The sequence below is a fragment of the Rhodococcus sp. NPDC058532 genome, from assembly GCF_042719255.1.
Lineage (GTDB): Bacteria > Actinomycetota > Actinomycetes > Mycobacteriales > Mycobacteriaceae > Rhodococcus_G.
In genome coordinates, this window is sequence record NZ_JBHXNU010000007.1 from 118,957 (window position 1) to 174,699 (window position 55,743).

Sequence of the window (55,743 nt, forward strand, 5' to 3'; positions counted from 1 at the left end):
GGGGGGTGGGTGTTGTTGGTGGGGTTGTTTGTGGTGTCTGTGTTGTTGTTTGGGTGGACGGCGACCCCCCCCCCCCCCCCCCCCCCCCCGGGCCCGGTCGGGGTGCTCGCCGTCGCGGTGCCGTGGCTGCTGGTGCCGATCGTGCTGTTCCTCGGCTACTCCGCCGCGGTCGACAACATCTACCTCGGGCGCTATCTCATCTTCACCACGCCCGCGCTGGCGCTGATCGTCGCGGTCGCCGCCGCCCGGGTCGCCCCGTCCCGGGTGGCGGCCGCGGCGCTGGTGCTGGTGCTGGCGGCGGCGGCGCTGCCCGCCTACCTTGCGCAGCGGCAACCGTGGGGAAAGCCGGGGGGCATGGACTACAGCGCCCTCGCCGACGACCTCGCCGCGCGCGCGGAGCCCGGCGACTGCGTCGCGTTCCAGCCCAGCGTGTCGTGGCAGCCGACGTCGCTGCGCGCGATCGAACAGGTCCGGCCCGACGCGTTCGCCGGGCTCGTCGACGTCGGGTTCGGTGAATCGGGAACCGACCGGGTCAGCCTGTGGGACGCGGACGCCCCCGCCGAGGTCGTCGCCGCCCGAGCGAGGGACTGTGCGGTGGTGTGGGTGGTCACCGACGGCGACCGCACAACCCGCAGCCGGTACCTGCACCCCGCCAACGTGTGGTGGGAGTTCGCGCCGTTCCGGTTCACCGACTCCGAGCTGTACCGGGCGCTGGCCGGTGCCGGGTTCGTCATCGCCGAGCGGGTGCCGGTGCACCACACCCAGCTGGTGCGGATGGTTCGGTGACCGTCACACCCAGTAGGCGACGCGGGACCGGTAGTTCCGCATCGCGAACAGTGCGACGGTCCAGCCGACGACGGTCACCGCGAGGACGATCACCCAGTGGTAGAGCTGCTGGTCGCCGCCGAGCAGCGGGGTGCGGACGATGTCGAGGAAGTGGTACAGCGGGTTGAGCTCGGCGATCTTCGCGCGCTCCGCGTTCCCGGTGCCCTCGAGGGTCTTCTCGGTCCAGATGATCGGGGTCATGAAGAACAGCAGCTGCACGATGCTGCCGAGCAGCGGCGCGATGTCCCGGTAGCGGGTGGACAGGATGCCGAACAGCAGCGACACCCACACCGCATTGATTGCGATCAGGAACAGCGCGGGGATCGCCGCGATCGCGGTCCAGCTGATCGGCTGCGGGAAGATCGCGAAGATGACCACGTAGATGACGATGTTGTGGGCGAACAGGATCATCTGCCGCCACACCAGTCGGTACACGTGCACGCTCAGCGGTGTCGGGAGCTGTTTGATCAGCCCCTCGTTGGACATGAACACGTCCGCACCCTCGAGGATGGACCCGCTGATCAGGTTCCAGATGATGAAGCCGAGGGTGACGTAGGGCAGGAACTCGGCGATGTCCATGTTGAACAACGTGCCGTACAGCAGGCCCATCGCGACCGCGGAGACACCGGTCGCGATCGTGATCCAGAACGGGCCGAGCACCGAGCGGCGGTACCGCTGCTTGATGTCCTGCCAGCCAAGGTGCAGCCACAGTTCGCGGTGCCGGAATCCTTCCCGGAGGTCCTGGAAGGCCCGCCGGAAACTCCGGGAATCGGCGTGCACGGTGTCGATCGGGGCTGCGGTGGGCGTGTCGGGCACAGGGGACGAGACTACTCGCCCGTCCGCACCCGTCGTCCGCTCCTGTTCCAGGTCCACGTCACTGCCGCTCAAAGCGTTCCTCCCGGCCGAGTTTGCGAAGACGCACCCATTCCCGCAGGCCGGCGGGGTCGCGTCGGGTGATCAGGAAATACCAGCCGAAGCGCAGCCACTCCTGGGGGAGCAGCCGCCGCATGCCCGGCTGCGCGAGCAGATAGCCGCGGTTGCGGTAGGTGAAGAAGCGCTTGGTGTCGTTGTCCGGGTACTGGGTGTGCATCCGCCCACCGAGGATCGGTTTGAATTCGTCGGTGCCGCACGGGTGCAGGTACGCCGTGGTCAGGCAGGTGCCGAACGGCAGACCCGACCGGACCAGCCTGCGGTGCACCTCCACCTCGTCGCCGCGGACGAACAACCGCAGGTCCGGGACACCGACGGCGTCGATCGCGGCCGCCGAGAACAGGGCACCGTTGAACAGTGACGCGATCCCGGGCAGCAGGTCGCCGTCGCCGAGCTCGGAGCGGGTCCGCCGCCATTCCAGGCCGCGGCGCAGCGGAAACGCCAGCCGGTCCGGCTCGTCGATGTTGCACACCACCGGCGACACCTCCGCCAGCGCGTTCCGCTCGGCGCAGGCGAGCAGGGCGGCGAGCACGTCCGGGCCCTCGGGGCGGCCGTCGTCGTCGGCGAGCCACACCCAGTCCGCGCCGAGCGCGAGGGCGTGCAGCATGCCGAGCGCGAACCCGCCCGCCCCGCCGAGGTTGTGCTTGGAGCCGATGTAGGTGGTCGGCACGCTCGCCGACTCGACCAGCTTCCGCACGTCGGCCTCGTCGGCGTTGTCGACCACGACGAGGTGGTCCAGCGGTCGCGTCTGCGCGGCGAGCACCCGGAGGGACGCGGCGAGCAGCTCGCGTCGCCGGTGGGTGACGACGACGCCGATGATCGTGCTCACACGGTGCCGTTCGGCGAGGCGGTTTCGGTCTTCTCGCGCTCGATCTCGCGGATCACGTGCGCGACGTGGTCGCCCGCATCGTCGCCCTCGTAGGCGCGCACGACCTCCTCGATGCCGCCGCTCATCCGGATCTGCCCGTGGTCGATCCACATCGCCCGGTCGCACAGCTGCGCGAGGAACTCGTTGGAGTGGCTCGCGAAGACGAGGATGCCGGAGCGTTCGACCAGCGCCTGCAGCCGGGTCCGTGCCTTCTTCATGAAGTCCGCGTCCACCGCGCCGATGCCCTCGTCGAGCAGCAGAATCTCGGGGTCGATGCTGGTGACGACGCCGAGCGCGACCCGAACCCGCATGCCGGTGGAGTAGGTGCGCAGCGGCATGTTCAGGTACTCGCCGAGCTCGGTGAACTCGGCGATCTCGTCGACCTTCGCCAGCATCTGCTTGCGGGTCATGCCCATGAACATGCCGCGGATCAGGATGTTCTCGTAGCCGGAGATCTCCGGGTCCATCCCGACCCCGAGGTCGAAGACCGGTGCGACGCGGCCGCGGACGCGGGCGGTGCCGCGGGTCGGCTCGTAGATGCCGGACAGCAGCCGCAGCAGGGTGGACTTGCCCGCGCCGTTGTGGCCGACCAGGCCGACGCGGTCACCCTCCTTCAGGGACATGGTGATGTCCCGCAGCGCCTCGACGACCACGACATCGGAGCTGTTGCGGCCGATCGCGCCGCCCGCCTTCCCGAGGAACGCCTTCTTCAACGACCGGGTCTTCGCGTCGAAGATCGGGAAGTCGACATACGCGTTGCTGGTCTCGATGCTCACGTGTTCAGTCAAGGTGCGCCTTTCAAAGCGGGTTCAGCCCGCCGGCTGGGCCCGCGGCGGCTGACACGGTCGCCCAGCCTACCGCCCCACCGGATGCGCCCCGGCCGCTCGTGGGGGGGGGGGGGGGGGGGTGGGAGAGGGGGGGGGGGGCGGGGGGTGGGGAAAAGGGTGCCCCACCCAACCACCGAGAGGGGGGTTCCGGGTCTGTGGGGGGGGGAAGGCGGGCTGCTGCCAACGAGCGGGGGTGGCTCACAGGTACTGGCCGGTGCCCGCCTGCGGCTGCTGCTGCCCCGACTGCGGGTGCGCGCCGCCGCCCAGCCCGGGCGGCAGCGCACCCTGCCGCATCTGCTCGAGCTGCGCCCGCGCGGCCATCTGCTGCGCGAACAGCGCGGTCTGGATGCCGTGGAACAAGCCCTCCAGCCAGCCGACCAGCTGGGCCTGCGCGATCCGCAGCTCGGCGTCCGACGGAACGCTGCCGTCGGTGAACGGCAACGCGAGCCGTTCCAGTTCCTCCCGCAGCTCCGGCGCGAGGCCCTGCTCGAGCTCACGAATCGACGACTTGTGGATTTCCTTGAGCCGGGTGCGGCTGGCGTCGTCGAGCGGCGCCGCCCGCACCTCCTCGAGGAGCTGCTTGATCATGGTCCCGATCCGCATCACCTTCGCCGGCTGCTCGACCATGTCGGCGAGGGTCTCCGAGGGCTGCTCCTCGCCGCCCTCCGCTGGCTCGTCGGTGCCGGTGCCCGCGGCGTCCGCTGCGGCGTCGGCCGCCGAGCTGCCCGGCGTCAGCGCCACGGGCCTGCCATCGGGTCCGATCACGACAACGTGCTCATTCTCCGGTTGCGTCATGGCTCCATCTTCGCGGTTTCAGCGCGGAACCGCGAAGAGGCAGCTCGACCGCCGCGCGGCCGCGGTCAGATCGGCTGGCCGGGTGTGCAATCCGTCATCCCGATCACATCGCCGGGAAATCAGGTCTTAGGCTGTCGGTCATGGCTTACGACGTCGCCCGGGTGCGGGGACTGATCCCGTCGCTCGGGGACGGATGGATCCATCTCGATCCGCAGGCCGGAATGCTGCACCCCGATTCCGTGTCGACGGCCGTGTCGACGGCGTTCCGCGGCTCCGCGTCCTCGCACGCCGGACGGCATGCCGGCGCCCGCCGCGCCGCCGAGATCCTGCAGTCCGCCCGCGAGGCGGTCGCCGACCTGGTCGGCGGCGATCCGGCGGGCGTCGTCCTCGGGCCGGATCGGGCGTCGCTGCTGGCGTGGCTGGCTGAGTCGCTCAGCTCCCGGCTCGGGCTCGGCACCGGGGTGGTGCTGTCCCGGTTGGACGAGGAGGCCAACGTCGCGCCGTGGCTGCGGGTGGCGAACCGGTACGGCGCCCAGGTCCGGTGGGCGGAGGTCGAGATCGACACCTGCGACCTGCCAAGCTGGCAGTTCGCCGAACTCATCGGCCCGACGACCCGGCTGGTCGCGTTGACCGCGGCGTCGCCGATCGTCGGGTCCGCGCCCGATGTGCGGGTCGCCGCGGACCGGATCCACGAGATGGGCGGCCTGCTGGTGTGCGACGCCGTCGCCGCAGCGCCGTACGCGCACGTCGACATCCACGAGCTCGGCGCCGACGTCCTCGCCGTGAACGGGCCCACCTGGGGCGGACCGCAGGTCGGGGCGCTGGTGTTCCGGGACCCCGGTCTGATCGACCGGATCCCGCCGATCTCGCTGAACCCGCACGCGCAGGGCCCGGAACGCCTCGAACTGGGCGTGCACCAGTACGCACTGCTGGCGGGGCTGACGGCGTCCATCGACTACCTGGCCAACCTCGACGAGTCCGCGAGCGGCACCCGGCGGGAGCGCCTCGAGACGTCGATCAGCTCGCTGCAGGACTATCACGACCGGCTGTTCGAGCGGCTGCTCGCGTCGCTGCGCAGGCTGCCGCAGGTGACGCTGATAGGGACCTCGCACAGCCGGGTGCCGACGCTCAGCTTCACGATCGCCGGTGTCCCGGCGGACAAGGTCGCCGACCACTTCGCCGAACGCCGGATCGGCACCGTCGTCGGGGGCAGGGGCAGCAGGCTGCTCGACTCGCTCGGCGTCAACGAGGAGGGCGGCGCCGTGACGATCGGCCTCGCCCCGTACACCACGCGCTACGAAATCGACCAGCTCGTCCGTGCCGTCGCCTCGCTCGGCTGACCGTCCCCTCCGCCGGGGTTCCCTAATGTCACATCGGGTCACTCCACGATCGCTAATGTGACATTAGGGAACCCCGGCGCGGCTGTCAGGGGAGGGTGAGGACGATCTTGCCGACGGTGTCGGCGGAGTCCAGCAGCTCGTGCGCGGCGGCGGCCTCGGTGATCGGCAGCTCCGCGTGCACCACCGGGCGAACGGTGCCGTCCGCGATCAGCGGCCACAGCGACCGCGTCACCTCGGCGACGATCTCCGCCTTGCTCGACCGACCGGTCTCCGGGCGGCCGCGCAGGCCGGTCGCGAACACCCGGCCCCGCTTGGCGATCAACTTCCCGAGGTTCAGGTCCCCGATCGCGCCGCCCTGCATGCCGATCACGCAGAGCTGCCCGTCCTTGGCGAGCGCGTCGACGTTGCGGTCCAGGTACTTGGCGCCCATGTTGTCGAGGATCAGGTCGGCGCCGCGCTGCGGGGTGTCGCGGACCGCGGCGACGAAGTCGTCCTCGCGGTAGTTGACGGTCAGCGTCGCGCCGAGGTCGCGGCAGGCGGCGAGCTTGTGCTCGGAGCCTGCGGTGACGGCGACGGTGGCGCCGAGCGCGCCGGCGACCTGGATGGCGTGGGTGCCGATGCCCCCGCCGCCGCCGTGGATGAGCACCAGCTGCCCGGAGTGCATCCCCCCGATCATCACCAGGTTCGACCACACCGTGCAGGCGACCTCCGGCAGCGACGCCGCAGCGACCAGGTCAAGGCCGTCGGGCACCGGAAGTACCTGCGTGGCCGGGACAACCACCTGCTGCGCGTAGCCGCCGCCGGCCAGCAGCGCGCACACCCGGTCGCCGACCCGCCAGTCCGTCACGCCCTCCCCGACCGCGGCGACCGTGCCGGAGCACTCGAGCCCCAGGATCTCGCTCTCGCCTGGCGGCGGCGGATACAGCCCGCGGCGCTGCAGCACGTCCGCGCGGTTGACGGCGGTGGCGGCGACGTCGACGAGCACCCGGCCGGGGCCGGGGGACAGGTCGGGAACTTCGGACCAGGCGAGAACCTCGGGCCCGCCGGGAGCGGTGACGGTGATCGCATGCATGGCTCGACGCTAGCGAACACGCCGGGGCGGTGGCGACAGTACCGGCGGACACACCGGTTACCGTCTCGCCGTGACCTACTTCGGCAACATGCAGAACGAGATCTACTTCGCTGGCCTCGGCGGGACGGTCCCCACGCTGCCGATGACGGCGGCCGGGCTCGAGGACCTGGCCCGGGAGCGGTTGTCTCCGGAGGCATTCGGCTACATCGCGGGCAGCGCGTCCACCGAACGCACGGCGGCGGCGAACCTGGCCGCGTTCGACCGGCATTCGATCGTGCCGCGGATGTTGCGGGGCACCGCATCCGCCGACGCCCGGGACCTCGGTGTCGAGGTGCTCGGGACGCGGCTCGCGGCACCCGTGCTCACCGCGCCGGTCGGGGTGCTTGAGCTGGTGCACCCGGACGCCGAGGCGGCGGTCGGGGCGGTCGCGGCGGAACTCGGTGTCGGGTCGGTGCTCTCGACGGCGGCGTCCACTCCGATCGAGACGGTCGCGCAGGTGTCCGGCGACGCCTGGTGGTACCAGCTGTACTGGCCGTCGGACGACGAGGTGGCCGAGTCGCTGGTGCGGCGCGCGACCGCGGCGGGCGCGAAGGCGCTCGTGGTCACCGCCGACACGCCCGGGATGGGTTGGCGGCCGCGCGATCTCGAGCTGGGTCACCTGCCGTTCCTGCGGGCCAAGGGGATCGCGAACTACCTGTCCGACCCGGTGTTCCGGTCCCGGCTGGCGACCCCGCCGGAGGAGAGCGTCGAGGCCATGCAGATGGCCGTGCTGACCTGGGTGTCGATGTTCGGCAACCACTCGATCCGGGCGAACGACATTGCGCGCCTGCGGGAGTGGACAGATCTCCCGATCGCGGTGAAGGGGGTCGTGCATCCCGACGACGCGCGCGCGGTCGTCGACGCCGGCGCGTCCGGTGTGGTGGTCAGCAACCACGGCGGACGCCAGGTCGACGGTGCGATCGCGGCACTCGACGCGCTCCCCGACGTCGCGGCGGCGGTGGGGGAGCGGGCCACCGTGCTGCTCGACTCCGGGATCCGCAGCGGCGCCGACGTCGTCAAGGCCCTTGCGCTGGGGGCGGACGCGGTCCTGTACGGGCGACCGTGGGTGTACGGGCTGGGACTCGCAGGCGCGGACGGTGTGCGGCACGCGCTCCGGATGCTGCTCGCCGACCTGGACGTGACCCTCGGCCTCGCCGGGTTCGCGTCGGTCGCCGAACTGGATGCGTCGATCCTGCGCAGCATCTGATCGGAGGTTGGTCACTAGACTGGCGAGGTGGCAACAGAGATCGCAGACGCAACCGACGCGGCGCCCCGGTGGCTGAACGCGGCGGAGATGCGGGCGTGGCGAGGGTTCATCGAGGGCAGCCAGCGCCTAATGGAGGTGCTGGGCCGAGAACTGCAGTCCGGGCACGGGATTTCCCTGGCCGACTACCGGATCCTCGTGATGCTGTCGGAGTCCCCGGACGGGTCGGTGCGGATGAGCGAACTCGCCGACGGGGTGCTCTCGTCTCGCAGCAGACTGACCCATCAGGTGCGGCGGCTGGAGACGGAAAACCTGGTCACCCGCAGCACCTGCGTCGAGGACGGTCGCGGCGTCCTTGCCCTGATCACCGACGCCGGGCGCGCGAAGCTCGCCGAGGCGGCGCCGACCCACGTGCGCGGGGTCCGCGGGTATCTGATCGACCTGCTCGACGCCGATGAACTGGCCGGGATGGCGACGGTGTTCGACAAGGTCGACGGGGCGCTCGACACCCGGCCCGGCGCCTGACCGGCGCCGAGTTGGTCCCGCGGTGCTCCCGGCGGTTAGGATTCGCCACGGAAGCGTGGCAGAGCGGCCGAATGCACTCGCCTTGAAAGCGAGCGTGGCGTTAAACCCACCGGGGGTTCAAATCCCTCCGCTTCCGCCGAACGCCCCCACCCGGATCGGGTGGGGGCGTTGTCGTGCGGAGGTGGCGCCCCGCGGTGTCGGTGCCCGCTGCCACACTGGGGCCCGGCAGCGTGGCCGCGTCGAACATCGGAGGAGCGAGATGCGCAAGGTTCCTGGCGGCTGGGTGGGTGCCGCGGTGGTGTTGGTGCTGCTGTTGACCTTCTGGGCGCTGATCGTCGGCACCGTGCTGGTCGGGATCGCGGCGTGGGGCATCTACAAGCTGGTCGGGATCGGGCTCGCGCGGCGGCGTGATCGGCTGACCGGGCAGCGTGCGACCGCGTCCGGGCTGGCGGCGCGTGCCCAGATTCAGCACGAGCAGTACCTGGCCGGCGACGCGCGCGGCGTGTACGGGGAGTACCAGCCGGTGCCGCTCCGATGATCGGGGTGACGGCCGGAACGCGGTGGGCGGTGATCGCGGCGATCGCGATTGCCGGTGTCGTCGCCGTCCGCTGGCTGCGGGCCGGTGCCGCGATGAACGCGGCCGACTGGGCGACCGCCGATCCGATCGGTCCGGACGACCTCGCCGGCTAGCTATCCGGGTGTGTTCAGGTACGTCTCGATGGCCTGCTGGGCCTTCGGGTTGCCGTTGCCGATGCCCACCGCGGCACCGATCGCGGCACCGGTGGGGGCGCCGATCATGCAGCCGGCGAGGCTGCCCGGGAACATCGACACGCAGCCGATGCCGAGTCCGACGGCGGCGCCGATCGCGGTGCCCGCCGCGCCGCCCTGCGCCCACCCCATGCCCAGTTCGGCGAGCATGTTGTCGAGGGCCTGCTGTTTGGTCAGCGGCGGGGGCGGGGCGGGGTCGGCGTGCGCGGTCCCCGTGCCGACGAACATCGCCCCGGCAACGAGAGCCGTGGCCGACATCTTCGTGATCAGCTTCATCGCGATCCCACCTTGCGGACGAAGAGACGAGTCGGGACCGACTGTAGCCCCGCGGACCGACTTTCGTCGGGTGAACGCCCGCGCGCGTCCTCGATCAGGACGCCGCCCGCAGCACCATGCCGCCGAACTCGACGACATACTCGTTTGAGGACTCGTCGAAGCGCGCGGAGTAGGTGGTGGGGTAGTACCCACTCTTCGCGTAGGCCTCGGGCTGCCTGATCTGCTGCTCGACGCTCTGCCTCGTCAACATCCAGTCGCGCGTCATCATCGGTTCCATGAATGTGTATGCACCGTCCCATGATCCGGCGATCAGCACCTGCTGGAAGTCGAAGCCGGGCCCGATCCTGTCGGCGCTGTCGAACCAGTGCATTCCCATGTCGGGCACCGTGTTCAGCACGGCGGGGCCGGGTGCCGGTGCGTACCCGGCAGGCATGTAACGCGCAGGCGGAACATTCGACGCGCGCGGAATGAAGTCGAGTCGCATCGGGGTGATCTCGCCGACCGCGGCGGAATCGATCATGTAGAAGTGCATGTCGAAATGGGGTTTGGTGAAGACGCCCGCCGGTTCGTGCCCGTGCGGGTTCCAGTCGACCGTCAGATGGTCGAACACCGTCTCCGGCGCGTCCTGCGGCAGCGCGAGCCGGAACATCTGCATCGGGACGTCCGCCGCGGAGGTCAGCCCGTCGAGCGCGGCCGCGGTCATCCGGATGCCGGTGGCGGTCGGCGTGCCGTCCCCGCCGACCGTGACGTACGAGTGGGCCGACCCGTCGCCGATGGTCACCGTTGGTCCGTCCCGGGTGTCGCCTGCGGCCGCGGCGTCGGGAGCGAGCGCGCACACCCCGCCCACGACCAGGGACGCGGAGGCGGCGAGGGCGAGACCGGTGGAGCGGAGGCGACGCTGAATCCGCATGAGGCACCTCGTTCACGCAGGTGATGGGCGACACAATGATAGCCCGCTTTGCGCTGGTGGATTCCCGCGAGCGGATCGACCGGGTCCCGCCGCCGGGCGCCCGACGGGCGCTCGTGTCGCGCTGCGCGGGGCGCCGGTCTTCGGATACCGTGGCCGCGGCGGCTCGTCCGCAACCCGGCGGGGGCGCCGCACGAGGTGGGCCCATGAAGCTTCTCGTGACGCTGGCACTGTCCGCGGCCCTCTGCGGCCTGATCACCCCCGTGTCCGGTGCCGCGCCGCAGGCGTCGCCCGGGCAGCAGTCCGCGACCGTCGATCGAGTCACGATGCTCACCGACCGGCGTGCCGCGGTATTCGTGCGGTCGCCGTCGATGCGGGAGATCATCCAGGTCCAGGTGCTGCTGCCGCCGCAGCGCACCGGTCCGCGGCCCACCCTCTACCTGCTCGACGGCGCGGGCGGTGGTGAGGAGTCGAACTACCGGGAGAGCACCTGGACCCAGAAGACCGATGCCGTCGCCTTCTTCGCCGACAAGCCGGTCAACGTGGTGCTGCCGGTCGGCGGCACCGGGAGCTACTACACCAATTGGCTGCGGCCCGATCCGACGCTCGGTGTCGACGAATGGGAGACGTTCCTGACCCGGGAACTGCCACCGATCATCGAGGCCCGATTCGCGGGCAACGGCGTCAACGCGATCGCGGGCCTGTCGATGGGCGCACACGCCGCGCTGAACCTCGCCACCCGCCATCCGGCGATGTTCGCGGGGGTGGCGGCCTTCAGTGGATGCCCGGACAACAGCCAGTCGAACTCGCGGCTGTCGGTGCGGGCCACCGTGGCCTGGAAGGGCGGCGACGCCGACAACATGTGGGGGCCCGAGGGCGACCCGGCGTGGGCGGCGAACGATCCGATGCGCAATGCGGATGCCTTGCGGGGCAAGGCCGTCTACCTCTCCACCGGCAACGGGGTGATCGGCCCGCTGGACGACCCCAGCACCGTGGACGGGCTGAGCGCGATCACGCTCGGTGCCGCGTTGGAGGCCGCCGCGCTGCAGTGCACCCGACTGTTCGACGCCCGGCTGCGGCAGCTCGGCATCCCCGCGACCGTCCGCTACCGCGACACCGGAACGCACTCGTGGCCCTACTGGCAGCTGGACCTGCACGACGCCTGGCCGACGCTGGCCCGCGCACTGCGGGTGTGACCACGACCGGCCGGTCAGTCCTGCGCTGCCTTCCGGATCGCGAGGCCGGTGCCGGTCGCGAAGGCGAGGAAGGCGTCGTTCTCGACGGGGTCGCCGATGGTCACCCGGACGCCGTCGCCGGCGAACGGTCGCAGCACGACACCCTCGCTGATGCTGCCCTCCGCGAACTCCGTCGTGCAGGCGCCGAGCGGCAGCCACAGGAAGTTCGCGTTCGACGGGGGCACCTCGTACCCGGCCGCGAGCAGCGCGTCCCGCACCCGCGTCCGCTCGGCGACCACCGTATCGGTGCGGGCCAGCAGCGCGTCCTCGACCGCGAGCGAGGCGATGGCCGCGGTCTGCGCGATCGAACTGACCGCGAACGGCAGGTGCACCTTGCTCAGCGCCGCCACGATCTCGGGGTCGCCGACGGCGTATCCGACGCGGATTCCGGCCAGGCCGTACGCCTTGGAGAAGGTGCGCAGGACAACGACGTTGGGTCGGCCCTCGGCGAGGGCGACACCGTTGACGGCGGTCCCGTCCGCGCCGGGACGCATGTATTCGTAGTAGGCCTCGTCGAGGACGACGAGGATGTCGCCGGGGACCGCGTCGAGGAATCGTTCCAGGGCGGCCGCGGCGACGACCGTCCCGGTCGGGTTGTTCGGGTTGCACACGAAGATCAGCCGCGTGCGGTCGGTGATCGCGGCGAGCATCGCGTCGAGGTCGTGGACGTGGTCCGCGGTCAGCGGAACGCCGACCGGGGTCGCACCGACGACCTGCGCGAGCACCGGGTACACCTCGAAGGCGCGCCACCCGAACATCACCTCGTCGCCGGGGCCCGCGGTGATCTGGACCAGTTCCTGGCACAGGCTGACCGAGCCGCAGCCGGTCGCGATCCGGTCGGCGTCGACCCCGAGCTTGTTCGCCAGCGCGTCCCGCAGTGCCACCGATCCGTTGTCGGGGTAGCGGTTGGCGCCAGCGGCCGCCTCGGCGATCGCGGCCACCACGCCGGGAAGCGGTCCGGCGGTGACCTCGTTGCTCGCCAGCTTGTACGCGCCCGGGTAGCTGCGGCCGGGGGTGTAGGGGCTGATGGCGGCGAGGTCGGGGCGGATGCGTGCGTTCACAACGAACCATTATGCGCGGAGAGGCCTGCTCGGACGTCGGACTGCCGAATTCGGTCCGGCTCGCGGTCGGCGACCAGCGGGAACGGCGGATTCACCAGCCGTTTTGCAGAATCGAGCGGACCCTGTGTAATCTTTCGTCCCGGCGGTTCGAAAGGACCTGAGCCTAGGAAGCGTGCCAGAGCGGCCGAATGGGACTCACTGCTAATGAGTTGTCCTCCTTACAGGGGACCGGAGGTTCAAATCCTCTCGCTTCCGCCACGTCGGTTCGCCGACACCGTCGATCTTTGGATCGGCACAACTGAAGACATGCGCCCGTAGCTCAACGGATAGAGCATCTGACTACGGATCAGAAGGTTAGGGGTTCGAATCCCTTCGGGCGCACCAAGGAAAGCCCCGCGTCGGCACTGCCGGCGCGGGGCTTTTCCGATCCGCCGGGGGATCGGTCGCGCCCGAACGGGCGGTTACCGGAACATCGGCCGAGAGCCGCGCTCGGCATCCGCCCGTTCGATGTCCGTCCGGGTCACCAGCTGCAGCCGCAGATCCCGGTCAGCGACTGCACCTGGAAGCACTCGCCGCAGGTCGTGAGCAGCTCGCGGCGCCTGCTGAGGTCGCGTTTCTGGGCCTTCGCGCGGGCCTGCACCACGCTCGGGGCGAGCGTCGCGACGCCACCGTCGACGGGCAGGTCCACCGCGCCGAAGTGTCGATAGCACCGCAGTCGTTCCTCGGCGGCATGCAGCTCGAGGTCGTCGGCCGCGATGCCGTACGTCGCGAGCACGGCCTTCGCGTAGCCCTCGCCGACGGTGCCGTTGACGCTGACGCACAGCGCGGACAGCAACGGTTCGCCGCGTGCCGCGCAGTCCGCCCCGACCCGGCTGAGGGTCTTGCCGATCCAGTTCTGCAGAAGGTTGCGGGTCCGCACCCCGGACCGCTCCTGGATCTCGTCGGCGAGTTCCTGATAACTGAGGGTGCGCTGGTAGGTGCCGGCCACTTCGATCAGGACGCGGCGGGCCTCGGCGGACCAGATCTCCTGATTGTCGGGCATCGATAACCTCCTGGGGCTGAAATCCGATCAGCCCCATTCTGTGACCGATGTGTTATCGAATGCGCAGGTTTCGCTGTTCCCGACCACGACGGACGCCCGTGCTCCACAATGTTCGGCCGGCACGCTGGCGGTGGCCTCGGCTGCTGAACCGCGTTGCGTCGCTTACCGTAGACAGGTGACCACTCCTGCGCAGGGCGCCGACACCGTTTGGCCCGCGGTCCTCACCTGGCGGGCGCACCACGCGCCCCGGATGGAATCGGTGCGAGTGCAGTTGGTGGGCAACCGGATCAAGGCGTCCGGCCGGATCATCGGCGGTCACTGCGACGAGCATCCCGCGTTCAGCGCGTCCTACGATCTCGTCACCGATGAGGCGGGTGTGACTCGCAGGCTGTCCCTGCGGACCAGCCTCGCGACCGGGGAACGGCACGTCTCGATCAGCCGGGACGCCGAGGGCTACTGGATGGTCGAGGACGGCAGCAGTCACCACCGGTCCGCGTTCGGCGGGGCGCTCGACGTGGACGTGGTGCTCAGCCCGTTCTTCAACACCCTGCCGATCCGGCGGTTCGGGATGCAGCGCGACTCCGAGGACGTCCAGGTTCCGGTCGTGTACGTGTACCTGCCCGACCTGAGCGTGCGGCCCGCGGACCTGACCTACAGCTCCGGCCCCGACGGCATCCACGTGCTCTCGCCGGTGTCCAGCTCGTCGATCACCGTCGACCCCGACGGATTCATCCTCGACTATCCGGGCCTCGCCGAACGCATCTGAGCGGCTCCGCCCGTGAGTCCTTTTGGCCCGCACGCGGACCAGAAGGACTCACAGTGCGCGGAGCGCGCCACCCCGGCGACCCGCCTCCCGCAGGGCCTCCGCCCAGCCGGGGGCGCCGATCTCGATGCCGGTGATGTCCCAGCGGTCCAGGTCGTCGTGACGCTGCCGGGCCCGGTACCCGGCCTCGACGAGGGTCTCGGTGCTCCCCGACTCCGCCAGCGCCCGGCGCGCCTCGGTCAGCAGCGCCAGCGCCTCGTCGAGCGCCACCGTCAACGCCGGGGCGTTGGCCTCGCACATCGCCCGGACCAACGCGGGTGCGGTGCCCGCGACCCGGGTGCCGTCCCGGTACGACCCCGCGGCAAGGGCCAACGCCAGATCCCCACCGGCCGCGGCGGTCACGGCCAGCGCCTCGGCCAGCAGGTGCGGCAGGTGCGAGATCCGGGCGACCGCGGAGTCGTGCTCGGCGGCGCAGGCGGGCACGACCACGGACCCACAGTCCAGGGCGAGGCGCGCGACCCGCGTCCACGCGTCCGGGGCGGTGTCGTCCTCGGCGGCGACCACCCACGCCGCCCCGTCGAACAGGCCAGGGAACCCGGCCGACCATCCGGACTCCGCGGTCCCGGCCATCGGGTGCCCGCCCGCGAACCGCGCGGCGAGGCCGTGCCTGCGGACGGCAGCAAGGACCGAGCCCTTGACGCTGATCACGTCGGTGAGCGTGCAGGCGGGCGCGTGCGCGGCGACCTGCGTCAGGACGCCGTCGAGGGCGGGTTCGGGGACGGCGATCACCACGATCGCGTCGGTGTCCGCGGCGCGGATCAGCGCCGCCCGCAGGTCGGTGCCCGCGTCGAAACCGTCGGCGCGGGCCTCGTCGGCCGGGCCTGCGGATCGGTTCCACCCCCACGCCTGCCGTCCCGCTGCGACGGCGGCCCGCAGCAGCGATCCGCCGATCAGTCCGAGGCCGAGCACACACACCGGGGTAGCAGTCGATTCAGCGGACACTCGCCTAGGTTGGCACATTTGCCCGCTGAACTTCATGTAGGGGCCGAACGCGGACTACGGTTGCCGCATGGCTGCTCAGCGCGCGGGGAACAACGCCCCCTCGGACCAGTTCGAAGACCTCGACGGCTTCGGTGTTGCAGTGGTGCTCGACGACGGGAAGTGGAAGTGCACGGCCCTCACCGGGGCGGCGCTCGCGAGCCTGGAGCAGGCCGAGAAGGAACTGCTCGCCATGCGCGCCTCGGGTGCGGTGTTCGGTCTCCTCGATGTCGACGAGGAGTTCTTCGTGATCCTGCGGCCCGCCCCGACCGGGACCCGGCTGCTGTTGTCCGATGCGACGATGGCCCTCGACTACGACATCGCCGCCGATGTGCTGGAGGCGCTGAACATCGAGACCCCCGACGTCGACCCGGACGATCTCGACGACATCGAGCCGTGGGAGGAGGGCGACCTCGGCGTCCTGTCCGATCTCGGCCTGCCCGAGCCGGTGCTCGGGGTGATCCTCGCGGAAACCGACCTGTACCCCGATGAGCAGTTGTCGATGATCGCGCAGCGGCTCGGGTTCGGCTCGGAGCTGTCCGCGGTTCTCGACGCCGCTTCCCGGTAGTGACGCTGCCGCTCGCCCGCGACGAGGCGATGGTGCGGGCCGCGATCGAGGCGGCGGGTGCCGCGGACGCCGCGGATGTTCCGGTGGGGGCGGTGGTCTTCGACGCCGACGGGGTGGAGCTCGCGCGGGCCGCGAACGCGCGGGAGGCGGCCGGGGACCCGACCGCGCACGCGGAGATCGTGGCGCTGCGGCGGGCGGCGAAGGCGCACGGCGACGGCTGGCGTCTGGAGGGTGCGACGCTGGCGGTGACCCTGGAACCGTGCACGATGTGCGCGGGCGCGTTGGTGCTCGCGCGGGTGTCCCGGGTGGTGTTCGGGGCGTGGGAACCGAAGACCGGCGCGGTCGGGTCGCTGTGGGATGTGGTCCGCGACCGCAGGCTCACCCACCGCCCGCAGGTCCGCGGCGGTGTCCTGGAAGCGGAGTGCGCGGCCCTGCTCGACGACTTCTTCCGGACCCGCCGCTGACCGGGTCGCTCACGGTGGCAGGAGCCCCGACACCAGGGCGTCGATGATCTCGTCCGTCGGGGTGTCGGGCATCAGGGGAGTGGTCAGCCGCTCGAGAAGTAGGCCGTCGACGGCGTAGTGGAACAGCGCGATTTCCCGCGCGCCGCCCGGCAGCCCGGCCGCGGTGTTGAACGCGACATCCGCCTCGAATCCGGTTCGGCCCCAAGCGGACATCATTGCCGCGACCTCGGGTCGTCGGCTGCTTTCCAGTCGGAGCTCGAACAGCGCGAGCGTCACCTCGCGATTCTCGGTGAGCCGCCGGACGATGTCCCGGACATAGTCGGCGAACAGTTCGCGGCTCGGCTCGCGGTCGGCCAGCGTTGCCAGGGCCTCGGCGCCGGGGATCAGTCGTTCGCCGATCCGTTCCACGAGGCCGGCGATGAGGGCGTCCCGGCTGCGGAAGTAGTTCGATGCGGTGCCCAGCGGGACGCCCGCCGCACGATCGACCGCCCGGTGGGTGAGGCCCCGGGCGCCCTCGGCGGCGAGGACGGTCAGGCCCGCGTCGGCGAGCAGCTGCCGACGTTCGTCATTGCGTGCCATGCGACGAATCCTAGCGCAACCACGACACCTGTTGTATGTTCGTGGCAACCACAACAACTGCAGTGATTGGAGTCCGGCATGCGTGAACTCGTGTACTACGTCGCCGCGAGCCTCGACGGCTACATCGCGGGCCCCGACGGTCGATACGACGCATTTCTGATGGAGGGCGACCACATGGCCGACCTCGCCCGGTTCGCCGACGCCATCCCCACCGACGGTGCCGCGCACCTCGGAATTCCCCAGCCGGGCACCCGATTCGACACCGTGCTGATGGGGTGGAACACCTATGCGGGCGGCGCGGCCGAAGGCGCGACCAGCCCGTATCGGCACCTGCGCCAGATCGTGTTCTCGCGCAGCAACCACGCCGATGCAGAGAACCTGGAGGTCGCCGCCGCCGACCCGGTGGAACTGGTGCGTGAACTGAGGCGCACGGACGGCGCGGACATCTGGCTGTGTGGCGGCGGCGCACTGGCCGGTGCGCTCGTCGACGAGATCGACAGACTGATCGTGAAGCGTCACCCGGTGCTCTTCGGTGCCGGTGTCCCGCTCTTCGGTGGGGTCGCGTATCGGCCCGCGGTGTTCGACGTGGTGGACACCCGGACGTTCTCCTCGGGCGTCGAGGTGGTCGAGTACGTGCCGCGAAGGGCCTCGGCGACTTCGCCTGTTTCTGCAGGTTGAGGCACGATTTCGTTCCCGCGGGGGCATTCGGGTACTGTTTCCCGCGGTGGCGTGTCCGAGCGGCCGAAGGTGCAGCACTCGAAATGCTGTGTACGGTAACCCCGTACCGAGGGTTCAAATCCCTCCGCCACCGCCAAGGCTCCCCAGCTGTGTACGCAGGTGGGGAGCTTTTTTCGTGCGGGTGTCCCCGTCTCGGCGCGGTGGACCGGCCATTCTGGTAACCATGGTGGCCGTGAACAAGGCCTCGATCGTGATTCCCCTCGCCGGTGCTGCGCTGCTGGCTCTCGCCGGATGCTCGTCGGACGAGTCGTCCGGTGCCACCGAGGACGGCTTGCGGGCCGCGCTCGACGCCCAGTACGCGAACCTGCAGCAGGGCGACTGGGCCGCCGATTACGACAACCTGTCCGCGCGCTGCCAGGAGAAGTTCGGGCGGGAGGAATACACCGAGGCGGCGGCGACGGCGTACGCGGGCCGGGACTTCTCCGGCCCGCAGCAGGTCGAGATCACGATGGACGGTGACTCGGCGACCGTCGTCGCGACCTCGTTCGACGGCAAGGGCAACAAGGCGCCGATGACGTGGACCTACCTCGACGGCGAATGGCGATTCGACAGCTGCTGACCCACCGCGAGTGCGTCGCCCGGAGTGCCGTGCGACGCACCCCGGGCGCGGCCGGTTCCCCTGGGGATCGCCGCCTGTGGACGGCCGATTCCCCGCCCCGATCAGCGCTAGCGTGCGGCTGAGCACAGCGGAGTGCCGGAGGGGGTAGCCGATGTCGGGGGAGATGAGCGTCGACGTCGCGGCGGTGGAGACGCTGGCGGCGGCGTTGGCCGTCGCGGCGGGCCGGACGGCGGGCGGTGACCCCGCGGCGCCGATCGCGGCCGCGGCGGCGGCGTTGCCCGGGTCGGACACCGCGGCCGTGCTGGTGCCGCTGTCCGTGGGCCTGTCCGGTGCGGTCGGGGATGCCGCCGCGCGGCTCCAGGAGATGGCCGCCACCGCACGACGGTCCGCGGCCGGATACCTCGCCGCCGACGATGCGACGGCGGCCCGGCTGCGCGGCGAACTCTGATGCGTCCCACCCTCACCCAACTGCGCGCCTGGACCCCGGAGGCGCTGACCGGGCATGCCGCCGTTCTTACCGCGCTGAGCGAGCACCACCTCGCGAGCGTCGCCTGCGCGGATGCCCGGGTTCGGGACGTCGCGTGGACCGGGGTCGCCGCCGTCGCCGCGGCGGAGCGGTCGGATCGAGAAGTCGCCGCGTCGAAGGCGTTGTCCGCGCACCTCGACGCCGTCGCCGGGGCGCTGCGGGAGGCCGCGCACCGGGTCGGTGCCGCCCGCGCCGCGGCGCTCGCCCTCGCGGACGAGGCGGTCGACCGGTTCGGGCTGCGCGTCACCGACTCCGGGCGGGTCGCCGCGCCGGCGACGTCCCGGCTCGGCAGCCTGCTCGTCACCGTCCTGATGCGGGTCGCGCTCGCCGAGCTGGCCCGGATCCAGGACGCCAGGTTGGCGGCGGCACTCGATGCGGTGGACGCCGCCGACCGCGCGGCAGCGACGGCGCTCCGTGGCGTGGACCATGCATCGGTCCCGCCGGGCGATGCGTCCCCCGAAGACAATTCGCGCTATTGGCGGCGGCTGACTCCGGCACAGCGCGGTGCCGTGCTCGCCGAGCATCCGGACTGGATCGGCAACCGTGACGGCATCCCGGCGGCGGTCCGTGACACCGCGAACCGGGCGGTGCTGGAGGCCGACCGGCGCGGCCTCGCCGACCGCATCGAGGAGATTCGGGCGGCGGGCCGGTACCGGGATCCCCTCGGTGGCGCCAGCTGGTGGGCCCGGGCCGAGGTGTCGGCGGCGCGGGCCCGTCTCGACGAGATCGACTCCGTGGCACGGGCTCTCGACGACCCGGAGCGACGACTGCTCGTCTATCGCGGCGGCGCAGAGGTGCGCGCCGCGGTCGCGGTCGGCGATGTCGACCGCGCCGACCACGTCGCGGTGTTCACGCCGGGCGTGAACTCCACCGTCGGGGGCGACCTCGGGAGGTACGCCGATGCCCTGACCCGGGTGCGGGCGAGCGGTGCCAGGCAGCTCGGCGCAGTCGGCCGCGACGAGTCCGTCGCAACGGTCGTGTGGATGGATTATCGTGCGCCGCAACTGGACCCGGCGGAGCCGTTCGATGCGCTGCGGGATGCGGTGGTCGACCTCGCGGGTGGTGCCGCGGCTCGGTCGGGGGCCGAGTCGCTGGCGTCCTTCCTGCGCGGCCTCACCGCGGCGCGGTCCGGGGAGATGCACCTGACCGCGGTCGGCCACTCCTACGGATCGACGGTCACCGGGTTGGCGCTGCAACACGGACCGGCAGGCGTCGACGACGCGGTGTTCCTCGGCTCGCCCGGCGTCGGCGCCGACGACGTCACCGACCTCGGGCTCGCGCCGGGTCGGGTGTTCGCCGCGGACGCCCCCGGCGACCTGATCGCCGACCTCGGCGTCTACGGCGCCGACCCGGACACGCTCGCCGGCGTCACCGTCCTGCCCACCGCCGCCCGCGACTCGCTCACCGGCGTGACGGGCCACAGCGGGTACCTCGATTCGGGCAGTGCCAGCCTCGACAACGTCGCCGCCGTCGTCGCCGGACTACCCGGATGAGGCGGCCTTGCCGGTTTCATACCTGGATGGTAGGAATTTGCGTTGGCGACGGGTCCGACGAGGGGTGGGTGGCGTGCACATCAGCGCGAAGGTCGACTACGCGGTGCGCACCCTCGTCGAGATCGCCGCCGCGGACACCACACCGGTCAAGGCCGAGCACCTGGCAGGCGCCCAGTCCATTCCCCACAAGTTCCTTGAAGCCGTTCTCGGCGACCTGCGCCGCGCAGGCCTGGTGCACAGCCGCCGCGGCCCCGACGGGGGCTACTGGCTGGCCCGGCCCGCGGCGGACATCGCGGTCGCGGACGTGATCCGCGCCGTCGAGGGACCCCTCGCCTCCGTGCGCGGGGACCGCCCCGAGGAGGTCACCTACGGCGGCGCCGCCGCGCCGCTCCGGGACGTATGGATCGCGGTCCGGGTGAACCTGCGTGCCGTGCTCGAGGCCGTCACCGTCGCCGACATCGCCGCGGGCGACCTGCCCGCGTTTGTCGCCGACCTGACCGCCGACCCGCAGGCGTGGCACCGCCGCTGACCGTCCCGCCCGCGCGCCCGCCCGACGACAAACGAGCAGGTTGGTAGCCTCTTTCGATATGTTGTACTCACTGCTGCGGACATACCTGCGGCCGTACCGGGCCGCCCTCGCGGGTGTGATCGTCCTGCAGTTGATCTCCACGATGGCATCGCTGTACCTGCCGAGCCTGAACGCCGACATCATCGACAAGGGCGTCACCAAGGGCGACACCGGTGTGGTGCTGTCCACCGGCGGCATCATGCTGCTCATCACCTGCCTGCAGATCGCCTGCAGCATCGGCGCCGTGTATTTCGGCGCCCGCGCCGCGATGGGGCTCGGCCGTGACCTGCGCGCCGCCGTCATGTACAAGGTCGGCGACTTCTCGTCCAGGGAGGTCGGCTTCTTCGGCGCGCCGTCGCTGATCACCCGCAACACCAACGATGTCCAGCAGGTGCAGATGGTGGTGGTGATCTCCTGCACCATCCTGGTCGCCGCGCCGATCATGTGCATCGGCGGCATCGTCATGTCGATCCGGCAGTCCCAGGGCCTGGCATGGGTGCTCGCGGCGGCGGTGCCCGCGCTGGCGCTGACGATGTTCCTGGTGATCCGGAAGATGATCCCGCAGTTCCGGTCCATGCAGGTGCGGATCGATGCGATCAACCGGGTGCTGCGCGAGCAGATCACCGGGATCCGGGTGGTCCGCGCGTTCGTCCGGGAGCGGTACGAGGTGGAACGCTTCGGGGAGGCCAACGACTCGCTCGTGTCGGTCGCGCTGCGGGTCGGGCGGCTGATGGCGTTCATGGCGCCCGCGGTCATGCTGATCGCGAACCTCACCAGCATCTCGGTGCTGTGGTTCGGCGCCCACCTGATCGACGACGGGAAGATGGAGATCGGCGCGCTGACGGCGGTGCTGTCCTACATCATGCAGATCCTGATGTCGGTGATGATGGTGACGGTGATGACCGTGCTGCTGCCGCGCGCCTCGGTGTGCGCCGAACGGATCAGCGAGGTCCTCGACACCGAGCCGTCCGTCCGGGAACCGGACTGGACCCTCGACTCCTGGCGGGAGCGGGGCATCGTCGAGATGCGCGACGCGTCGTTCGCGTTCCCCGGCGCCGACGAACCGGTCCTGCGCAACATCACCTTCCTCGCCGAACCGGGCATGACCACCGCGATCATCGGCGGCACCGGGTCCGGCAAGTCGACGCTGCTCAACCTGATCCCGCGGCTGATCGACGTCACCGACGGCCAGGTGCGGGTGGGGGGCGCGGACGTCCGGTCCATCGACCCGGACCGGCTGCGGGGCTCGATCGGTCTGGTGCCGCAGAAGCCGTTCCTGTTCTCCGGCACCATCGCGACCAACCTGCGCTACGGCAACCCCGACGCCACCGACGCCCAACTGTGGCGCTCCCTGGAGATCGCGCAGGCCGCGGACTTCGTGCGGGCCGCACCCGACGGGCTCGACACCCCCGTCGCGCAGGGCGGAACCAACCTGTCCGGCGGCCAGCGTCAGCGCATCGCGATCGCCCGCGCCCTCGTCCGCAGCGCCGAGATCTACCTGTTCGACGACTCCTTCTCGGCGCTCGACCTCGGCACCGATGCCCGGCTGCGGGCGGCGCTGCGCCCGGTCACCCGCGACTCCTGCCTGATCCTCGTCGCGCAGCGGGTCTCGACGATCATCGACGCGGACCAGATCCTGGTGCTCGACGACGGCCGCATCGTCGGTGCGGGCAGGCACGATCAACTCCTCGAGAGTTGCCCCACCTACGCGGAGATCGTCGCCTCCCAGTTCACCGCCCAGGAGGCGTCGTGAGTGCAGCGCAGGCCGGCGCGATGCCGGGGAAGAAGGCGCTGAACTTCGGGCCGTCGCTGCGGCGGCTGCTGCGCCGGTTGGCGCCGCACCGCATCGCGGTCGGCACGGTCATCGTGCTGGCCACGATCAGCGTCGTGTTCAGCGTGATGGGCCCGAAGATCATGGGCCACGCCACGAACATCATCTTCGACGGCATCGTCGGGCATCAGCTGCCCGCCGGGTTGACGAAGGACCAGGCCGTCGACGCGCTGCGGGCGGACGGGCAGGACACCTTCGCCGACATGGTGTCCTCGATGAACGTCACCCCCGGTGTCGGCATCGACTGGACCGCACTCGGGCAGGTGCTGGCGCTGGTGCTCGGCCTGTACCTGCTCGCCTCGCTGTTCGCGTGGCTGCAGGCGTACCTGCTGAACAACATCGTCCAGGGCACCGTCCGGCAGCTGCGCGCCGACGTCGAGGCGAAGATTCACCGGCTGCCGTTGAGCTACTTCGACACCACCCAGCGCGGTGACCTGCTCTCCCGCGTCACCAACGACATCGACAACGTCGCGCAGACGGTCAACCAGACCATCAACCAGATGCTGACGGCGCTGCTCACGGTCGTCGGCATCCTGGGGATGATGCTGTGGATCTCGCCGCTGCTCACCCTGATCGCGATCCTCACCGTTCCCGCGTCGATCGCGGTCACCGCGGTCATCGCGAAGCGGTCGCAGAAGCACTTCGTCGCGCAGTGGCACACCACCGGCGCGTTGAACGCCCAGATCGAGGAGACGTACACCGGGCACGACCTGGTGAAAGTGTTCGGCAGGCAGCGGGAGGTCCGGGCCGCGTTCGACGAGAAGAACGACAAGCTCTACCAGTCGGCGTTCAAGGCACAGTTCATCTCCGGGCTCGTGCAGCCCGCCGTGATGTTCCTCGGGAACCTGAACTATGTCGCGATCGCGGTGATCGGCGGCATGCGGGTCGCGTCGGGCACCATGAGCCTCGGCGACGTGCAGGCGTTCATCCAGTACTCCCGCCAGTTCACCCAGCCGATCACGCAGATCAGCTCGATGATGAACCTGATGCAGTCCGGAGTCGCGTCCGCGGAGCGGGTGTTCGAACTGCTCGACGAGGAGGAGCAGTCGGCCGATCCGGAGGAGGCCGCCACCCCCCGGACCAAACGGGGACTCGTCGAGTTCCAGGACGTGTCGTTCCGCTACAAGGACGAGCAGCCGCTGATCGAGGACCTCAACCTGATCGCCCGTCCCGGGCAGATGGTCGCGATCGTCGGGCCGACCGGTGCGGGCAAGACGACACTGGTCAACCTGGTGATGAGGTTCTACGAGGTGAACTCGGGCCGGATCCTGCTCGACGGCGTCGACATCGCGACGATGACCCGCGACGACCTGCGCTCCCGGATCGGGATGGTGCTGCAGGACACCTGGCTGTTCGGCGGGACCATCCGCGACAACATCGCCTACGGCCTGCCCGGCGCGACCGAGGAGCAGATCCTGCAGGCCGCGCGGATGAGCCACGTCGACCGCTTCGTGCGGACCCTGCCGAACGGCTACGACACCGTCATCGACGAGGAGGGCAACAACGTCAGCGCGGGCGAGAAGCAGCTGATCACCATCGCCCGCGCGTTCCTCGCCGAGCCGTCCATCCTGATCCTGGACGAGGCGACCAGCTCGGTCGACACCCGCACCGAGCTGCTCGTGCAGCACGCGACCGCGGCGCTGCGCAGCGACCGCACCAGCTTCGTGATCGCGCACCGGTTGTCCACCATCCGCGACGCGGACCTGATCATCGTGATGCAGGACGGGCAGATCGTCGAACAGGGCACACACACGCAGCTGCTGCTCGACCCCGACGGCGCCTACTCGGAGCTCTACAACAGCCAGTTCGCCGGCCCGGCCCAGGTGCAGGCGTGATCGAAGAGACGGACCACGTGACAGACGACAACACTCCGGTGCCCACCCCGAACGACCCGTTCTTCACGGTGCGGACCCGGATCCCCGGGCAGCTCGGGCGGACGGGCACGATCCACACCCCGCACGGGGACATCGCCACCCCGGCGTTCATCGCGGTCGGCACCAACGCGACCGTGAAGGCCGTGCTGCCGGAGACCATCCGGGAGGCGGGGGCGCAGGCCGTCCTCGCCAACGCCTACCACCTGTACCTGCAGCCGGGCCCGGACATCGTCGACGAGGCGGGGGGCCTCGGCCGGTTCATGAACTGGCCCGGGCCGACGTTCACCGACAGCGGCGGGTTCCAGGTGATGTCCCTCGGTGTCGGCTTCAAGAAGGTCCTCGCGATGGACGCCGTCGGGGTGCAATCCGACGACGTGATCGCGCAGGGCAAGGAGCGGCTCGCGCACGTCGACGACGACGGGGTGACGTTCAAGTCGCACCGGGACGGCAGCAGGCACCGATTCACCCCGGAGATCTCGATGGGCATCCAGCATCAGCTGGGAGCCGACATCATCTTCGCGTTCGACGAGCTCACCACGCTGTTCAATACCAGGGGCTACCAGGAGCAGTCGGTGCAGCGGACGCAGGCGTGGGCGGTGCGGTGCATCGCCGCACACGAACGGCTCACCGCCGAGCGCAGGCACCGGCCGTATCAGGCGCTGTTCGGTGTCGTGCAGGGCGCCCAGTACGAGGACCTGCGCAGGCAGGCGTGCCGGGGACTGGAGTCGATCGTCGGCGAGACGGGCCGCGGCTTCGACGGTTACGGCATCGGCGGTGCGCTGGAGAAGCAGAACCTCGGCACGATCGTCCGCTGGTGCAACGAGGAGCTGCCGGAGCACAAGCCGCGGCATCTGCTGGGCATCAGCGAGCCCGACGACCTGTTCACCGCGGTCGAGAACGGCGCCGACACCTTCGACTGCGTGAACCCGTCCCGGGTGGCGCGCAATGCGGCGATGTACACCGAGGGCGGCCGGTTCAACGTCAACACCAGCCGCTTCAGGCGGGACTTCAACCCGATCGACGAGAACTGCGACTGCTACACCTGCCGCAACTACTCGCGGGCCTACCTGCACCACCTGTTCAAGGCGAAGGAGATGCTCGCCTCGACGCTGGCGACGATCCACAACGAGCGGTTCACGATCCGCCTGGTGGACCGGATCCGGGAGAGCATCGACGGCGGCTACTTCGACGACCTGAAAGCGCAGACGCTGAGCAACTTCTACGCAACCGCCCGCGCCTGACCCGCACCCTGGACTCGTCCCGAATGGCCCATTCGGTTACTTCAACTGACCGAATGGGTCATTCGGGGCAGGGACGGGGAATCCGGTGGCGTCAGGACGCGAGGACGTACGTCGGTTCGCGCTTCTTGACGTAGGCGATGACGCGGTACGTGACGGGCATGACCAGCACCTCGACGAGCGTCTTCCAGAGGAACCCGACGAGCAGGTAGTTCAGGAAGTCCTCCCAGGTGGAGATGCCGATCGCGCCCGCGGCGATCGCGCAGAAGATCAGGGTGTCCGCGAACTCGCCGACCACGGTCGAGCCGATCAGCCGTGCCCACAGGTGCCGCTCCTTGGTGCGTTCCTTGATCGCCACCATCACCAGGGAGTTCAACAGCTGCCCGACCAGATAGCCAGACAGGCCAGCCAGCAGCAGCCGCGGGTAGACACCGACGACCGCCTCAAGGGAGGACTGGTTCTCGTAGAAGTCGGCGGACGGCAACTCCAGCAGGATCAGGAAGCACACCGACGCCAGGATCAGGGCGCCGAATCCCAGGTAGATGGCCCGCCGGGTGGCCTTGAACCCGTACACCTCGCTGAGCACGTCACCGACGACGTAGGCGAGGGGGAACAGGAAAAACCCGCCGTCGGTGATGATCGGCAGGACCTGAAGGGGGCCGATCGTCAGGTCGGCGTCGGGGAAGAACGCGACGCCCTTGGTGGCGCAGATGTTGGAGATCAGCAGTACCGCGGTGAACAGCGCGACGAGGGTCGGGTAGTAGCCGCGGGCGACGTACGCGAAGGAAGCCTGCTCTGGCTGCTTGCCTGCCTGGTCTGAAGCTGTCACGTCGGCCATCCAAGCACCGCGACGACGTCGGGCGCGAACCCGGCGAGGGTTCGCGCCCGATGTGCGAGGTTTGCGATCAGGGGCGCCGCTTGAGCTCCTTGACGTCCTCGGAGATCTTGATGACGGCGACGTAGAACTCGAGGCTGATCCGCATCAGGGCCAGCAGGACCAGCCCGAGCAGCGGCGCGCCAATCATGATGAGCAGCCCGAGCGGTTCCCCGTTCGCGATGCCCGCGATGCCCGCGATGATCCCGAACACCGTGTACAACCCGACCATCACGGTGAGCAGGATGTAGAGGATCTTGACGACCTTGGGCGTCACGTAGCTGTTGAAATTGAAGTCGAACAGTGCCCCGAAGAACCCGCCTGCCTGGGCGCCGGCCGTCGGCGGTGCCGGTGGGGCCGGCGGGAAGCCGCCGAACGGGGCGTGCCCACCCGGGTGGCCCGGCTGGCCGTACTGCGGCGGGGGCGGCGGGTAGCCTGCCGCCGCGTAGTCGGGCTGCGCTGGGTACTCGGGCTGCGCCGGGTACTCGGGTTGCGCCGGGTACTCGGGCGGCGGCCCGGCATAGGCGGGTTGCCCGGTGTGGCCGGGCTGCTCGGTCGGGCCGCCCTGTCCGGGCTGGCTGGTGGGTCCGCCGGTGGTCATCTCTCCCCCTGGGGTCGTCGCGGTCGGATGACCGCCGGGGGCAGGATACGGACCTCCTCGGCCGCGTGTCAGCGGCACACGCCGCCGAGCAGCACCGACGTGTCGGAGATCGCACCCCGCCGGGGACGGGCGGCTCAGGCCGCGACGCGGCCGCCGACCACCACCCGGTACGCGTAGGTCGACGCGATGATCGTCAGCGGGACGGTGATCAGCAGGCCCAGCCCGCACAGGATCAACCCGACGATGTTCAGCCCGACCAGCGCCAGTGCCAGCAGCACCAACTGCCCGACATTCGCCGAGATCGCCTCGAAGCTGGACTTGATCGCGGTGATCGGGTCCTGGTCCTTGTCGATGACGAACTGCAGTGTCCAGTAGGTGAGGAAGGCGATGATGATGCCGGGAATGATGAACAGCAGGAACCCGATGCCGGTGATCAGCCCGACCAGGAAGCTGGCGATGATGATCGCGCCGACGTTGCTGAACTGGAAGAACGCCCCGAAGCTCGGCTTGGTTCCGTTCAGTTCGCCCAGCGCCCCCCGGACCAACGCGGCGCTGATCAGGTAGCCGACGACGGTGGTGACGATGCGGCCGATGATCCCCCAGAGGCTGAAGTCCCAGAATCCCGCGTAGTCCGCGAAGTCCATGTCCGCGTCGGCGTCGGTCACCCTGGACCAGTCGGTGAAGATCGCGGCGACCGCGCCGCTGATGATCGCGGCGACGATCAGGATTCCGATCCACACCCCGGCGTTGGCCTTGAACTTGCTCCACGCGTAGCCGAGGGCGTCACCGACCGTCAGCTGCGGGCTGCCGCCGGGGCCGCCGAACCCCGGGGCCGGCTGCAGCGGTGCCCCGTATCCACCGGTCGGGGGTGGCGGCGGGTAGCCGCCGGGCTGCGGCGCCCCGTATCCCGGTGGCGGGGGATAGCCGCCGGGTTGGCCGTACGTCGGCTGGCCCTGGCCCGGCGGGGGATACCCCTGGTTGGGCGGCGGGGGATACCCCTGGTTGGGCGGCGGCGGAGGAGTGCCGGATCCGGGCTGTTGCGGTGTGTTCGGGTCCGGAACTCCGGGCGGGTTGTCGCTCACGGGCATCCCCTCGTCGTGCAGAGTCGGTGGTGCAGTGCGGTCGTACCGTGTGCCGTGCTGGCATGACAGTACGACGCCCGTCGGACACTCGCACGGCGACAAGCAGGTGTTTCGTACCGATTCGGCTACGGCGGGGCGTCCGGGACGAACACCCACGGGTCGCGGGGGAGCACGTCGGGATCGAACCGGTCGAGCAGGTCAGGCATCGACGGACGCTCGCCCGGTTCTGCCAGCCCGAGGGTGCGGGCGAGCAGGCCCCGCACCGCGTGCGGGTCGCGTCCGGCGGCCCGCTGGTCCGCGAGGGTGACGGCGCCGTCTCGTTTCGCGAGCCGTTGGCCGTCCGCATTCAATGCAAGGGGGACGTGCGCGTACACCGGCACCGGCAACCCGAGGAGGGACGCCAGATAGGCTTGACGTGGTGCCGAGCCGAGCAGGTCGTCGCCACGGACCACCTGGTCGATGCCCTGCGCGGCATCGTCGACGACGACGGCCAGGTTGTATGCGGGGACTCCGTCGCCGCGGCGGAGCACCACGTCGTCGACGAGTCCGGTGTGCGGGCCCCGCAACAGGTCGTGCACCGTGAACGCGGCGAGGTCGGCGCGCAACCGGAGCGCCGGCGGGCGTCCGCTGTCCCGCTTCTCCTGCCGCTGCGCCGCCGTCAGGTCGCGGCAGGTGCCCGGGTAGTGCCCGTCCGGTCCGTGCGGCGCGGTGACGGCCTGCTGGATTTCGCGTCGGGTGCAGAAGCATTCGTAGGTCAGGCCGGCAGCGGCGAGCGTGTCGACGGCATCGGCGTACCGGCCGGTTCGCCGTGACTGGTGCACGAGGTCGCCGTCCCAGTCGATGCCGATCGCGGTGAGGTCGGCGAGTTGGCGCTGCTCGGCGCCGGGCCGAACCCGGTCCAGGTCCTCGATCCGCATCAGGAAGGCGCGGCCGGTGCTGCGGGCGAAGAGCCATGCGAGGAGTGCGGTCCGCAGATTGCCGAGGTGCAGGTCACCGGACGGACTTGGCGCGAACCGACCCGCTCCCGGGACCTGCGAACTCATGCCGCCAGCCTAGGGTGCCCGGCGGCCCGGCCACGACAGCGGAGGCGAACTCCGGGAGCGGTGTCCGGGCCTTCCCGCGGTCAGGGTCTGCGCCCGAGGATCCCCAGCACTCGGGACTGCTCGTCGGCACCGGCGGGCACCTCGACGGCCGGTCCGCAGACACCCGGGCTGCGGATCGCGTCGCCCATCCGCTCCGCGAGACCCGAGGCGATGGCGAGGTCCTCCGCGGGAATGGTCTCGTCGAGCCCGGTCGCGCGGGCGAGGTCCCAGCGGTGAATCACCAGGTCGAAGGCCATGAACGCGCCGAAGGTCGCGGCCACGGTGGTCCGGCCCAGCCTGCTGTCGTACTCGCGGCCGGCCCGCTCGGGGTCCTCGAGGATCTCCAGCACCGCGTCGCGCGCCGTCGCCCACGCCGCGACCGGATCCGCCGCGACGTCCGGGCCGGACGGCAGGCTCAGGCCTGCCGGGGTGAGCGGAAACGACTGCGTCTCGATGACGTGCCCGACCACGTCGCGTGCGGTCCAGCCCTCACAGGGGGAGGGGGAGTCCCAGCGGTCCGCGGGGATTCGGGTGACGGTGTCGGTGAACCTGTCCGCGAGGCGGCGGTACGTCTCGGCTGTGTCTGTGATGTCCATCGCATCATTGTGCTCCGGGGCACCGACACGATCCCGAGACGCGGCGCGGGCACCGCAACGGTTGCCCGGAAACGACCGTGGCCCCCGATCCGAAGATCGGGGGCCACGGTGTGGCGGAGGATAGGGGATTTGAACCCCTGAGGGCGTTAACCCAACCCGCGTTCCAGGCGAGCGCCATAGGCCACTAGGCGAATCCTCCGTGGGCGAGCATACCGGTACACCCCCCAGGAACGAAAAACGGGCCGTGTGAGGTGCCCGACCCCGGCCGGTTACCCGTCCCGCCGCGCCGATCGCTACACTCGTCCATGGATCCCGCGCGGCGCGCATCCTGTGAACTCCCCCAGGGCCGGAAGGCAGCAAGGGTCAATGGGCTCTGCCGGGTGCGCGGGGTCCCCTTTATTTTGAGCTCCGCTCCCGTCACCCCGGTGTGAAAGGTCTTTCCCGGATGCCTACCCAAACCCAAATTGGGTTGATGAGCCACGAGGAACTCCGTTCCGAGCACGAGCGGCAGTCCGAGAAGTATCAGCAGCTCAAGGCGGAGAAGCTGGTCCTCGACCTCACCCGTGGCAAGCCGGCACCCGAGCAGCTCGACCTGTCCGAGGCGCTGCTGGCGCTGCCCGGTGAGGGCGACCACCGTGACGGCAGCGGCACCGACGTCCGCAACTACGGCGGACTCGCCGGTCTGCCGGAACTGCGCGCGATCTTCGCTGAGCTGCTGAACATTCCGGCTTCGAACCTGCTCGCCGGAAACAACGCCAGCCTCGAGGTCATGCACGACCTGATCGTGTTCTCCCTGCTGCACGGCAATGCGGATTCGCCGCGGCCGTGGACGCGGGAACCGGCGATCAAGTTCCTGTGCCCGGCACCCGGCTACGACCGGCATTTCGCGATCACCGAGTCGTTTGGCATCGAGATGATCCCGGTTCCGATCCGGCCCGACGGACCCGATGTCGCCGCGATCGCGCACCTGGTTGCCGACGACCCGCAGATCAAGGGCATGTGGATCGTGCCGACGTACTCGAACCCGACCGGTGCGGTGTACTCCGAGGAGGTCGTGCGGGCGCTGACGTCGATGCCCGCCGCCGCCCCCGACTTCCGGTTGTTCTGGGACAACGCCTACGCCGTGCACCCGCTGACCGAGGAGTTCGCTCCCGCTCACGACGTGCTTGGACTGGCCGCCGAGGCGGGCAACCCGAACCGGCCCTACGTGTTCGCCTCGACCTCGAAGATCACCTTCGCGGGCGCGGGCGTCAGCTTCTTCGGCAGCTCCGATGCGAACCTCGCCTGGTATCAGAAGCATGTTGGCAAGAAGAGCATCGGCCCGGACAAGGTCAACCAGCTCCGCCACCTGCGGTTCTTCGGTGACGCCGACGGCGTGCGGGCGCACATGGCCAAGCACCGCGAGATCCTCGCACCGAAGTTCGCGGCCGTCCTGAGGATCCTCGAGGATCGGCTCGGACCGACGAAGATCGCGTCCTGGACCGAACCGCGGGGCGGCTACTTCATCAGTCTGGACGTGGTCCCTGGCACCGCGAAGCGGGTCATCGCGTTGGCGAAGGACGCAGGCATCGCGCTGACCGCCGCCGGGTCGGCGTTCCCGTACGCCACCGATCCCGACGACACGAACATCCGTCTTGCCCCGAGCTTCCCGTCGATGACGGATCTCGAGACCGCGATGGACGGCGTCGCGACCTGTGTCCTGCTTGCCGCAACCGAGAAGGCCATCGCCGACGCCTGACGCGTCGGCTGGCCGAACGCCCGGCTGGGTGGCGGAAGCGTCCCGTGCCCGGCGACGGCATTGGTGTCAGAATCGAGCAATGGCTCTCACCCTGCACCTGGCCGGAGACCCCGCCGCCGACGCACTGCTCGCTGCCGACCCGCTCGCGCTGCTGATCGGCATGTTGCTCGATCAGCAGATCCCGATGGAGGTCGCGTTCACCGGCCCCCACAAGCTCGACGAACGCCTCGGCGGGCTGGACGTGCACACGATCGCGGAGATGGACGAGGAGGCCTTCCTCGCGATCTGCGCGACTCCGCCTGCGGTGCACCGCTTCCCGGGTTCGATGGGCAAGCGGATCCAGGACCTGTGCCGGTACCTCGTCGAGCACTGGGACGGGGACGCGACGGCGATCTGGTCCGAGGGCGACCCCGACGGCAGGGAGATCCTCAAGCGCCTCAAGGCTCTCCCCGGCTACGGTGACCAGAAGGCCCGAATCTTCCTCGCCCTGCTCGGCAAGCAGATCGGTCTTCAGGCCACCGGCTGGCGGTCGGCCGCGGGTGCGTACGGCGAGGATGGGTCGCGCCGGTCGATCGCGGATGTCGTCGACGACACCACCCTCGCCGAGGTGCGCGAGTTTAAGAAGGCGGCGAAAGCCGCAGCCAAATCAGCGAAGGCGTGACCGTTCCCGCGCGTGCCGTCGAGGACGTCGCAGGCGGCGCGCGCGGGAGTCGGCTTACTCGAAGTGCGACTTGGCGATCTGGCCGTGTACGCCGACGGTGCGGTCGACGACCTGGGAGACGGTGAAGTCCGCCGCCGCCGACAGGTACGCGTAGGCGGTGGCGCGGTCCATGCCCTTGTCGTGTTCGAGGAAGTCGAGGGCGTTGACCACCGCACGCCGCATGGCCGCGTCCAGGTCGCTGTTCTGCCCGCCGACGGACCCGTCGGGGTCAGATAGCCCGATCGGAATCCAGGACTCGTCGGTTTCGCCGAACGGGTGCGAGTAGGCAACCGACGGCGCGTCACCGGATCCCTTCTTGCATACGGTGAGCCGGAAGGTGCCGCGCAGCGACCCTTCCATCGCGGTCAGTGCGGCCTCGCCGTCGCCCATGCTCATGTGCGGGTCGCCGACATAGAACAGGGCGCCCTCGGCGAACACCGGCAGGTACAGCGTTGAGCCCTGCCCGAGCAGTCGGATATCGATGTTGCCGCCGCCAAGCGTGGGTGGGATCGAATTTGCGCTCGCTGCCGTCGGATCGGCGTCGGTGGAGAAGGCGACACCCATCATTCCCATGAAGGGGCGCAACGGGAATCGGACCTTCCCTGCGCCGAACGGCATGACGCCCTTACCGTCTTCGATCGCGGTGAAGGTGGAGACGGTGCCGTACCGCATCGGGTCCCTGGTTGATCGTCCGTCGGTGGCGATCGGCGGCATCACCTCGTCGAGACCGATGCCCGCAGGGGCGGAACCGTCGGCGGTGATGGCGAGCGATCCCTTGCCGTGTCGACTCGACACCACGCCGTAGGGCACCCGGGGAACCGCCTCGAGGGTCTCGATCTTGAGTACGTCGCCCGGTTGGGCGCCCTCGACGAAGACCGGTCCGGTCACGACGTGCGGGCCGTCCTTGTCGAAATTGCGCGTGGTGCGGTTGTATTCGGACGCGATGGCGACGGCGTCGTCGAGGATGTCGGACCGGTCGACGCCCCTGCTTCCGAAGTACTCGACCGGATCCCGGCCCTGGTCCTCGAGGATCCCCTCATGGGAGACCGCGTCGATCGTGACGGTACGACCGGACGCCATGCGCAGTGCTGGCGTGCTGTGCACGGTGGGCACGTACCCCCACAGCACCTGATCGGGGACCGAGCCGAGGTAGTGATCGCCGGAAACGGTTCCGGTCCCGGGCTGCAGAATCTCAAGGGCGCCCGCAGGGAGGCTGGAGGATGATCCCTGCGCGGTGGCGTGGGAGCAGCCGGTCACCCCTGCGATGCCGATCCCGGCACGAGGCTTCCGTACCTGCCGTGTGCACAGACCTTTTCGTGCGTGTACAGAGGAATTGTGCGTCGAAAGGGTCTGTGCACACTCGAAAATCTATGTGCGTGACATGAATTGGTCCGCCACTGGAAGACCGCCCGTTCGATCAGCCGCGGGTGGGGCCGACGTCGTCCAGGTCCGGGTCCTCACGATCGGGGCGGTCGTCCCGTCCGGCGACCATGCCCGGATGGCTACCGAAGATCCCGGACCCCAGTCCTCCCGGGCCGCCGTGCGCGAGGACCGCGTGCTCGTACGCGGATTCGGCATGCAACGCCAGGTCGATGCCGCTGGTCTCCTGCTCGGCGGTGACGCGGAAGCCGACGACCCGGTCGATCACCTTCCCGATCGCGTAGGTGACACCGAACGCGTACAGCCCGACCACCGCGACCGCGAGCGCCTGCTTGCCGAGCTGCCCGAGGCCACCGCCGTAGAGGAGTCCCTCCGGGCCGTGCGTCATCACCTGCGCGGCCAGGAGGCCGATCGCCAGGGTGCCGACGATGCCGCCGACCAGGTGCACTCCGACCACGTCGAGCGAGTCGTCGTAGCCGAACCGGAACTTCCAGCCGACCGCGAACGAGCAGACGACGCCGGCGAGGGTGCCGACCACCGCGGCGCCAAGGATGGTCACCCACCCGCAGGACGGGGTGATCGCGACGAGGCCGGCGACGACGCCGGACGCCGCGCCGAACGTGGTCGGGTGGCCGTCCCGCCGCTGCTCGACGATCATCCAGCCGAGCATGCCGGTGCAGCCCGCAACCAGGGTGTTGACGAAGACGGCGGCGGCGGTGCCGTTCGCGCCGAGCGCGGACCCGGCGTTGAACCCGAACCAGCCGAACCACAGCAGGCCGACACCGAGCAGCACGAGGGGGAGGTTGTGGGGGCGCATCGGTTCGCTCCGGAACCCGATCCGTTGCCCGAGCACCAGCGCCAGCGCGAGTCCCGACGCACCGGAAACGATCTCGACGACCAGTCCGCCCGCGTAGTCGAGCGCCCCGAGTGCCGCGATCCAGCCGTCCGGTCCCCACACCCAGTGCGCGACGGGCACGTAGACGAGCAGCGCCCACACCGGCACAAACAGCATCCACGACGAGAACTTCGCGCGGTCCGCGATCGCACCGCTGATCAGGGCGGCGGTGAGGATCGCGAACGTCAGCTGAAAGGTCGCGAACAGCAGTTCGGGAACGGTGCCGTGCAGGGTGTCGGGTGAGATCCCGGCCATCCCGATGTGTTCGAGCCCGCCGAGCAGTCCGCCGCCGATGTCGTCGCCGAAGACCAGGCTGTATCCGACCACCAGCCACACGACCGTGACCAGTGCGATCGCGACGAAACTCATCATGATCATGTTGAGCACGCCCTTGGACCGCACCATGCCGCCGTAGAAGAGGGCGAGACCCGGGGTCATCAGCAGCACCAGCGCGGTGCTCACCAGCAGCCAGGCGGTATCGCCAGCGTCGATCGTCTGCACGTCAGCCTCCTCTGCGTGCGGTCGGCTCGCACGCCGCAGCCGACAATCCGCTGCCGGGGTTTCGCATGCACTGCCGCGGCGTTGCGAGTGTGTTTCGCCTTCCTCACACCCCCGCTGCCGTGGTGAGTCGATCCCGCGCGGCCGACGACCCGCGGCGCGGGCGCCAATGGGCCGGATGTCGGACCCCGCCGGTACCCTCACGGCGTGGCCCTCTACCGGAAATATCGACCGGCGACCTTCGCGGAGGTGGTCGGGCAGGAGCATGTCACCGAGCCGCTGAGCACTGCCCTTGACGCGGGACGCATCAACCACGCGTACCTGTTCTCCGGACCGCGCGGCTGCGGCAAGACCTCCTCCGCCCGCATCCTCGCCCGGTCGCTCAACTGCGTGCAGGGGCCGACGTCGACGCCGTGCGGGACGTGCCATTCGTGTGTCGCGCTCGGCCCCGGCGGCGCAGGCAACCTCGACGTCATCGAACTGGACGCAGCGAGTCACGGCGGCGTCGACGACACCCGCGAACTTCGGGACCGCGCCTTCTATGCGCCTGCCGAGTCGCGGTACCGCATCTTCATCGTCGACGAGGCGCACATGGTCACGACGCAGGGCTTCAACGCCCTGCTCAAGATCGTCGAGGAGCCGCCGGAGCACCTGATCTTCGTGTTCGCAACCACCGAACCGGAGAAGGTGCTGGCGACGATCCGGTCGCGCACCCACCACTATCCGTTCCGGCTGCTTGCCCCGAACACCATGCGCGGGCTGCTGGAGAAGATCTGTGAGCAGGAGCAGGTTGCGGTGGCGGACGCCGTGTATCCGCTGGTGATCCGCGCCGGGGGCGGTTCGCCTCGGGACTCGCTCAGCGTGCTCGATCAGCTGCTGGCCGGCGCAGGAGATGAGGGCGTCACCTATGCCCGGGCGTTGGCGCTGCTGGGGGTCACCGACGTCGCCCTGATCGATGAGGCGGTCGACGCGCTCGCGGCCGGGGATGGGGCAGCGCTGTTCGGCACCGTCGACAAGGTGATGGACGCCGGGCACGATCCACGGCGGTTCGCGGTCGACCTGCTCGAGCGGATCCGCGACCTGATCCTGATGCGTGCGGTGCCCGCCGCGGGTGAGCGTGGACTGGTCGACGCTCCAGGGGACGTGCTCGACCGGATGCGGGAGGAGTCGGAGCGACTCGGCCCCGCGACGTTGGCGAGGTACGCGGATCTGCTGCACGCCGGTCTCGGGGAGATGCGGGGGGCGACGGCGCCGCGACTGCTGCTCGAGGTGATCTGCGCCCGGATGCTGCTGCCGTCCGCGTCCGACGCGGAGTCGGCGGTCCTGCAGCGGCTCGAACGACTGGAAGCGGGTGGGGGCGCGGTGCAGGCGTCGGCTCCGGCGCAGACCCGGCAGGCGGACGAGGCGGCGCCGCGGTTCCAGCGGCCGTCCCAGCGTCGGCAGGCGGAGCCGGATCCCGCACCGACGGCCCCCCCGGCCCGCGAGACCGCCAGCGACGAGGCCGCGGAACGCGTTGCGGCGGCCGCCGCCCGTGCGCAGGCCGAGGCTCGGGCCCAGGTGGCGGCTGCGGAACTGGAGGCAGCGGCCCTGGCGAAGGCCGCGACCGAGGTCGCGGCCGCAGCGACGGCCGCGGCCGACCGCGCCCGGGCCGCCGCCGCGGCACTGTCCTCGTCGGGCCCGGCCCCCTCCGCCGTGGGATCGGCGCAGCCCCGGTCCACCGGCCCGACGCCGCCGGCGGCACGCCCCGGGTCCGAGGAAACCGGCACGGTGCCCACGGGTCCGGTCGCCGCGGAGTCCGTGCCGACGAATGCCATGCCGACGAATGCCATGCCGACGGACGCCGTGCCGACGGACGCCGTGCCGTCGGACACCACGACCTCGGGACATGCTCCCGCGGAGCCCCCGCCGCCGCTTCCCGTGCAGCCGGAGCTCGTGCCGTCCGAAACCCCGTCGTCCGAAACCCCGCCGCCCGAATCCTTGCTGCCGGAGCCCGCGTCGGCCCCCGAGCCGGAACCGGCACCGGCGGTCGCCACTGCGGCGCCGGACGCCGACGACATCGCCCAGCCGGTGGTGCATTCCGGGGACACCCACGCCACCGCCGACCTGGCCGATCCGGAAGCGGCAGCCCTGCAGACGCCGCCTGCCGAATCGGAGCCGGAGAGGGCCGAGTCGGCGTCGACCGGGGGAACCGCGGACCTAGCCACCGTCGCCGCACGGTGGTCGGAGGTGCGCAGCAAGGTGCGCGATCAGAGCAGGCCCGTCGAGGCGATGCTGTCCGGCGCCACCGTTCAGGCCGTCGAGAACGGCACTGTGGTGCTTGCCCACGCCTACGCACCGGTCGCCAAGCGTCTGATCGAATCGCGCAACGCCGACATCATCCGACAGGCGATGCGCGAGGTGTTCGGTGGGGATTGGGCCGTCGACCTTCACGTCGGTGCACCCGATCACGACGCCCCGAGCAGGCCCGCGGCGCCGCGGGCCCAGCCGAAGGCGGAGGGCACCCCGCGGTTCTCGCGGCCGAGCCAGTCCGGGTCCGCGCCGCAGGAGGCACGCCCCCGGCTCGAACCGGCGGCACAGTCCCCGGTCGACGACATCCCGCCGCCCGAGGAACCCGACTACCCGGACGATCCGGGGCCGCCGCCGGACGTCGACCCCCCGTCCCCGCAGTCGGTGACGGCGGAGGACGAGGAAGAGATGATGGCGGAGGCCGCGGAACCGGCCGATCCGTCGGTACGCCGTGATCCGCAGGAGGTGGCGATCGAGCTGCTGTCGGACATGCTCGGCGCGAAGCCGCTCGACGGGTAGGCCCTGCCCGCGACGATCCCGGCGCCCCGCCTCGATGTCGAGACGAGACGGGTCAGGCCGATGCCCTCCGCTGCGACGCGAGGTTGGCGCGGGCGAAATCGACGCTGAGCGCGACGAGGTCGCGGCTCTCCCGCAGGATCGTGCCCAGCACCGGGAAGGCGTGGATCTGCCCGCTCCACAGGTGCGTTTCGACCGGGCGCCCGGCCTGTTCGAGCCGGGTGGTCAGCAGTTCGACGTCGGGGCGCATCAGTTCGTACTCCGCGCAGGAGAGGAACACCGGCGGCAGCAGCGCCGGGTCGGCGTCGACGGGGGAATCCACACCGACGATGGCGTCGGGCCCGCCGAGCCAGCGGTCCTTGAGCTTCGCCACCTGGCTCATCGGCAGATACGCGTCCTTGCGCATGAACCGGGGGTCGTGCCGCTCAAGGTGCACACTCAGCAGCGGGGAGTAGCCGATCACCGCCGCCGGACGCGGCAACCCCTGCAGCGCGGCGAGCTCGGCGACCTTCATCGCGAGGTAGCCGCCCGCGGAGTCGCCTGCGACGATCACCCTCGTCGGGTCCGGGCAGGACTCCAGCACCGCCCGGTACGCGGCCATCGCGTCGGAGATGGAGGTGCCGACCCCGCCGCCCGGCAACTGCCGGTACTCCACCGAGATCACCGGCACCCCGGCGCGGGCGGACAGCAGCGCGCACAGACTGCGATGGGTGCCGCGGCCGCAGAACACGAACCCGCCGCCATGCAGGTACATGATCGTGCCGTCGGTGAGCGCATCGGTCGCCGCGGCACCGTGCACGACCCGTTCGCAGGGCACGCCGCCGAGGGTCACGTCGGTCACCTCGGTGTGCGGCGGCGCGGGCAGGCCGTCCACGAAGGTCTCCAGCCGCGCCAGCATCCGGATGCCCGCGTCGGTCGTGGGCCACGCCGTGAACAGCGGCTTCATGACGACCTTCGCGAATCCCGAGATCAGTCGCGCGCGGGCGCTGACGTCCCAATGCCAGACGGTGTTCTCGCCGGTACGCATGGGCGACCCCCTACCTGTATGTGACCGTGTGTCACGCACACGATAGGGCGCCCGGGCCGGGTCCGTCGGGTAACCGCCGGAGTCAGCCCCGCAGCACCTGGGACGGCGAGGTGCCGTACCTGCCGCGGTAGGCCGCCGCGAACCGTCCGGGGTGGGTGAACCCCCACTGCCGCGCGATGTCGGTGACCGTGCGGCTCGGTTCGGCGGCCACGAGCTCCTCGTGCGCCCGTTCCAGGCGGATGTCGAGCAGGCACTCGGAGGGGCTGCGGCCGACGTGGCGGCGGAACCCTTCTTGCAGTCGACGGACCCCGACCCCCGCGCATTCGGCCATGTCGCCCGCCGTCCACGCCCGCCCCGGGTCGGCCTGCAGGGCGTCGAGCACCCGTTTGACGATGCGGGGCCGTGGGGCCGGGGCAGGCGCCGCCGGTGTCGCGGCGAGGATCAGCGCCGACGTCACGGCGCCTGCGAGATGCTCGGCGACCAGCGGATTGCTCAGCACCCCCGGATCGTCCGACAGCTGCCGCGCGAGCGAGGTGACCAGGCGCAGCCAGCTCGCGCCCTCCGGCGTTGTGAGGTCGATCTGCAGAGGCAGCCGCCGTTCCGTCTCGAGTACCCGCAGCATTTCGCGGTCGAGATGGGCGCGGTCGATGCCGACACCCAGAATCCGGCAGGCCCGGTTCCATCCCGTGATGTGGGTGTCGGTGTCGGGTGGGCAGACGGTCGCCCACCCGACCGGGGAGGTCACCTCCACGCCCGCGGTGACCGACGTCAGGTGACCCGAGATCGGGATGTTGACGGCGTAGCCGCCGGGATGGGCGGACTCGACCGTGACGTCGGCGCCCCAGCCGATACCGGCCAGTCGGATCGGACCCAGCTCCGCGGTGTGGACCACGGCCCCCGCGGTGCTGTCGCGGGACAACCGGGTCAGCGTGTGCGGGAAGTACGCGTCCGCGACGAGCCGCGATGCCGCGCCCCAGTCCGTGGGGACGACGCGGGGTGTGACCACCGGTGACCTCCCGTCCGATGGCCATCCCGGCGGGGAGCGGCCGTCATTCCGTTGACCGACAGTCTCCTTCGGGGGGACCGCCGTCGTTCCATTCCACCACCGACCCGCGGCACGCACCCGCGAACCGGACGAACCCGACCGCCCGAATCGGCTGCGCAATGTGTCCAGCGGCCGCGCGCGGCGGATCGCGGCCGCGGTCGTCATGCCGTAACGTCGGGGAACACTCGGCCCGGGTTCGATGGGCGATGCCACGACGAGGGAGGGCGTGACATGCCGTTGCACCGACTCGAGTCCTCGGGCCCGAATGGCGACGAGTCACCGAGTCGGGCGAGGCTGACGCTGGTCCCCGCGCCGGAGCCGCCCGCCCGGCGGGTGGGCACGCTGCGCATGCTCGGCGTGGTCCGAGGCCATGCCGGTGAGCCGATCCACGGTGCGCGGCTGGAGTGGTGGCATCCCGCCGACGACACCCAGCTCGACACCGGTCGGACGGGCCAACCGAACGGCTCCGCTGCCACCTGTGAGCGTGGCGGCTTCGACCTGGTCGCCGGTGACGCGGACGAGCACCTGCGGGTGGTCGTGCGGGCCGAGGGCTACGCACCCCTCGATGTCCGCCTCGTCCCGCTGCCCGGGCTGCCGCCGATCTCGCCGCCCATCTCGCGGTCCGGGCGGGCTCCGCTGGCCGTGCGGCCGGGCGCTGCCGGGCGGGTCGAGTGCTGGTGCGAGTTCACCCTCACCTCCCAGGGGCTGCGCTCGATCTGACGGTCGCGGCGATCGCAATGGTCATGGACCTCGCTCGCTTCGGTCCTGGACCTCTTTTTGGAACACGTTCTACTATGGCGAGCATCGGGGTGTCTGCCTCGGGCCGGGGCACACGGCGCCCGGCACCCGTTGGACCTGCAGAAGACCGCACGCCCGCGGCCGCCGCGCCGCGCACAGGAAGGAACACCGTGACCACAGAGGCATTCATTTATGAAGCCATCCGCACCCCACGCGGCAAGGGAAAGGCCAGCGGCTCGCTGCACTCGGTGAAGCCGATCGACCTGGTCACCGGCCTGGTCGCCGAGCTGCGCACCCGCTTCCCGAACCTCGACGAGAACCGCATCTCCGACATGGTCCTCGGCGTCGTGTCCCCGCTCGGCGACCAGGGCGCCGACATCGCCCGCACCGCAGTGACCGTCGCGGGCCTGCCCGAGACGGTCGGCGGCGTGCAGATCAACCGCTTCTGTGCCTCCGGCCTCGAGGCCGTGAACATGGCCGCGCAGAAGGTGCGGTCCGGCTGGGACGAACTGGTCATCGCCGGCGGCGTCGAGTCGATGTCCCGGGTGAAGATGGGCTCCGACGGCGGCGCCTGGATGCAGGACCCGGCCACCAACTTCGACACCTACCTGGTGCCGCAGGGCATCGGCGCCGACCTGATCGCCACCATGGAGGGCTTCACCCGCGAGGACGTCGACACCTACGCGGCCCGCTCGCAGGACCTTGCGGCGAAGGCGTGGGCGGGCGGCTACTTCGCCAAGTCCGTCGTCCCGGTCAAGGACATCAACGGTGTCACCGTCCTCGACCAGGACGAGCACATGCGTCCCGGCACCACTGTCGAATCGCTCGCAGGCCTGGCTCCGGCGTTTGCCGGCATCGGAGAGATGGGCGGCTTCGACGCGGTTGCGCTGCAGAAGTACCACTGGGTCGAGAAGATCAACCACGTCCACCACGGTGGCAACAGCTCCGGCATCGTCGACGGTGCCGCGCTGGTGCTCGTCGGCTCCGAGCGGGCAGGCAAGGAGATGGGCCTGACCCCGCGGGCCCGCGTCGTCGCGACCGCGACCTCCGGCGCCGACTCCACGATCATGCTCACCGGACCGACCCCGGCAGCGCACAAGGTGCTCGCCCAGGCCGGGCTGACCGTCGACGACATCGACCTGTTCGAGATCAACGAGGCATTCGCCTCGGTCGCGATGAAGTTCCAGAAGGACCTGAAGATCCCGGACGAGAAGCTGAACGTCAACGGCGGCGCGATCGCGATGGGCCACCCGCTCGGCGCGACCGGCGCCATGATCACCGGCACCATGGTCGACGAGCTCGAGCGCCGCGGCGCCAAGCGCGCCCTGGTGACGCTGTGCATCGGCGGCGGCATGGGCGTGGCCACCATCATCGAGCGCGTCTGACGCTCACGACACCGATCAGGAGAGACGAAACAGTGAGCGAACAGAACATCATCGCCTGGGAGCAGGACGCCGACGGCATCGTCGTGCTCACCATCGACGACCCGAACCAGGGCGCGAACACCATGAACGACCGGTACATCGCGTCGATGCGCGCGACCGTGGACCGGCTGCACGCGGAGAAGGACACCATCACCGGTGTCGTGCTCACCTCCGGCAAGAAGACCTTCTTCGCCGGCGGCGACCTGAAGAACATGATCAAGGCGGGCCCGGCCGACGCCGAGCACATCTACCACCACAGCCTGAACCTCAAGGCCGACCTGCGTCGCCTCGAGACCCTCGGCAAGCCGGTCGTCACCTGCATCAACGGTGCCGCGCTCGGCGGCGGCCTCGAGATCGCCCTCGCCACCCACCACCGGATCGCCGCGGATGTCCGGGGCGTCAAGATCGGTCTGCCCGAGGTCACCCTCGGCCTGCTGCCCGGCGGCGGCGGCGTGGTCCGCATGGTCCGCAAGTTCGGCATCATGACCGCGCTGACTCAGCACCTGCTGCAGGGTCAGCAGCGGGCGCCGCAGCAGGCCCTCGCCGCTGGCGTCATCGACGAGGTCGTCGCCTCCGTCGAGGAGCTGGTCCCCGCGGCGAAGGCGTGGATCACGGCCAACCCGGACAAGGGCACCCAGCCGTGGGACGAGAAGGGCTTCAAGATCCCCGGCGGCACCCCGTCCACCCCGGCGTTCGCGGCGAACCTGCCCGCCATCCCGGCGAACCTGCGCAAGCAGCTCAAGGGCGCCAACATGCCCGCACCGCGCGCGATCCTCGCCGCCGCGGTCGAGGGCAGCCAGGTCGACATCGACAACGCGCTCAAGATCGAGTCCCGCTACTTCACCTCGCTGGTCACCGGCGACGTCGCGAAGAACATGATCCAGGCGTTCTTCTTCGACATGCAGGCCATCGGCTCCGGCGCGTCGCGTCCGAAGGACATCCCGAAGCGGGAAATCAAGAAGGTCGGCGTCCTCGGCGCGGGCATGATGGGCGCGGGCATCGCGTACGTGTGCGCGAAGGCCGGAATCCCGGTGGTGCTCAAGGACGTCGAGCTCGCCGCCGCTGAGCGGGGCAAGGGCTACGCGGAGAAGATCGAGGCCAAGGCGCTCTCGCGCGGCAAGACCACCGAGGAGAAGTCGAAGGCCCTCCTTGACCTCATCACCCCGACCGCGGACGCCGCCGACTTCGCCGGTGTCGACTTCGTCGTCGAGGCCGTTTTCGAGTCGCCCGAGCTGAAGAAGAAGGTCTTCGCCGAGATCGAGGACATCGTCGACGCCGACGCCCTGCTCGGCTCGAACACCTCGACGCTGCCGATCACCGACCTGGCGACCGGCGTCAAGCGGCCGGAGGACTTCATCGGCATCCACTTCTTCTCCCCGGTCGACAAGATGCCGCTGGTCGAGATCATCCGCGGCGAGAAGACCACGGACGAGACCCTCGCCCGGGTCTTCGACTTCGTGCAGAAGATCCGCAAGACCCCGATCGTGGTCAACGATTCGCGGGGCTTCTTCACCTCCCGCGTCATCGGCACGTTCGTCAACGAGGCGATCGGGATGGTCGCCGAGGGCATCGAGCCGGCCACCATCGAGCAGGCCGGCATGCAGGCCGGCTACCCGGCGGCGCCGCTGCAGCTGTCGGACGAGCTGAACCTGACGCTGATGCAGAAGATCCGCGCCGAGTCGAAGGCCGCCGCGCTCGCCGAGGGCAAGACGCTGCCCGCCGACCCGGCAGGCGACGTCATCAACTACCTGGTTGAGGGCAACGACCGCAAGGGCCGCCTGGGCGGTGCCGGCTTCTACGACTACGCGGACGGCAAGCGCACCGGCCTGTGGCAGGGCCTGCGGGACCACTTCGAGTCGGGTTCGGCGACCCCGCCGATCCAGGACCTGATCGACCGGATGCTGTTCATCGAGGCGATCGAGACGGTCAAGTGCTTCGACGAGGGCGTCATCACGTCCACCGCCGACGCCAACATCGGCTCCATCATGGGCATCGGCTACCCGGCCTGGACCGGCGGCGTGAGCCAGTTCGTCACCGGCTACCCGGGCGGCAAGGCGGGCTTCGTCGCCCGCGCCGAGGAGCTCGCAGCGAAGTACGGCGAGCGCTTCACCCCGCCCGCGTCGCTCAAGGGCTGACCGCAGTCGGGGGCCCTCGTCGTCCGGATTCCCGGCCGGCGAGGGCCCTCGATTCGTCGGTTCTAGGGCTTCCACCAGGGGCGGAGGGGGACGTTCGCGTTCCCGTCGCGGCCGACCCTGACGGCGAGGACCTGATGCAACTGCACCACGTTGCGTTCGAAGCCGAGCTGCGATCCCGCCATGTACAGGCCCCACACCTTCGCGGTGCCCTCCCCGACCTCGGCGACGCACTCGTCCCAGTTGGCCTCGAGGTTGCGGCACCAGCCGGCCAACGTCAGCGCGTAGGACTCGCGCAGGTTCTCCTCGTGCCGCACCTCCAGCCCGACATCCTGGACCTCGGTGATGATGCGGCCCGAGCCGGTCAGCTCCCCGTCCGGGAACACGTACCGGTCGATGAACCCGCCCGCCCTTGCGTTGTGCTTGTTGTCCGGTCGGGTGATGCAGTGGTTGAGCATCAGGCCGCCGTCCCGCAGCTTCGACTTGATGAACCCGAAGTAGGCGGGGTAGTTCGCGACCCCGATGTGCTCGGTCAGGCCGATCGACGACACCGCGTCGAATCCGGTCTCGGCGATGTCCCGGTAGTCGGAGTGCCGGACCTCCGCCAGATCCGACAGGCCCTCGGCCGCGATCGCCCGCTGTGCCCACTCGGCCTGCTCGGCGGACAGCGTCGCGCCGATCACCTTGACCCCGCGGCGGGCGGCGTACCGAACCATTCCGCCCCACCCACACCCGATGTCGAGGAGACGGTCGCCCTTCGCCAGGTTCAGCTTGTCGAACACCAGCCGGTACTTGTTTTCTTGGGCACCCTCGAGGGACTGCTCCTCCGACTCGTACGCGGCGCAGGTGTACGTCATCGACGGGCCGAGAACCTTCTCGTAGAAGGCGTTGGAGACGTCGTAGTGGTGGTGGATCGATTCCGCGTCGCGGGTCTTGGAGTGCCGCAGGCCCTCCGCGATGCGCCGCCACCGCGGCAGCGATTCCTGCGGCGGGGGAGCGATCGGCTTGAGGACGTCCCACCCGAGGGATCGGGTGATCTGGGCCAGTTCGCGGGGGGTGGGGCGGCTGAAGTGCAGTTGCTCGCCGAGTACCCGGAGCACCTCGTACGGATTGCCGGGATGCGCGCCGACGATCTCGAGGTCGCCGGAGATGTATGCCCGGGCTAGGCCCAGATCACCGGGTGCCGTCACCAGGTACGTCGTGCCGCGGGGGGAGCGGAGATTCAGGTGGAACTTCGCATCGGTTGAGCCGAGCGAGCTGCCGTCGTACGCGGTGAAGTACACCGGTAGGTCCTTGCCGACGACGATCTCGAGGATCTCGGCGATCGACAGCCTTCCTGCGTCGGTGCCGTCCTTCCGGGATGCGGTCCTCGAGTCCTTGAATGTGGTCACTTGCGTTGCACCGCCTTCGAATACAGGTCCAATAGTCGTGAGTTCGGGTCGTACTTCCTCTTCAGTTCCTCGTAACGTTCGCCGCCGTAGAGGGCGGTGAACTCGTCCTTCGCGTAGTAGGCGTCCGAGTACAGCGACTTGTGCCCGTCGAACTCGGTCACCGTGCGCTCGATGCGACGGTTCGTTGCCCCCTCGGGTTCGCCGGGGACGATCGGCACCGACGACCAGAACCCGATGTTGACGTACGTGCGTTTCGGTTCGAGGGGGTACAGCGGCCACGGCCGGTCGGCCGCCGCGCCGGTGGGCGCCGGTTCGCGCAGCCGCAGCGGGCACAACCAGATGGGCTCGATCGGAATCTCCCGAAGGAACCAGTGCACGAAGTCGGCGGTCCGCTCGATCGGGACCTCGACGTCCTGCACGACCCGCTCCCGCGGCGGCAGCCCCTTGCGCTGCTCGAGCCGGTCGCCGATGTCGTACCGCTGGTCGAGCCCGATCAGCTTCCAGTAGAAGCTGCTGCGCAGGTAGCGCTTCGGCCACCACCGGCGGATCCGCGGATTCTGGGTGCCGAACGCGCGTGAGCACCAGAACCAGTCGGTGTCCCACCGCCACAGGTAGTCGTGGATCGTCAGCCGGTCGGTCTTCGGGTGGTTCACCGACTCGTGCTGGATGGACCGGTAGTAGATGTCCATGCCGGTGTAGTCGGACACCGGTCCCGGCTCGTCGGTCTGCGTGCCGAGCGTCAGGTACGACTCGGTCGCGGAGAACACGACGCCGTCGAGATAGTCGACGGCGACGCCGTCGTGCAGGCGGGTGCGGGCGATGGTGTCCATCGTGGACTGCAGCGTCTCGACGTCGTCGAACCGCAGGTGACGCAGGGCGACAAAGGGTTTGACCGGTTCCAGCCGAATCCGCAGTCGGGTCGAGTAGCCGAGGGTGCCGTAGGAGTTGGGGAAGCCGTAGAACAGGTCCGCGTGCTCGCCGTCGGGCGTCGCGGTGACGATCTCGCCGCTGCCGGTGAGAACGTCGATCTCAAGCACGGACTCGTGCGGCAGGCCGTTCCGGAAGGACGTGGACTCGATGCCGAGGCCGGTGACGGCACCGCCGAGGGTGATCGTCTTGAGTTGGGGCACGACCAGCGGCGCCAGCCCGTAGGGCAGCGTCGCGGCGACGAGGTTCTCGTAGGTGCACATGCCGGCGACGTCGGCGGTGCGGGCATCGGGGTCGACGGAGATCACCCGGTCCAGGCCGGACACGTCGAGCCCGGGCGCATTCGTCTTCGCGCGGGCACGGAAGAGGTTCGACGTCTTCTTCGCGAGCCGCACGGCAGCGGCGGGCGGGATGGCGTGGTAGCTCGCCAACAGGCGGTCGACCCCCGCACGGTGGGCCTGCGGCCCGATCTCGAGCGGAGTGGTCGATCGCCGGGTCGATCGCCTGCGGAATGCACTGGAAGTGACTGCCACTCTTCGACGCTATCCCCTGACCGGCTTCCGGGCGATGGAAGGTGGCAGCGCGTCGCGAAATCGCCGCCTCGCCGCGCGGCAACGCCGAAGCTGTGATACGAGGCACAGCCGTCTCGGGGAAGGTGGCCGGGACCGTGACGGACCAGGCACGATGGGTGGATGCGTGGGCGGCGCGGTGCCGGCCCGTCAGTAGTGAGGAGAACCCGGTGGGACAGGTCAGTGCCAGCAGCTCGGTCGAGGTCGCAGCGGTTCCGGAGGCGGCCCTCGCGGCGATCGCGGACTACCAGACCGTCCGTCCTCGGATCCTGTCGGAGCACTATTCCGACTACCGCGTGCTCGAGGGCGGGCAGGGCGCGGGAACCGTCGCGTCCTGGGCGCTCAAGGCGACGGAGAAGCGCACCCGCAATGTCACGGCCACGATCACCGTGTCGGGGGACACCGTGACGGAGACCGACGCCAACTCGAGCATGGTGACGACCTGGACGGTCACCCCGCACGGTTCGGGGTCCACGGTCACCACCACCACGGCGTGGAACGGTGCCGGTGGCATCGGCGGATTCTTTGAGCGGACCTTCGCGCCGCTGGGCCTCAAGAAGATTCAGGCGGAGGTCCTCGCGAAGCTGGCTCGCGAACTCAGCTGACGAGGTACCGGGAGATGCCCTGGGCGAGGGCGGTCGCGTAGCGTGCGCGGCCGCCCTCGTCCGTCATCTGTCGTGCCTCGTCGGCGTTGCGCATGTTGCCGAGTTCCACCAGGATCGACGGGCGCTCGGCCAGGTTCAGCCCGGCGAGGTCGGCGCGCGGCTGCAGCCCGCCCGACCCGGCGTAGGTCGACGGGGTCAGGCCCCGCTCGACGAGCGCGTCCCGCATCGCGGTGGCGAAGGTGACCGACGGCCCGGCCTGGACGTCGTTGAGCGGCGGCGCCGAATAGCAGACGTGGAAGCCGTGCTGGTCCGGTCCCGCTCCGTCCGCGTGTACCGCGACGACGGCGTCCGCGGCGGCTGCGTTCGCGGCCGCCGCGCGTTCGTCGACGCAGCTGCCGACGGACGCGTCGTCGGTGCGGCTGAGCAGCACCCGGGCGCCGAGCTCCTCCAGTTCGGTACGCAGCAGGCCGGTCACCTGCCAGGTGAGGGTGTGCTCCGGGTAGCCGGCGTCGGTGGCGGTCCCGGTGGTCTGACAGTCCTTGGTGTCGCCCCGCCCGGTCGGGACCGGCGCGGTCATCGCGGCGTCCTGCGACCCGCTGTGCCCGGGGTCGAGGAACACCGTCCTGCCGGCAAGGGGGAGCTGCGGCGGCTCGGTCACCGCGGCGGCCCGCGCCGCGGAGGTGACCGGGGGTCCGGCCGAGGCAACGCCGTCGACGGGGATGGTGCACCCGGACAGTGCCAGCCCGGCAGCAGCGAAAACGGCACCGTGCGTGATTTTTACCCCTCTGGGTCAAGCGGTCGTTGCAACACCCCGATGATGGAGGGTGTTTGTGATGGCGATGGTGGTGGGACGCCCGGCGGCGTCGATCGAGGCCCGGCTGCGGTTCTGGCAGTGCCGTAGCGACGGCAAGACGCGGCTGGAGGCGGCGTGCGAGGCCGGGGTCAGTCTCGGGACGGCCCGGCGGTGGATCGTCGCTTCCGGCGGGGTCCGTCCCCGCACCCCGGTGCCACCGTCGGGACGGTTCCTGAGCCTCGAGGAACGCGAGACCATCGCGGAGATGCTCACCGGCGGTCGCAGCAAGTCTGCGATCGCCCGCGAGTTGGGGCGTGATCGCAGCACCATCGGCAGGGAAATCGAACGGGGCACCAACGCCCGCGGCTACTACAGTCCCGGCGCCGCGGACCGGGCCGCGAAGAACCGAGCGAAACGTCCGAAGGATGCGAAACTTGCTGTCGCCAAACGGCTTCGGAGGTTCGTCGAGGACAAACTTAAGCTGAACTGGTCGCCCCGACAGATTTCGAAGGCGTTGATCCGGCAGTTCCCGGACGACGAGACTATGCGGGTGTCACACGAGACGATCTACCTCGCCCTCTACATCCAGTCCCGGGGCGCCCTCAAGCGGGAGTTGGCGGGGCACCTGCGCACCGGCCGGCATCTGCGTCGCGGGCACAAACGCTCCGACGAGCGCCGCGGGAAGATCCCGGGGATGGTCAACATCTCGGAGCGGCCCGCCGAGGTCGCCGACCGGGCGATACCGGGTCACTGGGAGGGGGATCTGATCCTGGGTGCGAACAACGCCTCGGCGATCGGCACGCTGGTCGAACGCACCACCCGGTTCGTGATGCTGCTGCACCTGCCCAACGGGCACACCGCCGAGCAGGTCGCCGCGGCGATGGCCGCCAAGATCCGCGAGCTGCCCGCGGCGCTGGTCCGGTCGATCACCTGGGATCAGGGCAAGGAGATGTCCCGGCATGCCCAGTTCACCGTCGACACCGGGGTGCAGGTCTACTTCTGTGACCCGCACTCACCGTGGCAGCGGGGCACCAACGAGAACACCAACGGCCTGCTCAGGCAGTATTTCCCGAAGGGCACCGACCTGTCGGTGCACTCCGAGAAACACCTGCGGCGGGTCGCCGACGAACTCAACGGGCGTCCCCGAGAAACCCTCGACTGGCATAATCCGGCGGAGAAGCTCGACGAGCTCCTTGTTGCGACGACCGCATGAATCCGCCCCCCGGTCGGGGTAAAAATCACGCACAGGCGGCGTAGCCGCGTCGTCGCTCGCACGCGCTCACCGTAGCCGGGTGCGTCTACGCTGGCGAGCACACACGCGCAGAAAGGACCGCAAACGTGCAGCCCGGTGGACAGCCCGATATGCAGCAACTCCTCGCTCAGGCCCAGCAGATGCAGCAGCAACTGATGGCCGCGCAGGCCGAGATCGCCCAGACCGAGGTCACCGGCCAGGCCGGTGGTGGCCTGGTCACCGCCACCGTCAAGGGAACGGGCGAGGTGGTTGCGCTCGCGATCGACCCGAAGGTCGTCGACCCGGACGACGTGGAAACACTGCAGGACCTGGTGATCGGTGCCATCGCGGACGCGGCGGGCAAGGCGCAGGAGATCGCGGCTGGCAAGCTCGGCCCCCTCGCGGGCGGCATGCCCGGACTTCCCTTCTAGCGAGGCGGAGCGTGTACGAGGGTCCGGTCCAGGATCTGATCGACGAACTCGGCAAGCTGCCGGGTGTCGGGCCGAAGAGTGCGCAGCGCATCGCGTTCCATCTGCTCGGCGTCGAGCCGCCGGAGATCGAGCGGCTGCAGAACGCACTCCAGCGGGTGCGCGACGGCGTGCAGTTCTGCATCGTGTGCGGGACGGTGTCCGACAAGGAGCGGTGCCGGATCTGCTCCGACGAGCGACGCGATCGCACCATCATCTGTGTGGTCGAGGAGCCGAAGGATGTGCAGGCGATCGAGCGCACCCGCGAGTTCCGTGGGCGCTACCACGTTCTTGGCGGTGCACTGGATCCGCTCAGCGGGGTCGGGCCCGACCAGCTTCGTATTCGGGAGTTGTTGGCGCGCATCGGCAATCAGGAGGACGGCGTCGATGTCGCCGAGGTGATCATCGCCACCGACCCGAACACCGAGGGGGAGGCGACCGCGACCTATCTGGTGCGGATGCTGCGGGACTTCCCCGGTCTAACCGTCACCCGGCTCGCGTCCGGATTGCCGATGGGCGGCGACCTGGAGTTCGCCGACGAGCTGACCCTCGGGCGGGCACTGTCCGGCAGGCGCACCATGTGACTCCGCCGCCGTCGCACCCGGCGGCGGCGGTCACGCCTGCTCGGCCGCGTCGGGGTTGCCCGGCATCGTGTGACGCAGCGCGTCAACCAGCAACACCATTGCGGGGGAGAGGTTTTCGCCGCTGCGCACGACGCCGCACACCGGGACCTGCAGCCGGCCCTGTGCCTCCCGCATCACCTGCAGTCCGGTGCGTGGCGCGCTGCCCGACACCGTGCCCGCGTAGAGCACGGTCCAGGCCCGGGGATTGTTGATGACGTCGAGGATCGCGGTGTGGTCGCGGGCGATGGGCGGGCCGAATCGCGGGCGGCGTCCCGCCTCCACGAAGGCGTTCTCGATGACGGAGTGGATCAGCACCTGACTGCTCCGCGGCGGCAGCAGCAGCGGGTACGGCGCCAGTTCGCCCAGTTCGACGGAGGAGAACGCCGACAGCGGATGCTCGCTCGAGGTCACGATCATCAGGTCCTCGATGCCGAGCGGGATCGCCGACAGGCCCGGCCGGTCCGCGGTCCCGCGGATCAGCGCGATGTCGGCGTCACCGGACGCGACCGCGTCGATCCGCTCGGTGAACCGCTTGATGACGAACTCGATGTCGAGGTCGGGGTAGCGGGCGCGCACCTCGGCGATCGCGTCGAGGCTCTGGGGTGCGAAGGTCATGTTCGCGGTGATCCGGATCCGGTTGCGCGGTTCCTTGGCGACCGCGAGTGCCTGGGTCTCCAGCGCCAGCACCTGCTGGGCGATCGGGACCAGGCGGGAGCCGGCAGGGGTGGTCCGCACCACCCGAGTGGACCGGTCGAAGAGCGTGGTGCCGAGTTCGTGTTCGAGCTTGGCGATCTGATGGCTGATCGCGGACTGCGAGATGAAGCACTTCGTCGCGGCGCGGCTGAAGCTGAGCTCCTCGCTCACCGCGAGGAAGTAGCGAAGCTGCCGGAAGTCCACCCGACCATCCTACTTATGAGCAAACGCGATAACTGAATTGCGAATGGTCCAGGATCCTGGCGGCCCGCCGGGGTAAGTACCTAGCGTGGCTATCTGAACTGATTCAGCGTTGATTCAGCAGGAGGTTTCTCGTGGGTGAGGCAGTGAAGGACCGGACCGAGGTCGTCATCGTTGGGTCGGGATTCGGTGCCCTTGCGGCGGCGAAGAAGCTGGCCAAGGCGGGTAAGCCCTTCGTGCTGATCTCCGAGACCACCGAGCACCTCTTCCAGCCCCTGCTGTACCAGGTGGCGACCGGCGTCCTCGCCCCGGGCGAGATCGCACCGTCGGTGCGGGCCATCCTCGCCAAGTACCCCACGGCCGACGTCCGGCTCGGCCGGGTCGTCGGCGTCGACGCCGCGGCCAAGGAGCTCGTCTACGAGGCGGCTGGCGAACGGCACACCCTCGGCTACGACTCGCTCGTCGCCGCGACCGGCGCCCGCCAGTCGTACTTCGGTCGCGATGAGTTCTCGAAGGTCACCTACGCACTCAAGACGGTGCGCGACGCGGAGCGGCTGCGCGACCAGATCGTCCGCTGCTTCGAGGAGGCGCACACCACCAGCGACCTCGAGCGCCGCAAGAACCTGCTCAGCTTCATCGTGATCGGTGCCGGTGCAACCGGCGTCGAGCTCGCGGGCCAGATCAAGGAGCTGGCGGGTCGCTACTTCGAGCAGTCGATCCGCGGAATCACCGCAGCCGACGTCACCGTCACCCTCGTCGAGGGCGCCGGGGTCGCGATGCCCGCCTACGGTGGCAAGCTCAGCGAATACACCAAGGCGTCGCTCGAGAAGTCCGGCGTCGAGGTGGTGCTCAATACGCTCGTCACCGACATCGACGATCACGGGGCCACCCTCAAGGCGCACGGCGAGCAGGAGGGCGTCCGGCGGACCGCAGAGACCGTTATCTGGTCGGCGGGCGTGCAGGCCAACGACTTTGCCCGCGTGCTCGCCGAGGCCACCGGCTGCGAGACCGACCGCGCGGGCCGGCTGCTGGTCAACCCGGATCTCACGGTCGGCGGGCGAGCCGACATCTTCGCGGTCGGCGACATGACCTCGCTGAACAATCTGCCCGGGCAGTCCCCGGTCGCCATGCAGGGCGGTCGCCACGTCGCCCGAACGATCCTCGGGAAGACCAAGCGCGGCACCCCCTTCGCGTTCCGCGATAAGGGCAGCATGGCGATCATCAACCGGTTCCGGGCCGTCACCAAGGTCAAGAGCATCGAGCTCACCGGGGTCGTCGCCTGGGTGCTGTGGCTCGCCGTGCACATGGTCTACCTGGTCGGCTTCCGCAACCGGTACGTCGCGGTGATGTCGTGGTGCGGTTCGTTCCTCGGTCACCGCCGCCCGCACTTCCACTACGCGCAGAAGGAGCAGGCGATCATCGAACCCACTGCCGCCGAGCAAGGTTCGACGGACGCAACGATCGAGCCCGAGGTGATCAAGAGCGTGCTCCCCGCCGCTCCGAAGGAGCCCGTCACCGTTTCCTGACCTCCGTCGAACCGACGGACCGACACCGACAACCGCGTCTCACCCCCGGGTGGGCGCGGTTGTCGGCCTTCGGGAGCCGGATCGTGAGTTCGAAAACCTAAGTGTCGACACCGAGTACGCGTGTTCCCACCGCCGCGACAGCTCACCCCGGCGGTGCTAGCGTGCCGCCATGCGCATCCGGCACGGGGGCTTCTTGGTTCGACTGTGGGTCACCACCCTTGCGGTGACGGTCGTGGTCGGTGGCGGCACCGCCGTTGCCCAGTCCAGTGGCAGCGCAGGCGGTGAGGGGTCCGTCGGCACGGGGTCGCTCACCGACGGCACCGGGTCGGACGGGCAACCGCTGAACGGCACCACCCTGATCACCGGGTCGATGGGCACGGGGTCGCTGGCCCGGTCCCCGCTGGGATCGGTTCTGCCGCCGCTGGTCGACGCCGTCGTCCCGGCACCGAACCCGCCCTATCCGGACCTGGACGCGCTGTGGCAGGCGGTGCTGCCCTCGCCGATCGGCGACCCATTCTTCGACGACTACCCGCCCGGGCTGCCCGGGATGGCCAACGGGCAGGTCATCGAGACGCGGGACGTCACCGCGGTGGCGTCGCAGCTCCTGCGCGGTCCGGTCCGCGAGGTGCGGCAGTTCAAGGTCAAGACCACCGACGCGCACGGGGCCCCGTCCTTCGCGACCGCGACGCTGGTGGTGCCCGCCACCCCGTGGGCTGGTCCCGGCCCGCGTCCGGTACTGGTCAACAACGTCCCGATCAACGGTCTTGGCCGCGACTGCACGCCGTCGTACACACTCGCACATGGGATCACGCCGTCGACGAATCCGTTCGAGCTGCTGCGGCCGGTGACGGCGAAGGCGGAGGAACGCGGGTACGCGGTGCTCATCCCCGACCACGAGGGTCCGCGGATGGCCTACGGTGAACCGTTCGTCGCCGGGCACGCGATCCTCGACACGATCCGCGGGATGCGCACCCTGTATCCCGCGGAGTTCGGGACGAGCAAGCTCGCGATGATGGGCTACTCCGGAGGGGCGATCGCGACCAGCGGCGCGGTCAAGCTGCTCGACGCGTACGCACCCGAGTTGGCGGCGGACATCGCTGGCGCCGCGATCGGCGGCGTGCCCGCCGACTACGACATGCTCGGGCGCACGATGAACGGAAACCTCGCGGGCGGACTGTTCATGGCCGCAGTGCTCGGGGTGGCGCGGGAGCGGACCGAGATCCTGACCCTGATGAACGACCTCGGCGAGCGGGTCGGCACGTCCGGGCTGCGGAACGGATGCGTGATGACGCTGGCGCTGCTCGGCGTCCCCGGGATCCCGATCGAGGCGCTCGCCAACATCAAGCAGGTTCTGAGTTCGCCTGTCGCGCAAGGCATCTTTGCGGAGCTGAAGATGACGAACAAGCCGTCCGGGACGCCGCTGTACATCTACAACGGTGGCCAGGAGTTCTGGATTCCGGCGCTCGGCACCCAGCGCCTCTTTGCCGAGCAGTGCGGGCTCGGGGTGCCCACCGTGTACCGGCAGGTGCCCGGCGAGCACGTCATCGGCGAACTCACCGGGAATCCCGGCGCGTTCGACTGGGTCGATGCGCGACTGCGGGGGGAGCCTGCGCCGAGCGGGTGCTGACGCCGTTCACGCGCGCGGCAGGTACCCGACAAGGAAGGCATGGACCCCGTCCGCGACCCCCGCGCGCAGGTCCGCGTCGGCCGGCGGCGTCCCGTCGACCGCGGTGCGATCGGCCACCTCCGCGTTGATCAGCGCCAGGTAGTGGCGGGCCGTGCGCTCAGGTTGGGCCACCCGAAGCCTGCCCTCGGCCTGCAGGCGTTCGAAGCCTGCCGCAACGGCGCGATGCACGCGTCGCGGGCCCGCCTCCTGCCACGCCCGTAGCGACGCGGCGGGGAAGTGCGCGGCTTCGACGCTGATTTGCCGCACGATCGCGAAGTGGTCGGCGAACTCGTCGCGCACGCTGCTGGTCACCAGGTCGAAGCCGAGCCCAACCAGGGCGGCCTCGAGGTCGGTCTCGGCGGCGAGATGCCTGTCCAGCATCGCGATCTGCGCCTCGGCGACCTCGGACGCGCTGGCCGTCACGGTCTCGGTGAACAGCGCCTCCTTGCCGTCGAAGTGGTTGTACAGCGTGCGGGTGGACGCC

55 protein-coding genes, 5 tRNA genes and 1 other RNA gene (1 of these 61 only partly in view) are annotated in these 55,743 nt (G+C 70.1%); 35 read left to right on the top strand and 26 right to left on the bottom strand.

What is annotated here, in order from left to right; all coding sequences use genetic code 11:
• Positions 1-102: 102 nt before the first annotated feature.
• Positions 103-786: a hypothetical protein gene (locus ACFWQG_RS10930; protein ID WP_378507637.1), complete on the top strand. Its 684-nt coding sequence runs from the start codon at positions 103-105 to the stop codon at positions 784-786.
• Between the two features lie 3 nt (positions 787-789).
• Here the strand turns inward: ACFWQG_RS10930 and ACFWQG_RS10935 are convergent, their stop codons facing one another.
• The 4 genes from ACFWQG_RS10935 to ACFWQG_RS10950 all read right to left on the bottom strand — a co-directional run bounded on the left by ACFWQG_RS10935 (position 790) and on the right by ACFWQG_RS10950 (position 4,245).
• Complete coding sequence (locus tag ACFWQG_RS10935) at positions 790-1,614, bottom strand: ABC transporter permease (RefSeq protein ID WP_378507742.1); 825 nt, start codon at positions 1,612-1,614, stop codon at positions 790-792.
• 85 nt (positions 1,615-1,699) lie between these two features.
• Positions 1,700-2,584: a glycosyltransferase gene (locus ACFWQG_RS10940; RefSeq protein WP_378507638.1), complete on the bottom strand. Its 885-nt coding sequence runs from the start codon at positions 2,582-2,584 to the stop codon at positions 1,700-1,702.
• On the bottom strand, positions 2,581-3,411 hold the full coding sequence (locus ACFWQG_RS10945; RefSeq protein ID WP_378507639.1) for an ABC transporter ATP-binding protein: 831 nt from the start codon (positions 3,409-3,411) through the stop codon (positions 2,581-2,583). Before ACFWQG_RS10945 ends, ACFWQG_RS10940 begins: the two co-directional genes overlap by 4 nt.
• 237 nt (positions 3,412-3,648) lie before the next feature.
• Positions 3,649-4,245: a bacterial proteasome activator family protein gene (locus ACFWQG_RS10950; RefSeq protein ID WP_378507640.1), complete on the bottom strand. Its 597-nt coding sequence runs from the start codon at positions 4,243-4,245 to the stop codon at positions 3,649-3,651.
• 140 nt (positions 4,246-4,385) lie between these two features.
• On the opposite strand from ACFWQG_RS10950, the gene ACFWQG_RS10955 reads away from it, so the two are divergent.
• On the top strand, positions 4,386-5,585 hold the full coding sequence (locus tag ACFWQG_RS10955; protein ID WP_378507641.1) for a cysteine desulfurase-like protein: 1,200 nt from the start codon (positions 4,386-4,388) through the stop codon (positions 5,583-5,585).
• An 85-nt stretch (positions 5,586-5,670) separates the two neighbouring features.
• Here ACFWQG_RS10955 and ACFWQG_RS10960 read toward each other — a convergent pair whose 3' ends face one another.
• Positions 5,671-6,657, bottom strand: coding sequence for an NAD(P)H-quinone oxidoreductase (locus tag ACFWQG_RS10960; protein WP_378507642.1), 987 nt, complete (start codon positions 6,655-6,657; stop codon positions 5,671-5,673).
• 88 nt (positions 6,658-6,745) lie between these two features.
• Between ACFWQG_RS10960 and ACFWQG_RS10965 the strand changes: the two genes are divergently transcribed.
• The 5 genes from ACFWQG_RS10965 (at position 6,746) to ACFWQG_RS10985 (ending at position 9,115) form a co-directional block, all read left to right on the top strand.
• The gene (locus ACFWQG_RS10965; protein WP_378507743.1) at positions 6,746-7,903 is read left to right on the top strand and encodes an alpha-hydroxy-acid oxidizing protein; all 1,158 of its coding nucleotides are present in this window, start codon (positions 6,746-6,748) and stop codon (positions 7,901-7,903) included.
• Between the two features lie 87 nt (positions 7,904-7,990).
• A complete protein-coding gene (locus ACFWQG_RS10970; RefSeq protein ID WP_378507744.1) occupies positions 7,991-8,425 on the top strand; it encodes a MarR family winged helix-turn-helix transcriptional regulator in 435 nt (144 codons plus the stop codon).
• Positions 8,426-8,474: 49 nt separating this feature from the next.
• A tRNA-Ser gene (locus ACFWQG_RS10975) sits at positions 8,475-8,561 on the top strand.
• Positions 8,562-8,684: 123 nt separating this feature from the next.
• Positions 8,685-8,963, top strand: a complete 279-nt coding sequence (locus tag ACFWQG_RS10980; protein ID WP_378507643.1) for a hypothetical protein — start codon at positions 8,685-8,687, stop codon at positions 8,961-8,963.
• A 5-nt stretch (positions 8,964-8,968) separates the two neighbouring features.
• Positions 8,969-9,115, top strand: a complete 147-nt coding sequence (locus ACFWQG_RS10985; protein WP_378507644.1) for a hypothetical protein — start codon at positions 8,969-8,971, stop codon at positions 9,113-9,115.
• On the opposite strand, the gene ACFWQG_RS10990 is transcribed toward ACFWQG_RS10985, so the two are convergent.
• On the bottom strand, positions 9,116-9,469 hold the full coding sequence (locus ACFWQG_RS10990; RefSeq protein ID WP_378507645.1) for a hypothetical protein: 354 nt from the start codon (positions 9,467-9,469) through the stop codon (positions 9,116-9,118). It lies immediately after the preceding gene.
• Positions 9,470-9,563: 94 nt separating this feature from the next.
• Positions 9,564-10,379 (bottom strand): DUF5602 domain-containing protein, encoded by an 816-nt coding sequence (locus ACFWQG_RS10995; protein ID WP_378507646.1) that lies wholly within the window; start codon positions 10,377-10,379, stop codon positions 9,564-9,566.
• A 203-nt stretch (positions 10,380-10,582) separates the two neighbouring features.
• Between ACFWQG_RS10995 and ACFWQG_RS11000 the strand changes: the two genes are divergently transcribed.
• Positions 10,583-11,572, top strand: coding sequence for an alpha/beta hydrolase (locus tag ACFWQG_RS11000; protein WP_378507647.1), 990 nt, complete (start codon positions 10,583-10,585; stop codon positions 11,570-11,572).
• Between the two features lie 14 nt (positions 11,573-11,586).
• On the opposite strand, the gene hisC is transcribed toward ACFWQG_RS11000, so the two are convergent.
• Entirely contained in the window at positions 11,587-12,672 is a 1,086-nt protein-coding gene (gene hisC / locus ACFWQG_RS11005; protein ID WP_378507648.1) for a histidinol-phosphate transaminase, read from the bottom strand.
• Positions 12,673-12,838: 166 nt separating this feature from the next.
• Here hisC and ACFWQG_RS11010 point away from each other — a divergent pair.
• Both ACFWQG_RS11010 and ACFWQG_RS11015 read left to right on the top strand, forming a co-directional pair.
• Positions 12,839-12,930: transfer RNA gene (locus ACFWQG_RS11010), tRNA-Ser, on the top strand.
• A 50-nt stretch (positions 12,931-12,980) separates the two neighbouring features.
• Positions 12,981-13,056 (top strand) — tRNA-Arg (locus ACFWQG_RS11015).
• Positions 13,057-13,192: 136 nt separating this feature from the next.
• Here ACFWQG_RS11015 and ACFWQG_RS11020 read toward each other — a convergent pair.
• Entirely contained in the window at positions 13,193-13,714 is a 522-nt protein-coding gene (locus ACFWQG_RS11020) for a hypothetical protein (protein WP_378507649.1), read from the bottom strand.
• A gap of 175 nt (positions 13,715-13,889) precedes the next feature.
• Here ACFWQG_RS11020 and ACFWQG_RS11025 point away from each other — a divergent pair, with 175 nt between their 5' ends.
• Positions 13,890-14,480, top strand: coding sequence for a putative glycolipid-binding domain-containing protein (locus tag ACFWQG_RS11025; RefSeq protein WP_378507650.1), 591 nt, complete (start codon positions 13,890-13,892; stop codon positions 14,478-14,480).
• A gap of 48 nt (positions 14,481-14,528) precedes the next feature.
• Here ACFWQG_RS11025 and ACFWQG_RS11030 read toward each other — a convergent pair whose 3' ends face one another.
• Positions 14,529-15,497 (bottom strand): prephenate dehydrogenase, encoded by a 969-nt coding sequence (locus ACFWQG_RS11030; RefSeq protein WP_378507651.1) that lies wholly within the window; start codon positions 15,495-15,497, stop codon positions 14,529-14,531.
• A gap of 49 nt (positions 15,498-15,546) precedes the next feature.
• On the opposite strand from ACFWQG_RS11030, the gene ACFWQG_RS11035 reads away from it, so the two are divergent.
• Together ACFWQG_RS11035 and ACFWQG_RS11040 are read left to right on the top strand one after the other, a co-directional pair.
• Positions 15,547-16,083 carry a tRNA adenosine deaminase-associated protein gene (locus ACFWQG_RS11035; RefSeq protein WP_378507652.1) on the top strand — a complete coding sequence of 179 codons (537 nt, stop codon included), beginning with the start codon at positions 15,547-15,549 and terminating at the stop codon, positions 16,081-16,083.
• Between the two features lie 5 nt (positions 16,084-16,088).
• The gene (locus tag ACFWQG_RS11040) at positions 16,089-16,547 is read left to right on the top strand and encodes a nucleoside deaminase (protein ID WP_378507745.1); all 459 of its coding nucleotides are present in this window, start codon (positions 16,089-16,091) and stop codon (positions 16,545-16,547) included.
• Positions 16,548-16,556: 9 nt separating this feature from the next.
• Here the strand turns inward: ACFWQG_RS11040 and ACFWQG_RS11045 are convergent, their stop codons facing one another.
• On the bottom strand, positions 16,557-17,126 hold the full coding sequence (locus ACFWQG_RS11045; protein ID WP_378507653.1) for a TetR/AcrR family transcriptional regulator: 570 nt from the start codon (positions 17,124-17,126) through the stop codon (positions 16,557-16,559).
• Positions 17,127-17,204: 78 nt separating this feature from the next.
• Here ACFWQG_RS11045 and ACFWQG_RS11050 point away from each other — a divergent pair, with 78 nt between their 5' ends.
• The 9 genes from ACFWQG_RS11050 to tgt all read left to right on the top strand — a co-directional run bounded on the left by ACFWQG_RS11050 (position 17,205) and on the right by tgt (position 25,956).
• Positions 17,205-17,804 carry a dihydrofolate reductase family protein gene (locus tag ACFWQG_RS11050; protein ID WP_378507654.1) on the top strand — a complete coding sequence of 200 codons (600 nt, stop codon included), beginning with the start codon at positions 17,205-17,207 and terminating at the stop codon, positions 17,802-17,804.
• 45 nt (positions 17,805-17,849) lie between these two features.
• Positions 17,850-17,940: transfer RNA gene (locus ACFWQG_RS11055), tRNA-Ser, on the top strand.
• Between the two features lie 87 nt (positions 17,941-18,027).
• Entirely contained in the window at positions 18,028-18,423 is a 396-nt protein-coding gene (locus ACFWQG_RS11060; protein ID WP_378507655.1) for a hypothetical protein, read from the top strand.
• 151 nt (positions 18,424-18,574) lie between these two features.
• Positions 18,575-18,871: a hypothetical protein gene (locus tag ACFWQG_RS11065; protein WP_378507656.1), complete on the top strand. Its 297-nt coding sequence runs from the start codon at positions 18,575-18,577 to the stop codon at positions 18,869-18,871.
• Positions 18,871-20,442, top strand: a complete 1,572-nt coding sequence (locus ACFWQG_RS11070) for an alpha/beta hydrolase (protein WP_378507657.1) — start codon at positions 18,871-18,873, stop codon at positions 20,440-20,442. The genes ACFWQG_RS11065 and ACFWQG_RS11070 overlap by 1 nt, the downstream gene beginning before the upstream one ends.
• 73 nt (positions 20,443-20,515) lie before the next feature.
• A complete protein-coding gene (locus ACFWQG_RS11075) occupies positions 20,516-20,971 on the top strand; it encodes an RrF2 family transcriptional regulator (protein WP_378507658.1) in 456 nt (151 codons plus the stop codon).
• Positions 20,972-21,029: 58 nt separating this feature from the next.
• A complete protein-coding gene (locus ACFWQG_RS11080) occupies positions 21,030-22,763 on the top strand; it encodes an ABC transporter ATP-binding protein (RefSeq protein WP_378507659.1) in 1,734 nt (577 codons plus the stop codon).
• Between the two features lie 20 nt (positions 22,764-22,783).
• A complete protein-coding gene (locus ACFWQG_RS11085; protein ID WP_378507746.1) occupies positions 22,784-24,676 on the top strand; it encodes an ABC transporter ATP-binding protein in 1,893 nt (630 codons plus the stop codon).
• The gene (tgt, locus tag ACFWQG_RS11090; protein ID WP_378507747.1) at positions 24,676-25,956 is read left to right on the top strand and encodes a tRNA guanosine(34) transglycosylase Tgt; all 1,281 of its coding nucleotides are present in this window, start codon (positions 24,676-24,678) and stop codon (positions 25,954-25,956) included. Before ACFWQG_RS11085 ends, tgt begins: the two co-directional genes overlap by 1 nt.
• A 91-nt stretch (positions 25,957-26,047) precedes the next feature.
• Here the strand turns inward: tgt and ACFWQG_RS11095 are convergent, their stop codons facing one another.
• The 6 genes from ACFWQG_RS11095 to ACFWQG_RS11120 all read right to left on the bottom strand — a co-directional run bounded on the left by ACFWQG_RS11095 (position 26,048) and on the right by ACFWQG_RS11120 (position 30,387).
• Positions 26,048-26,782, bottom strand: a complete 735-nt coding sequence (locus ACFWQG_RS11095) for a queuosine precursor transporter (protein ID WP_378507660.1) — start codon at positions 26,780-26,782, stop codon at positions 26,048-26,050.
• A 76-nt stretch (positions 26,783-26,858) separates the two neighbouring features.
• Positions 26,859-27,428 carry a DUF4282 domain-containing protein gene (locus ACFWQG_RS11100; RefSeq protein WP_378507661.1) on the bottom strand — a complete coding sequence of 190 codons (570 nt, stop codon included), beginning with the start codon at positions 27,426-27,428 and terminating at the stop codon, positions 26,859-26,861.
• 134 nt (positions 27,429-27,562) lie between these two features.
• On the bottom strand, positions 27,563-28,516 hold the full coding sequence (locus tag ACFWQG_RS11105) for a hypothetical protein (RefSeq protein ID WP_378507662.1): 954 nt from the start codon (positions 28,514-28,516) through the stop codon (positions 27,563-27,565).
• A gap of 119 nt (positions 28,517-28,635) precedes the next feature.
• Positions 28,636-29,553 carry a tRNA glutamyl-Q(34) synthetase GluQRS gene (gene gluQRS / locus ACFWQG_RS11110; RefSeq protein WP_378507663.1) on the bottom strand — a complete coding sequence of 306 codons (918 nt, stop codon included), beginning with the start codon at positions 29,551-29,553 and terminating at the stop codon, positions 28,636-28,638.
• An 80-nt stretch (positions 29,554-29,633) separates the two neighbouring features.
• A complete protein-coding gene (locus ACFWQG_RS11115) occupies positions 29,634-30,182 on the bottom strand; it encodes a TIGR03086 family metal-binding protein (RefSeq protein WP_378507748.1) in 549 nt (182 codons plus the stop codon).
• A 117-nt stretch (positions 30,183-30,299) separates the two neighbouring features.
• Positions 30,300-30,387 (bottom strand) — tRNA-Ser (locus ACFWQG_RS11120).
• A 105-nt stretch (positions 30,388-30,492) separates the two neighbouring features.
• On the opposite strand from ACFWQG_RS11120, the gene ffs reads away from it, so the two are divergent.
• The 3 genes from ffs (at position 30,493) to ACFWQG_RS11135 (ending at position 32,587) form a co-directional block, all read left to right on the top strand.
• Positions 30,493-30,587, top strand: an RNA gene (ffs, locus tag ACFWQG_RS11125) — signal recognition particle sRNA small type.
• A gap of 46 nt (positions 30,588-30,633) precedes the next feature.
• A complete protein-coding gene (locus ACFWQG_RS11130) occupies positions 30,634-31,926 on the top strand; it encodes an aminotransferase class I/II-fold pyridoxal phosphate-dependent enzyme (protein ID WP_378507664.1) in 1,293 nt (430 codons plus the stop codon).
• 79 nt (positions 31,927-32,005) lie between these two features.
• A complete protein-coding gene (locus ACFWQG_RS11135) occupies positions 32,006-32,587 on the top strand; it encodes an HhH-GPD-type base excision DNA repair protein (protein ID WP_378507665.1) in 582 nt (193 codons plus the stop codon).
• A 54-nt stretch (positions 32,588-32,641) separates the two neighbouring features.
• Here ACFWQG_RS11135 and ACFWQG_RS11140 read toward each other — a convergent pair whose 3' ends face one another.
• The gene (locus tag ACFWQG_RS11140; RefSeq protein WP_378507666.1) at positions 32,642-33,883 is read right to left on the bottom strand and encodes an acetamidase/formamidase family protein; all 1,242 of its coding nucleotides are present in this window, start codon (positions 33,881-33,883) and stop codon (positions 32,642-32,644) included.
• Between the two features lie 160 nt (positions 33,884-34,043).
• Positions 34,044-35,402: an ammonium transporter gene (locus ACFWQG_RS11145; RefSeq protein ID WP_378507667.1), complete on the bottom strand. Its 1,359-nt coding sequence runs from the start codon at positions 35,400-35,402 to the stop codon at positions 34,044-34,046.
• 204 nt (positions 35,403-35,606) lie between these two features.
• Here ACFWQG_RS11145 and ACFWQG_RS11150 point away from each other — a divergent pair, with 204 nt between their 5' ends.
• Positions 35,607-38,204 carry a DNA polymerase III subunit gamma and tau gene (locus tag ACFWQG_RS11150; RefSeq protein WP_378507668.1) on the top strand — a complete coding sequence of 866 codons (2,598 nt, stop codon included), beginning with the start codon at positions 35,607-35,609 and terminating at the stop codon, positions 38,202-38,204.
• Between the two features lie 52 nt (positions 38,205-38,256).
• Here ACFWQG_RS11150 and ACFWQG_RS11155 read toward each other — a convergent pair whose 3' ends face one another.
• Both ACFWQG_RS11155 and ACFWQG_RS11160 read right to left on the bottom strand, forming a co-directional pair.
• A complete protein-coding gene (locus ACFWQG_RS11155; RefSeq protein WP_378507669.1) occupies positions 38,257-39,228 on the bottom strand; it encodes an alpha/beta hydrolase in 972 nt (323 codons plus the stop codon).
• 82 nt (positions 39,229-39,310) lie between these two features.
• The gene (locus tag ACFWQG_RS11160; protein WP_378507670.1) at positions 39,311-40,234 is read right to left on the bottom strand and encodes an AraC family transcriptional regulator; all 924 of its coding nucleotides are present in this window, start codon (positions 40,232-40,234) and stop codon (positions 39,311-39,313) included.
• A gap of 270 nt (positions 40,235-40,504) precedes the next feature.
• Between ACFWQG_RS11160 and ACFWQG_RS11165 the strand changes: the two genes are divergently transcribed.
• The 3 genes from ACFWQG_RS11165 to ACFWQG_RS11175 all read left to right on the top strand — a co-directional run bounded on the left by ACFWQG_RS11165 (position 40,505) and on the right by ACFWQG_RS11175 (position 44,570).
• Complete coding sequence (locus ACFWQG_RS11165; RefSeq protein WP_378507671.1) at positions 40,505-40,993, top strand: hypothetical protein; 489 nt, start codon at positions 40,505-40,507, stop codon at positions 40,991-40,993.
• A 188-nt stretch (positions 40,994-41,181) separates the two neighbouring features.
• The gene (locus ACFWQG_RS11170; RefSeq protein ID WP_378507672.1) at positions 41,182-42,396 is read left to right on the top strand and encodes an acetyl-CoA C-acetyltransferase; all 1,215 of its coding nucleotides are present in this window, start codon (positions 41,182-41,184) and stop codon (positions 42,394-42,396) included.
• A 32-nt stretch (positions 42,397-42,428) separates the two neighbouring features.
• Positions 42,429-44,570, top strand: a complete 2,142-nt coding sequence (locus ACFWQG_RS11175) for a 3-hydroxyacyl-CoA dehydrogenase NAD-binding domain-containing protein (protein ID WP_378507673.1) — start codon at positions 42,429-42,431, stop codon at positions 44,568-44,570.
• A gap of 62 nt (positions 44,571-44,632) precedes the next feature.
• Here ACFWQG_RS11175 and ACFWQG_RS11180 read toward each other — a convergent pair whose 3' ends face one another.
• Together ACFWQG_RS11180 and ACFWQG_RS11185 are read right to left on the bottom strand one after the other, a co-directional pair.
• Complete coding sequence (locus ACFWQG_RS11180; RefSeq protein ID WP_378507674.1) at positions 44,633-45,958, bottom strand: class I SAM-dependent methyltransferase; 1,326 nt, start codon at positions 45,956-45,958, stop codon at positions 44,633-44,635.
• The gene (locus ACFWQG_RS11185; protein WP_378507749.1) at positions 45,955-47,355 is read right to left on the bottom strand and encodes an FAD-binding oxidoreductase; all 1,401 of its coding nucleotides are present in this window, start codon (positions 47,353-47,355) and stop codon (positions 45,955-45,957) included. Before ACFWQG_RS11185 ends, ACFWQG_RS11180 begins: the two co-directional genes overlap by 4 nt.
• 269 nt (positions 47,356-47,624) lie before the next feature.
• Here ACFWQG_RS11185 and ACFWQG_RS11190 point away from each other — a divergent pair, with 269 nt between their 5' ends.
• A complete protein-coding gene (locus ACFWQG_RS11190; RefSeq protein WP_378507675.1) occupies positions 47,625-48,059 on the top strand; it encodes an SRPBCC family protein in 435 nt (144 codons plus the stop codon).
• Here ACFWQG_RS11190 and ACFWQG_RS11195 read toward each other — a convergent pair.
• The gene (locus tag ACFWQG_RS11195) at positions 48,052-48,801 is read right to left on the bottom strand and encodes an Rv3717 family N-acetylmuramoyl-L-alanine amidase (protein WP_378507750.1); all 750 of its coding nucleotides are present in this window, start codon (positions 48,799-48,801) and stop codon (positions 48,052-48,054) included. The two genes, ACFWQG_RS11190 and ACFWQG_RS11195, sit on opposite strands and share 8 nt — an antisense overlap.
• A gap of 91 nt (positions 48,802-48,892) precedes the next feature.
• Between ACFWQG_RS11195 and ACFWQG_RS11200 the strand changes: the two genes are divergently transcribed.
• The 3 genes from ACFWQG_RS11200 to recR all read left to right on the top strand — a co-directional run bounded on the left by ACFWQG_RS11200 (position 48,893) and on the right by recR (position 51,134).
• A complete protein-coding gene (locus ACFWQG_RS11200; protein WP_378507676.1) occupies positions 48,893-50,065 on the top strand; it encodes an IS30 family transposase in 1,173 nt (390 codons plus the stop codon).
• 149 nt (positions 50,066-50,214) lie between these two features.
• Positions 50,215-50,514 (top strand): YbaB/EbfC family nucleoid-associated protein, encoded by a 300-nt coding sequence (locus ACFWQG_RS11205; RefSeq protein ID WP_378507677.1) that lies wholly within the window; start codon positions 50,215-50,217, stop codon positions 50,512-50,514.
• An 11-nt stretch (positions 50,515-50,525) separates the two neighbouring features.
• Positions 50,526-51,134, top strand: a complete 609-nt coding sequence (gene recR, locus ACFWQG_RS11210) for a recombination mediator RecR (RefSeq protein WP_378507678.1) — start codon at positions 50,526-50,528, stop codon at positions 51,132-51,134.
• A 30-nt stretch (positions 51,135-51,164) separates the two neighbouring features.
• Here recR and ACFWQG_RS11215 read toward each other — a convergent pair whose 3' ends face one another.
• Entirely contained in the window at positions 51,165-52,070 is a 906-nt protein-coding gene (locus ACFWQG_RS11215; protein ID WP_378507679.1) for a LysR family transcriptional regulator, read from the bottom strand.
• A 143-nt stretch (positions 52,071-52,213) separates the two neighbouring features.
• On the opposite strand from ACFWQG_RS11215, the gene ACFWQG_RS11220 reads away from it, so the two are divergent.
• Entirely contained in the window at positions 52,214-53,593 is a 1,380-nt protein-coding gene (locus tag ACFWQG_RS11220; protein WP_378507751.1) for an NAD(P)/FAD-dependent oxidoreductase, read from the top strand.
• A 169-nt stretch (positions 53,594-53,762) separates the two neighbouring features.
• Complete coding sequence (locus ACFWQG_RS11225; protein WP_378507680.1) at positions 53,763-55,220, top strand: lipase family protein; 1,458 nt, start codon at positions 53,763-53,765, stop codon at positions 55,218-55,220.
• 6 nt (positions 55,221-55,226) lie between these two features.
• Here the strand turns inward: ACFWQG_RS11225 and ACFWQG_RS11230 are convergent, their stop codons facing one another.
• Positions 55,227-55,743: the 3' portion of a TetR/AcrR family transcriptional regulator gene (locus ACFWQG_RS11230; protein ID WP_378507681.1), read on the bottom strand. The gene runs 143 nt beyond the window's last position; only the last 517 of its 660 coding nucleotides appear in the window; the start codon falls outside the window, past its right edge; its stop codon occupies positions 55,227-55,229.

Excerpts from the sequence above, each read along its gene's own strand:
- ACFWQG_RS10950 (WP_378507640.1), bottom strand. The coding sequence starts at position 4,245 with ATGACGCAACCGGAGAATGAGCACGTTGTCGTGATCGGACCCGATGGC.
- ACFWQG_RS10955 (WP_378507641.1), top strand. The coding sequence starts at position 4,386 with ATGGCTTACGACGTCGCCCGGGTGCGGGGACTGATCCCGTCGCTCGGG.
- ACFWQG_RS10960 (WP_378507642.1), bottom strand. The coding sequence starts at position 6,657 with ATGCATGCGATCACCGTCACCGCTCCCGGCGGGCCCGAGGTTCTCGCC.
- ACFWQG_RS10965 (WP_378507743.1), top strand. The coding sequence starts at position 6,746 with ATGCAGAACGAGATCTACTTCGCTGGCCTCGGCGGGACGGTCCCCACG.
- ACFWQG_RS10970 (WP_378507744.1), top strand. The coding sequence starts at position 7,991 with ATGCGGGCGTGGCGAGGGTTCATCGAGGGCAGCCAGCGCCTAATGGAG.
- ACFWQG_RS10980 (WP_378507643.1), top strand. The coding sequence starts at position 8,685 with ATGCGCAAGGTTCCTGGCGGCTGGGTGGGTGCCGCGGTGGTGTTGGTG.
- ACFWQG_RS10990 (WP_378507645.1), bottom strand. The coding sequence starts at position 9,469 with ATGAAGCTGATCACGAAGATGTCGGCCACGGCTCTCGTTGCCGGGGCG.
- ACFWQG_RS10995 (WP_378507646.1), bottom strand. The coding sequence starts at position 10,379 with ATGCGGATTCAGCGTCGCCTCCGCTCCACCGGTCTCGCCCTCGCCGCC.
- ACFWQG_RS11000 (WP_378507647.1), top strand. The coding sequence starts at position 10,583 with ATGAAGCTTCTCGTGACGCTGGCACTGTCCGCGGCCCTCTGCGGCCTG.
- ACFWQG_RS11020 (WP_378507649.1), bottom strand. The coding sequence starts at position 13,714 with ATGCCCGACAATCAGGAGATCTGGTCCGCCGAGGCCCGCCGCGTCCTG.
- ACFWQG_RS11030 (WP_378507651.1), bottom strand. The coding sequence starts at position 15,497 with ATGTGCCAACCTAGGCGAGTGTCCGCTGAATCGACTGCTACCCCGGTG.
- ACFWQG_RS11035 (WP_378507652.1), top strand. The coding sequence starts at position 15,547 with ATGGCTGCTCAGCGCGCGGGGAACAACGCCCCCTCGGACCAGTTCGAA.
- ACFWQG_RS11045 (WP_378507653.1), bottom strand. The coding sequence starts at position 17,126 with ATGGCACGCAATGACGAACGTCGGCAGCTGCTCGCCGACGCGGGCCTG.
- ACFWQG_RS11050 (WP_378507654.1), top strand. The coding sequence starts at position 17,205 with ATGCGTGAACTCGTGTACTACGTCGCCGCGAGCCTCGACGGCTACATC.
- ACFWQG_RS11060 (WP_378507655.1), top strand. The coding sequence starts at position 18,028 with ATGGTGGCCGTGAACAAGGCCTCGATCGTGATTCCCCTCGCCGGTGCT.
- ACFWQG_RS11065 (WP_378507656.1), top strand. The coding sequence starts at position 18,575 with ATGTCGGGGGAGATGAGCGTCGACGTCGCGGCGGTGGAGACGCTGGCG.
- ACFWQG_RS11070 (WP_378507657.1), top strand. The coding sequence starts at position 18,871 with ATGCGTCCCACCCTCACCCAACTGCGCGCCTGGACCCCGGAGGCGCTG.
- ACFWQG_RS11080 (WP_378507659.1), top strand. The coding sequence starts at position 21,030 with ATGTTGTACTCACTGCTGCGGACATACCTGCGGCCGTACCGGGCCGCC.
- ACFWQG_RS11085 (WP_378507746.1), top strand. The coding sequence starts at position 22,784 with ATGCCGGGGAAGAAGGCGCTGAACTTCGGGCCGTCGCTGCGGCGGCTG.
- ACFWQG_RS11100 (WP_378507661.1), bottom strand. The coding sequence starts at position 27,428 with ATGACCACCGGCGGACCCACCAGCCAGCCCGGACAGGGCGGCCCGACC.
- ACFWQG_RS11105 (WP_378507662.1), bottom strand. The coding sequence starts at position 28,516 with ATGCCCGTGAGCGACAACCCGCCCGGAGTTCCGGACCCGAACACACCG.
- gluQRS (WP_378507663.1), bottom strand. The coding sequence starts at position 29,553 with ATGAGTTCGCAGGTCCCGGGAGCGGGTCGGTTCGCGCCAAGTCCGTCC.
- ACFWQG_RS11130 (WP_378507664.1), top strand. The coding sequence starts at position 30,634 with ATGCCTACCCAAACCCAAATTGGGTTGATGAGCCACGAGGAACTCCGT.
- ACFWQG_RS11135 (WP_378507665.1), top strand. The coding sequence starts at position 32,006 with ATGGCTCTCACCCTGCACCTGGCCGGAGACCCCGCCGCCGACGCACTG.
- ACFWQG_RS11155 (WP_378507669.1), bottom strand. The coding sequence starts at position 39,228 with ATGCGTACCGGCGAGAACACCGTCTGGCATTGGGACGTCAGCGCCCGC.
- ACFWQG_RS11165 (WP_378507671.1), top strand. The coding sequence starts at position 40,505 with ATGCCGTTGCACCGACTCGAGTCCTCGGGCCCGAATGGCGACGAGTCA.
- ACFWQG_RS11200 (WP_378507676.1), top strand. The coding sequence starts at position 48,893 with ATGGCGATGGTGGTGGGACGCCCGGCGGCGTCGATCGAGGCCCGGCTG.
- ACFWQG_RS11205 (WP_378507677.1), top strand. The coding sequence starts at position 50,215 with ATGCAGCAACTCCTCGCTCAGGCCCAGCAGATGCAGCAGCAACTGATG.
- ACFWQG_RS11225 (WP_378507680.1), top strand. The coding sequence starts at position 53,763 with ATGCGCATCCGGCACGGGGGCTTCTTGGTTCGACTGTGGGTCACCACC.